Consider the following 57,671-nt stretch of genomic DNA (forward strand, 5'->3'; position numbering starts at 1 on the left):
ATTTAACTGAAAAGCTTTCGCCGAACCGGAGCGAATAAGCCAGTTATAGACAGAACCCGCCGCGAACAATCCACCAGCCAGTGCCAATACAAATACAATCAGCACATAAATTATTCGTCGGCGGAGCTCAACCAGATGTTCCATTAGCGGCATTTCATGCTCTGATGGGGTCAAGTCCATTCCTCCTTTCTGAACGGAACGCAGCAGCGCCTCCTAAAAAATAAAGCCCTTCACTAAAGAAGAGGCTCATGTTCATTATACAAGCAGCAAAAAATAAATAACTAAATCTATGACAAGCGTTTATCCTCAGGCTGAGGTTGAACTTCTGAAGACGTTGTCTGTGATGCTTGGACCACACTATCTTTGCTTTCTTTCCGCCCAGTCCGTTCATCTTCAGATAAAATATCGCGTGCCCCGTTTTTAAATTCACGGAATGTACGCCCTACAGCTCGGCCCAGCTCAGGCAGCTTGTTCGGACCAAATAGCAGCAGCGCCAGAATAATTAACAAAATATAACCCGGTGCTCCAATATTGGGCATGTGTAGTAATCCTCCTTATGTTGACGGACAAAATGAGAACCTCTGTCCGTATACGGCCTTATAAATTCTTACAGGTATCATACCACACACACGGGCTGCCTTCTACCGAAACTGACCTGTCACCATAAGCAACGCTTCCGGGAGTTGATCCATAATCGCTGCCAAATTTTCATGCACGCCTTTGGGCGTTCCTGGTAAATTGACAATCAACGTACGTCCACGTATCCCCACGATTCCACGAAAAAGCATGGCCGCCGGATTTTTCTGCATCACGATCATTCTCATGGCTTCCGCCATACCTGGCACTTCCCGTTCCACGACCCGTCTGGTCGCCTCAGGTGTCACATCACGGATCGCCAGTTCGGTTCCGCCTGTAGTAAGCACCAAGTCTGCATGAAAATAATCGGTCATTTCGATTAAAGCCGCAATAATCTCATCCGGTTCATCGGGAACGATCCGGTATTCCACAATCTCTCCGCCCAGTTCTTCTTCGACGAGTTCCCGGATGACCTGTGCGCTTGTATCCTCACGCTCTCCCCTTGCCCCTTTATCACTGGCTGTTAGGATCGCCGTTTTCCACACCATAAGATCACCCTTCTCCTATCATGAAAGAATACTTTCTCTTCTGAAAATCAGAAACAGCCACGCTGCATCCTCCATCACATCACAGTACCCTCTCGGCGACAATGTTGTCTATGTCAAGGTTTCTGGTGGTCCTCCCTTTGAAAATCACCATGCTTGCCACCCGTTTTGGATTGCAGCATGGTAGGGCCGATGATCATATCTTTTTGCAGCGCCTTGCACATATCATACACGGTTAACGCTGCGGCTGAAGCCGCTGTCAAAGCTTCCATTTCTACACCTGTCTTACCCTCGGTCTTCACTTCAACTTCAATATGAAGCACATCATGTCCATTATCGGAAAAAGTAATGTTCACGCCTGTCAGCGCCAGCGGATGACACATCGGTATCCAGTCTGACGTTTTTTTCGCACCTTGAATCCCTGCGACCTGAGCTACAGCAAGTACATCACCCTTGCCGATTCTTCCTTCTTTTACAGCCGTCAATGTAGCCGGGTTCATCGTAATCTGAGTCACGGCGACTGCTGTACGAACCGTAGACGTTTTGCCCGAAATATCTACCATACGAGCCCGTCCCTGTTCGTTAAAATGAGTAAAGGAATCCATGACTCCCTCACAGCTCCTTTCACATAACCAGCTTTACTTCATTCATCTTTTGTGGATTTTGCATGATTACAATCTAAGCGTCCTTCCGGTGTAAACAGCACGTCCACTCGCAAATCTCCCGGCTCCATGGGTACTTGTGCCAACAATTGTCCCGGCAACAGCAGCGAGACATAAAGCGGACCTACGGAACCATTATTACGCTTCACTGCCTCTACCTGTGCGGTAAAGCGATCATAGTAGCCTCCGCCATAGCCGATCCTGCCTCCACGACGATCAAAGGCCAAGCCGGGCACAACAACCCAGTCGATTCCCGTCCACATTTCAGGCAACCATTCCTTGCATGTCAATGCAGGCTCAGGAATGTTCCATACGCCGGGTACCATATTTCCATACTGATCCATCTCCCTCAGCTCCATGGTTCGGGTTACCGAATCCACTCTCGGGGCCAGGACACGATCTCCCTGTGACCAACAATGCTCAATGAGGGGAGTCGTAGAAATCTCGCTGCCAAAAGAGAGATAACTAAATAAGGTTAGCTTATCCCCGTTTCTGTCTATTCTAAGCTGCTCCCATGCCTCGATTGCATGCCGACAGGCCACAGCCGATGCCTTCTGCCTTGTCAGCGGGTCCATGGAGTCACGCGCTTCCCGTTGCTGTACACGCAGCGCGTTCTTCACATTACAGACATCCACACATCCGCCCTCCCGCACAATCGTCGATAATCATCAAAACGTTACAATTGTCCCATTTGTCAGTAAGTGCTGTACGTTGCAAGTTTTTTTCATTCTTTTTCACTTCTCGTTTAAGTTTATCATTGTTTATACAAATTGACTACACGCGGCTCAAGGGTTTAGGGGGTGAAAGCAGTGCAATAGTGGGTAATTTCATGTAAACTGGAAGGAAGGTACCTGCGAAAAAGGCAGGAAGAACTGTGCAAAATGTAATGGAGGAACGATACGCTATGCTATTGCAAGTAACCGGAATTACTAAATCCTATGGAATTGAGCCCGTTCTGGACGGGATTAACCTTCAAATATTGGAACGTGAACGTATTGGACTGGTAGGTGTGAACGGTGCAGGCAAATCGACCCTGCTCAAAATCATTGCTGGTGAAATATCCTATGACAGTGGACAAATCTTTAAAGCAAAGGAAACCAGCATCGGTTATTTGGCGCAAAACAGCGGTTTGGATTCTGATCGTTCGATTTGGGATGAGATGATGCTGGTGTTCGAACCGCTGATTGCAGCAGAAAGGGAACTTCGGCAGATGGAGCAGGAAATCGCCGATCCGGCCAATGCGCAGAACGAAAAGCGTTATGCCGATCTGCTTGAACGCTATGCACGACGCTCAGACTGGTTCAAGGATCACGGCGGTTATGAAATGGAGACCCGTGTTCGCAGCGTGCTACACGGCATGGGCTTTGGTTCATTTGCACCCGAGACGCCTGTAGTCACCCTGAGCGGGGGTCAAAAAACCAGGCTTGCGCTAGCACGCATCCTACTGCTCGCTCCAGATGTCCTTATGCTCGATGAGCCTACCAACTATCTGGATATTCAGACATTGACCTGGCTGGAAGACTATTTGCGTGGCTACTCCGGCTCCCTGCTGGTCGTATCACATGACCGATATTTTCTGGATCGACTGGTGACGACGATTGTTGAAATCGAACGCCATCGCTCCACTCGCTATACAGGCAATTACAGCCGCTATATGGAACTAAAGGCTGCCGAGTATGAAACAAGCCTCAAGCATTACGAAAAGCAGCAAGAGGAGATCGCACGGATGGAGGCATTTATACAACGCAACATCGTGCGAGCCTCTACAACCAAACGTGCCCAAAGCCGCCGCAAGCAGCTAGATAAAATGGATCGTATGGATCGACCTATGGGCGATTTGAAAAAAGCCCACTTTTCTTTTGAAACCGCCTATATGTCGGGTAAGGAAGTATTAGAGGTGCGCGACCTTTCCGTAGCGTATGAGGGGAAAAAGCCTTTATTTCAGCATGCCTCCTTTGACTTAAAACGAGGAGATACGGTGGCACTGATTGGTCCGAACGGGATCGGAAAATCGACTTTACTCAAATGCTTGACCGGCTCACTTAAACCTGCTGCTGGGTCCATCCACTGGGGTACGAAGATCAAAATCGGTCTGTATGACCAGGAGCAGACAAACCTGAACCCCGCCAATACCGTACTGGAGGAGTTATGGAGCGAGTACCCTCATATGGAAGAAGCACGGATTCGGACAGTGCTGGGTAATTTCCTATTTAGCGGTGACGATGTACTGAAAAAGGTAGCTTCATTAAGCGGAGGAGAAAAAGCCCGCGTATCACTGGCCAAGCTAATGCTGCGTGAAGCCAACGTATTAATTCTCGATGAGCCTACCAACCATCTGGATCTGTTTAGCAAGGAAGTGCTGGAAGCGGCTCTGATGGACTATGACGGTACACTGTTGTTCATCTCCCATGACCGTTATTTCCTTAACAAAATGGCTGAACGTGTCATTGAACTTCATCCTGAAGGGATAGAACATTTCCTGGGGAATTATGATGACTATGTAGCTAAAAAACAAGAGTTGGAGGAAATCGCACAGGAAGCTCTCGAGGCAAGTCAGTCCACTCGTGGCAAAACATCGTCTGCCTCTGCATCTGTAACAGACGAGACCACTCCCAAATCACGCGCGGCCACCTATGCGGCAGACAAACAAGCCAAAAGCGAGGAACGCAGCCGTCAACGCAAGCTGGAGGCATTGGAAAACAAGATCAAAACGCTGGAAGAACAAATTGTAGGGTTGGAAGAACAAATGACCCTGCCTGAGATTTATCAGGATTACACAGCACTTCAGAATATTCAGGCACAACTCGACACCCATAAACAGGAATTGACTGAAACCTATGCATCCTGGGAGGAACTCCTTGAGGCATAAAAGCTGCTGCATAAAATCTTAGCCATAAAAATTTCACATTTCCCTCTTCTATTTTTTGTACACAAGAATATCCACAGATTTTGTGCATGGACGATATTGGAAAATGGCCTTTTAGGCCATTTTTTTATTGATAAACCGCCAATTTCAAATGAAAACCAAATTTATCCACCCTTTTATCCACATTATCCACAGTTTTCACAATCACTATAGCTATGATATATCCCCCATCCAGCTATCTGCTAAAAGTCTTAGCCTGCTTGCTTCGAGCCTATTTATCCACATTTTTAATGGTATATGTGGATAACTTTGTTCACAACTTGACAAATCACATCATTATTCGGGCAGTATAAAATTTTGATAATTTTTTTGGTGGAACATGAAAAATCGTGAACCATTGTGACGAATCATGCGAGGAAATAAGATACCGGCATTCATACGCTCAAACTCCTGTATTTTATCCTCTTGAAATTCTATTTATATATATGTATAGCGCGAAACAGAAAAGACACGACCCCAAAGATGTGTCGTGTCCTTCCTATTCGTTCAATTAAGTTTGAACAGACCACTCTTCCAGAGACAGCCCTGGATCAGCTTTCATGTCCAATGAGGTGAATTCTCCGCGCTTCCACTTGGCGTATGCTGCGGCACCGATCATCGCTGCATTATCTGTACAGTATTTCATGGATGGTACAAGCAGTTTGATGCCTTCACGCTCACAGCGTTCCCGCAATGCTGTACGTAGTCCACGATTGGCAGCAACTCCGCCGCAAAGCAGCAGCTGCTTCGCACCGTATTCACGCATAGCGCGAATCGCTTTTTCTACCAGCACCTCTACGACCGACTCTTGAAAGCCTCTTGCAATCGCTCCCGCATGAACGGTTTCTCCGCGCATTTTCGTCTGGTTAATTACATTCAGCACCGCCGATTTCAAGCCGCTAAAGCTAAAATCATAAGAATCCGGCTCCAGCCATGCACGCGGCAAAGTAACCACTTCCTCCGATTCATGGGCTACACGATCCACATGCGGACCGCCGGGATACGGAAATCCGATGGCTCGCGCTACTTTGTCGTAGGCTTCTCCAACCGCATCATCCCTCGTACGACCAATAAGCTGAAATTGCCCTTCGGATTCTATCAGCACCAGCTCGGTATGCCCCCCTGACACCACAAGAGCAATGCACGGATATACAATATCATGCTCCAACTGATTGGCATAAATATGTCCCGCAATATGATGCGTTCCGATTAGCGGTTTGCCGAACGCCATAGCAGCGCTCTTGGCGGCGACAATACCAACCAGCAATGCGCCAACCAGTCCTGGTCCTTGTGTCACGGCAACCGCTGAAATCTCGCGGGGGCTGATTCCCGATGTTTGCATAGCCTCATCCAGCATATAGGTAATGCTTTCCACATGTTTGCGTGATGCTACCTCTGGCACAACACCGCCAAAGGCTTTGTGTGTTTCAATCTGACTGGAAATCAGATTCGAAAGCACCTCTGTGCCATTTTTCACGACAGAAACTGCCGTTTCATCACAACTCGTTTCCACTGCCAGTATATAGCAAGGCTCGCCAGAGGCAGAGCCTGTACCTGCTTTTTCCGCTTGCGTCATTGCTCCTGCACGCTTCCTTCCTGTTCACCGGATGCCTCGTGTGCGGGAAGATCCGCCCACATGATCACGGCATCCTCGTTATTATCCGAATAATAGCCCTTGCGCACACCCGCGGGCTTAAAGCCCTTTTTCTCATACAAGCCCTGAGCGATCCGGTTCGTTACCCGTACCTCTAGGGTCATACGCTCCATCCCTAAATAAGATGCGGTCTGCATCAGCTCACCCAACAGCTTGTCTCCAAGCTTGCGTCCACGATAAGCCTCACGAACCGCAATATTCGTAATATGAGCCTCATCCATAATCGTCCACATGCCTGCGTAACCAATGGCTCGTCCATTAAGCTCCATAATCATATATTTAGCAAAATGATTCATTGTCAGCTCATTGCGGAAGGCTTCCTCCGTCCACGGCAGCGTGAACGCTTCATGCTCAATCTCCAGCACATCGGGGATGTCATCCAGTTGCATTAAGCGAAACTCAAGTTTCTCTTCCCGCTGTATGTTCTTTGTCATGTTGCTCACCGCCTCTTCAGCGCTGACGAAGCAGATTGGCTTCCGCCTCCGCCAGCTGGGTATAATTCGGAACCAGCGTATGTAGCTCGTCATATTCCTGACGAAGCAGCTTATCCGCCCCAAGGCGGCCAACCCATTTTCCTTCCAGTTCATAAGGCACGATACGAAGCTCGCTCCATGCACGCAAGCGCTCGGCTGTTTCGGCGTGAACCGCCGTTTCACCGACGAGCCAAATCACCGCAGGACGCTCCTCGGCAGGCAAAGCCTCCAAACGTTGCAGCAAATCATCGGTCCACGCAGTCATCAACCGGATGGCATCCGGTTCTAATCGCTGCGGGCTACCGATGTCGTTAACAGTATTTGCGGCGAACAGCCCCGTGTACACCTGACCACGACGCGCATCCAGCACAGGTACAATCCAATCTGCAGGCTGCGCCCCGGGCAAGTCGTTATTCACAGACTCATATTTGCCTTCTTGCCCCTTCAGCTCGATACCACGGTTCCAACCACCCCACGCCAAAGCGTGCAAAGTGGAAATGGATGTGACCGGAACGCCCCAGGCCCAAGCTAGTGTTTTGGCTGCGGTCACCGCGATTCGGATACCGGTGTAAGATCCCGGTCCAACCCCTACTGCAAGACCGTCCACATCATCGCGTGTCAGTCCTGCTTCGCTCAAAAGCCGTTCCAGCTCGGTTATGACATGCACCGAGTGATTGCGTTCGCCATAAACATTACTTTCTCCCAGCAGCTCTTTTCCGTTCATTAGGGCGGCCGCCATTACGGTCGTCGCTGTATCTAACGTCAAAAACCGCTCACGCGGCTTTTCATTTACATCTGTATGCTCTCTTTGCATGGTTCAAACTCCATTCTCCCGCAAAATGCGGCACCATTGTTCATAAGGCTCGCCGTACCCGGTCAGGTGAATCAAACGTTCCCCTACATCCGTTGTTTCTATATACATGTGAAGCCGCTGATCCGGCAACATATCCGGTATAATACTACCCCATTCCACCAGACATACTCCTGTCCCATAAAAATATTCGTCCAGCCCAAGATCCTCCGCCTCGTCTTGGGAAATCCGGTATACATCCATATGATACAAAGGCAATCGGCCCTCGTACTCCTTAATGAGAGTAAAGGTTGGACTATTTACGATACCCGGTACACCTAAATGGCTGGCAAAAGCCTTGGAAAAAGCAGTCTTGCCCGCTCCCAGATCTCCGTCCAGCACAATCACGGTTCCGGGAACCGCTTGGGCTGCCAAAAAGCCTGCTAATGTCCCAGTCTGTGCCTCTGAGACAGAACGGAATACAAACTGTTCCTGCGAAATTGTCATATCTTTTAATCACCTTTCGTCCGAATCGGACCGTTCCAACTTGTTCTTTATTATATAGTTCACCTTATGTCGCCGCAAGGCATGAAGACATGCTATTGTAAGTTAAGTGTTACACACAAGGAGGGAATCAAACTGATGGGACAAACCGTTTTACTCTTGATTGATGTTCAGCAGGCAATGTTCATGTATGATGAGAAGCTGTATCGTGAGCAGGAAGTTGTAGCGCATTTGCAGTTGCTTTTGACCGAAGCCAGAGCTACCGGCACACCAGTAATTTTCGTGCAGCATACCGATGAAGCGGATGAGGATTTCCGGGAAAACAGTGTAGGCTGGGCCATCGCCGACGTGGTGCGTCCTCTTCCTCATGAACGAATTGTCCGAAAATCATCCTGGGACAGCTTCTACCAAACTGAATTGCGTGATGTGCTCCAGGAATTGGGGGCGGAGCAGCTGATTATTGCTGGGATGCAGACTGAATTTTGTCTCGACACGACTTGCCGAAGCGCCTATAGTCTGGGATACCAGAACAACGTGCTCGTATCGGATGCGCATAGTACATTTGATAGCAAGGTACTAAGCGGCGAACAAATCGTAGCTCATCACAATGCCGTGCTAGGTAATCGTTTTGCACGTTTGCTCACAACGGCAGATGTACATTTTTCGTGAGATGTAGAAGTGAATTTTTTACGTTCCAAGCCGATTGCTTTCAAGCAGGTCGGCTTCTTTTTTTGTTCACGCGAGCAAATAAACAACACTGACGTTATAACGTCAATGCTATAGATGGCCCAGGCATATATGGATTGATGTTTATCCGAATTCCGAATGTATTCATTTGGATTGGCAACCTGCCTAGCTTTTTTAGATGCTATAAGTCAGTTACGAATTTACATATAAAGGGATTTCCTCCCCTGCGATGATCTAAATGAAATTTGCTAAGAAATCATTTTCACAGGTTGATTTGAAATTTCATATTTAACATAAAATTCAATTTTTAATCACAATTTTCAGAAAGATCAAGAAATTAACAGAAAACATTAGGATGGCCTATTTATTGTGGAAGATATGGCTCTATATTTGGATATATGTAAAGATTTGAACATTGAGCAAAATCTGTATTAGAACTATGATAATTCTGGTTTTAATTTCCAGAAAGGAAAGAAGGCGATCGGACCGTCATACTCACTGTCTTAGGCACCATGATATGCCCACATGTAAATGTATCTTGCAGTTTCTACGTTTCGCAGGTTAGGACCGAAAATTACGAATTGAAGTGCAGTCATGGATGTATTGTGTCTCGAACACAGCGAAAGGAATGTGAGTTTTTATGAAAAAAGTAGCTATAGTAAGCCCGTTGAGAACAGCGGTCGGTTCTTTTAACAAAACCCTTGCGCCTCTAAGCGCTCCTGAATTGGGAGCAACCGTGATGACAGCATGCCTGCAGCAAAGTAAATTAGAGCCTTCTTTGATTGATCAAATTTTTATGGGAAATGTTCTTCAAGCGGGCAATGGTCAAAATCCTGCCAGACAGGCGGCACTAAAAGCGGGTATCCCCATTGATGTACCCGAATCAACGATAAACACGGTTTGCGGTTCAGGACTTCATGCCGTCGCGTTAGCTTACGATTCAATATTGGCGGAGCAAGGAAACATCGTCTTGGCTGGAGGCATGGAGAGCATGTCGAACGCCCCTTATCTGCTAAAAAATGCAAGAAACGGCTACAAGCTTGGCAACGGTGAATTGGTAGACTCCCTGGTGGCTGACGGCCTAACATGCCCAATCAACCATTACCATATGGGAATTACCGCCGAAAATGTTGCCGAAAAATATGGAATCTCAAGACTGGAGCAAGATTCATTCGCCTATGAAAGCCAGATAAAGGCTTTCGAAGCAAAAAACAACAAGTTTTTTGAAGAGCAAATTGTTCCGGTCATGATCAAAAACAAAAAAGAAACTACTTATTTCACAGAAGACGAACACATAAGAGGAAATACGACGAAAGAAAAACTTTCAAACTTGAAGCCTGCGTTTAAAGAAAACGGAACGGTTACTGCCGGAAATGCTTCGGGAATCAATGATGGTGCGGCAGCTATGTTAGTCGTGTCGGAAGATAAATGTAAGGAACATGCGTTAAAGCCGTTGGCATATATCAAGGGTTATTCGCTTGTTGGTGTTGACCCTGCATATATGGGAATGGGACCGGTAAAAGCCATTTCGTCACTGCTGAAGAAACAGGGAATGTCGATTGATGACATTGATCTCTTTGAAATTAATGAAGCGTTCGCTGCACAAGCACTAGCGGTGCAAAAAGAGCTGGGAGTCAGTCCAGAAAAGGTCAATGTCAATGGCGGCGCGATCGCAATCGGTCATCCTGTTGGTGCAAGCGGTGCTAGGGTATTGGTTACGTTAGTTCATGAAATGGTGCGCAGATCTTCACGTTACGGCGTAGTCTCGTTATGCATCGGAACGGGAATGGGAATAGCAATGCTGGTTGAAAATGCACTCATTTAAAGTTCGTTTTCAATGATTGTTGAAATACCTCTTAAAAAGGAAGGGAGATCGCTATGAATCAAAAAGATGTACTTTCACTTCAATCCATGCCTGCGGCCAGCGGCAGTTATGGACGCCCGCCATGCCGCTTCATCAACCGGGAATTCTTCATTATTACCTATGAATCCGATCCCGCTGCGATAAGACAGGCGGTCCCGGAACCACTTCAGCCAGATGGAAGTAATACGGTCTCCTATGAATGGATCAAAATGCCCGATTCATCCGGTTTGGGAAGCTATGAGGAAAGCGGTATTGTCATTCCGTGTACTTTTCAGGGAGAACCGTGTAATTTTGTTGCCCAAATGTATTTGGATAATGCACCTGCTATTCTGGGGGGACGTGAAATCTGGGGATTTCCGAAAAAATGGGCGAAGCCTCGCCTGGTCGTTGAGGATACAGAGACGCTGACGGGTACATTGCATTACAATAACGTCCTGGTAGCTATGGGAACCACCCCTTTCAAATATAACGTGCTTGATGAAAAGGAAACGGCTAAAGCCATCGCAAAAACGCAAGTTAATTTAAAATTAATTCCTGATGTGGACGGCACTCCTAAAATTGCTCAGCTAGTGGCATATAATCTTGAAAATATTACTGTAAAAGGAGCCTGGTCAGGGCCTGCCAGATTAAGCTTGATCCCCCATGTCAATGCTCCTGTGGCAGATTTGCCGGTTAAAACTTATGTTGGCGGAAAACATTTTATTGCCGATTTAACGCTTCCATATGGAAGAGTCCTATACGATTATCTCCAATAAAGTTTGCTTTCCTAAAAATAGATAAGGAGACGGAACCATGAATAAAAAAGTAAACTCCGCTGAAGAAGCAATTAAGAAAATTAAAGACGGAGACACGGTGATGGTTGGAGGTTTTATGCAAGGAGGCATTCCGGAGGAGCTGGTGCGTGCGCTTGTCGACTCAAATTCCGCTGATAATCTTACGATCATTTCCAATGACACAGGCACACCGGAATTATCTATTTATAGACTAGTGAAAAGTGGCAGAGTCAAGCGGATTTTTGCATCCTATATCGGCTCCAATCCGGAAACGGGAAGACTCCTGATGACGAAAGAAGCGGATGTTCAACTCTTCCCGCAAGGGACGCTCGCTGAAAAAATACGCGCAGGCGGAGCTGGTTTGGGTGGTATTTTAACCCCCGTAGGTGTAGGCACCATTGTAGAGGAAGGAAAAAAGAAAATCAAAATTGACGAAAGAGAATATCTGCTCGAACTACCGCTCAAAGCTGATGTGGCGCTCATCAGAGCCCATAAAGCTGATGAAGCGGGGAACCTTGTCATCAACGGCTCTTCACGCAACTTCAATTTGGTGATGGCTACCGCAGCCGAGTATGTAGTTGCTCAGACAGACGAATACGTGAAAGCGGGAGAAATCGACCCCAATCATATCAACGTTCCCGGAATATTTGTCGACGCGATTGTAAAGGTGGGTGGAGATAATGAATAATAGAGAATTGATTATTAGAAGAATAGCCCAGGAATTCAAAGATGGTGAAGTGGTTAATCTTGGTATTGGATTGCCTACAATGGCGGTGGACTACATCCCCGAAAACGTTAATATTATGCTGCAGGCGGAGAACGGAATCGTCGGCGTTGGCCCCAAAGCAGCTCCGGGAAAAGAAAGACTCGATTGTATCGATTCAGGCGGAAACTACGTTACAACCGTGAAAGGAGCCTGCTTTATTGACAGTGCGCTTTCATTTTCCATCATACGTGGAGGGCATGTGGACGTCACCGTTTTGGGTGCCCTGGAGGTCGATGAAAAAGGCAACCTTGCAAACTGGATGATCCCCGGGAAAAAGGTGCCCGGCATGGGTGGGGCCATGGATTTGGTGGTTGGAGCCAAGAGAGTGATTGTAGCCATGGAGCATGTGAACAAAAATGGGGCGCCGAAAATACTGAAACAATGCAAGCTGCCCCTAACCGCTGTAAATGTGGTAAAGACCATTGTAACCGAAAAAGGTGTCATTGATGTTATTCCGGGTAAAGGGCTAATGCTCAAGGAAATTGCTCCAGGTTTGTCGGTGGAAGATGTTCAAATGGCGACAGAGGCTGAGTTGATGGTTTCTCCACATTTGAAGACCATTGCAGTGTAAAAACCAGTTCCACCTTCAAATTAACTTGTCTGGCGTTTAACTTGTCTTCACAATCGCATTCATTATATAAAATAAGGTTCGCTAATTGCTCATTGAGCAATTGCGAGCCTTTTTAGGTTGGAGCCTCTCTTCTATTGTTCTTCCAGTCGATCTACACGAACGGTTTGTGTATCACCAGGTCTGCTGCCGATCTGTACCGTTGCCATACCATTCGCTTCATCTACATGCTCAATCCAAATCGGTTTGCCATCCAATTGGACGGAAATCGTTTCGGATGAATCATAAATGGCTTTTGCTCGTTCCACGTTCATGCTGTTCTCCTCCTACTCTTTTTTTTGTGCAAAATTCAAAATATAGGCACCTAGTCTTCGTCTATAATCCGTTCCACATCCAATGAAGGAAAGCTATGAGAAGGCGATGTTGAAACTACAGCCTCCATATCCACATGAGCGACAGCTACGGGAAAAGGCGGCGGCGTTCCATGTGAAAGAGCAAACTCGGGCGGCAATGCATCCTGTTCGCCTCCAGCAGGCCCTCGAAAGGCAATGTGACTTTGTCCCACACGATGACTGATCTGCTGAGGATAGGGTTTTCTAGGCATCAGTTGTATACCTCCTTTAGAATCGGATATGGCTTAACATTCACCAAAAAAACCGAAACCATGCGCAAGTGAATGCAATTCGCAGCCTTCATTTGCATCTCATACAATCTTTTGTACGAAGCATACTAAGTGAAAAATGAAATGCTCACAGCCCGGGTGCCCGGAATCGAAATATGAAATATGCGGATTAAAAAAAGGAGGACTGGCGGTATGCATACGGTCTGGAAAGGCGCGATCAGCTTCGGGCTGGTTCATGTGCCAGTTAAAATGTTCTCAGCAACTGAGGACAAGGACATTTCCATGCGTTATATTCACAAGGAGTGTGGGAGTCCACTAAGCTATGTACGGAAGTGCCCTGTTTGTGATAAGGAGGTTGAATGGGAGGAAATTGGAAAAGGGTACGAATATGAAAAAGGAAAATTTGTCATGTTCGACAAGGAAGAACTGGAGCAAGTTAGCGGACAAGCCGATAAAAATATCATAATTTTGGACTTTGTGGATTTACAGGAAATTGATCCGATCTACTTCCAAAAAACGTATTATTTGTCCCCGGATCAGGCTGGCTCGAATGCGTATAAGCTACTCATGAATGCAATGAAGGATACCGGGAAAATCGGGATTGCCCAAATCTCCATCCGCTCGAAAAGTAGTCTGGCAGCCATTCGCGTGCTGGATGAATGCTTGGCGGTGGAGACCATGTTTTATCCGGACGAAATCCGTCCCATTGCTCAAGTTCCCAACTTACCTGGACAGGAGGAGGTTAAAGAGAAAGAGCTGACCATGGCAAAAATGCTGATTGAGCAGCTATCTACCCCTTTTGATGCAGCAAAGTATACGGATCAGTATCGCGAGCGTCTGCTGGATCTTATCCAGCATAAAGTGGCTGGTGAAGAGGTGCGAATTGCCCCAACACAGCCTCAGACCAATGTGGTTGACTTAATGGCTGCCCTTCAAGCCAGTATTGAGGCAGTGAAGCCTGTCGTTACCGATCCTGGTCCTGCTGCAAAAAAACGTCCTACGCGTAAACCAGCAGCCGTGACAGCACAGCAGGCTGTGGCAGGCGACGCCCTCACTCCGACTCCAGTCAAAAAGAGAAGAAGCACCACCAAACGTAAAGAAACTTGAGCTTTACAGAAAAGTCTGATTAAGGGGCGGCGCTGATACTGCTTTGATACGATAGTAGCTGACTAAACGCCCCCCGCTCCTCTTCTTCCAATTGGCGGTAGTTTCCCTGCTGTATGACCTCACCTTGATCCATTACAACAATTTGATCCGCATGTCTGATCGTTGACAGACGGTGAGCGATCACGATCAACGTCATTTGACCTTTCATCCGTTCCAATGCTGCCTGAATTGCAGCCTCATGCTCACCATCCAGCGCACTTGTCGCTTCATCCAAAATAAGTACAGGAGGATGATGCAAAATGGCCCTCGCTAATACCAGCCGTTGACGCTCTCCCCCGGACAGACGGATCCCGCGATCACCAATGACCGTGTCCAGCCCTTCAGGCAGTCTGGATACAAAGTTGTCTGCGGCTGCAAAATGTAGCGCCTCCCATAGCTGCTGTTCACTGGCATCCTCATCAGCCAGCTTCAAATTTTCGCGGACGGTCGCATGGAACAGAAATGGGTCCTGTGACACGTAACCAAACGACTGCCGCCACAGCGGCAGCAATTCGTCATCCAGCACATGACCATCGATTTTAATCTGTCCCTCAGTTGGGCGTAAAAAACCCATCAGGACATCAACCAAGGTGCTTTTGCCTGCTCCTGATTTGCCTACAATGGCGGTCATTCCCCGGGCGGGTATGAACAAATTAATATGACGTAGTGCAGGTTCTACCGCACCCTCGTAGCAAAAATCCAAGTGGCTGCATTCTATTCCATTACGAAGGGATAGGGGTTGCCGTGCAGATATAGATGGTAGATGATATACCGATGAATCGAATGGGACATGAGCCTTAGAAGATGTAAGCCCGATCAACGAGGGGTCTGAGAAAGCCTCGCATTCTCGTTGCACTTTGGTTACACTCTCAAAAGCAGAGATCATAGACATGATGTATTCCAGGCTCGCTTGAATAAGGGCAAACCTGGGCCATAAGCGGGAAAATATAAGGATGAGCACAATCAGTTTTTCAGGTGTAACATACAGCCACTGGAGCGACACAAATAGGACACTAACGACAAAAACAGCTGCCGCTATGCGATGAAAAAACTGTGTGGTCGCATTTTGCCGAACAAACTGAGTCGTATTATCCTCCATACGCTGTGTCAGAGAGCGAAACCAATGGATATTCGCCGCTTCCAGCAGATTGCTTTTAATATCTTTCATCCCGTTCATATGATCCGTAATTCCGGCAAAATAAACCTGTGACAGTTCAGTGGTACGATCACCTAATTGTTTGGCATTTCGGATGGAGCGACGGAACACGACAAACAACACCAGTCCACTCAAAAACACCAGCCCGGTTAAAGAAGGGGACAACCAAAAAGCCAGCGTAATCTGGATTAGAGTAAACATGACGGCTGTGGTCAGTTGAAGGAGCAAATTCGTTCCCTGACTGACACGCGCCAGCTCGGTCGTCATCACGTGGCTAAAATCAGATTTACGCTGACGCAAATAAAAAGCCCACTGCGCCTTCATAAAGGAAGTGTATACGTCTATGCGAAGGCAACGCATAAAACGCTGCTGAATCCGCGAGCTGAGAATGGACTGGTAACGCTGAAGCCAAGCCTGCCCTGTAAGCAGCACTACGAAAAGCATTAACATCCCCGGCAACAGCCAGCTTTTAGGAATGTACGGCAAAAAATAATCAAATCCATCCGACAGAAATGGCATTTCTGAATGACCACCAAATACACCGATGGCCGCCAGCATAGGAATAAGCATATAAATGCCGACACCTTCCAGTAAGCTGACGATGATCATACATCCAATATTAAGAATTAACGCCCCGCCGTTCACAGCATACAGCTTGGTCATATATATTCGCAGGTGAGTCATAATGTACACTCCTTATCGGGTCAGTGCTTTGTAAATCGCCGCTTCAGCCAAAGAAATGGACGTAAAGGAATATACAAAAAATGCAGCTGGCGAGGCAGTGGAAAAACGACTGAATCCCTCGTAGAAGGAAACAAACGGCTGATGAGATACCATAGTCTGTGCCTTGGCTCCTTTAAGGAAAGCAAGTAAGCGCGGCTAACCGGCTGAGGGGTAAACGCTGTTGTTGTAGCTCCAGCAATGGCTGGACTGGGGGCGACTGTAGTAGCACCTACAGGCTTGGAAAGGCTGCTTACAGCAGTGTTCACTGTATTCATCGGGTCACTAAGGATACTGCTGGCATCTTTCGGTATGTCAGCAGCATCCTTGACGGCGTAAAGAACAGCTTCGCCTACGGCTCCACTGGCTGAAATACCGCCACTCAAAGGGGCGGTATTCATCGACTCGGTCAAAGCTACGCTGGGCAACAGCTCTGACCGAACGAGTCTGCCTGTACCCGCCCGATTGGCAACCGGGTACGGCGCGGGGACGCTGGCCTGCATAAAGGCCAGCGCGCTCAGCGCAAGCCTGTGCGCCTGCCGGGTAGCCGATATCGGACGCATCGGCTCCGGGATCGGCGTACCCAACAGCGCAGCGGCCAGCGTCCAAGCCTGCCCGCCCGCAGGCAGGCCCCCGTAACGGCGCATTAGCGGCAGTAGCGCCCCCCAATTGACAGCGCGTACCGCAAGCCTGTCGATGTCCACTAACCAGCGCAGCCTGAACCAGCCGTGACGCGCTCCGTGTGCGCTCAAGTATAGAAATTGATGCTCGCTGCCAAGCGTATACATACAGGATGTCATCACATTCCTGTTGTCGGCAGAAGTCGCCGGTGCCATCTGACTGGCTCGAACTCCTGCGGCCTTCCCCATTTGCCGACAGTCCCAAAGCTCGTCAAAGGAGGGCTCCCGCCCTCCATCCGGGTGAAGCCGCCAGTGCAACTCGATTTCTACCCTCTTTTGCAGATGTAGGAAGGAGGCGTGATGATCCTTCCACTTCCAGCTACCAAGGACGCGTACTTCTCCGCTTTTGGACGCATATCCGGCTTCCTTCATCCAATGCTCCGCTTCATCCATGTCATCCGGGGCAATAAGTAAATCAATGTCTTTAGAGGTACGCAGGGAAACATCCCCGTATAATTGCTGCGCCAGAGCAGGACCCTTCAGCATCAGCACACGGATTCCATGAGCTGTGAGCAGCCTGGTCAGACGCTCGGCTTCTGCTTGGAGCTGGAGCATGCGTAGCGTGTTTCGTTGATATTGTGCCTGAAGGTTTCGCAGCAATTCTGCGGGGATGAACGGGTAATTCAACGTTTTCAGCTGGAGATACACTGTAGGTACCACACGATGGTGTTCTGTCAGACGCAGCAAGCGTGACCAATCCATCTCCTGCAGCTGGAAAGCAGTCGTCGTATCCTGCCATAGATTGACGTCTTTACGAAGTAGAGAGAGTAATAACGTGAATTCTTGATCCTCATTCCAATTCGCAAGTTCCAAAATAGACTTGGTAGTCATGGATTCTTCTCCTTCGATTCTTTGAACACTCTTTTTTTCTCACACTAAAACAAAGAACTGCCTTTATCCGCTGTCTTCGTATTTGTAGCTGTCCCAGCACGTCTCCCGAATATTCCCACTACGGTAAACGCCCCCATCTCCCGTTCTCCCGTAACATAGATCGGCCCACTGCGTACCCATGCATGTGCGGCCAGTTGTCCCGCAGCATTTTTGGCTGTGCCCAGATACAGTGTGCAGTCCAGTTTTCTGCGTACCAGCAACGTCATAGCGGCAGCGGCTTGTACAAGACAGCTACTGCGCCAAGGAGTATAACGGCTGGCCAAATCCACAGCTTGTGAAATGTGACGGATAGACTTCTCCTGCCCGATCTCACACTGCCAGGGAGTTTCTTCCATGCATTTTCCCCAAGCCCCCGAGTAATCTCCAAAAGAACGACGCTGGCGAAATCTCGCGCATCCCAGCTCCAGCCAGGCTTCCGGGAACAATCTCCTGACCTCTGGAGGCAAGAGAAGAAGCCGTTGTATCCGCATGTTAGTCCAACTCCCGCAGGAGTCTCAGCAATCCTTCCCGCTCCAATTCAGCTACAAAGGTATGTACCTGCTGTCTGCACTGTTCCTCGTCCACTTCATATTCATTCATCAGGACAGTTACAATATCTCCAAGTGAAGGACTGGATTCTGCCAGTTCCCAGATCCGTCCTCCGGTGAAGCCCAAATTATAATACTTTCCAGTATGAATACTCATCATCACTTTTTCTCCGTCCATATCACTTACATAGACCTCTTCACCATACGTGACGCGATAATGATCCTTAGCTGGATCAGTGGCTGCCATAACTCTTTTCCTCCTTATGAATGAGTTCAAGTACCCGTTGTACAACCTCGGACGCCGTAAAAAAGGAGCTATCCCTCAGCAGTCGCCAGCCTTCCACTTTCGGAGCCATCCGGGCCGCTGTATCAAAATACCATTCACCCAAACCCAATCGCGGAATGATCACCCTACGATATGTATGCTGTAGTAAAGTATGCAAGCACTCCAGTTTGTTCAAGGGCTGTTCCGTAACGGCCACTGACTCCCCTTCCCGCATCAACTCACGGTTGGGAGAATCGCTCACAAGCTCGAATACGCCGCCCAGGGGAAGCGGATCGTTATAAAATTTGTCCGCAGCAGGCACGGCATATTTATTGAACTCACCTGCGATCCTACGCAAATCTCGGTATTGTGCCCTTACAGGATTGTCGTCAGTTAGGGAAAGAACGTGCTTTCTTTGTCGTACATGCCTGTTCTCCCGTAATCCCTCCAGTTGAAGCAAGCTTTCCAGCCCCAGCTTCTGCTGCGGATATGCCGGATATACGATGGCTGCGGAAGCTGTAACGTTTATAGCAATCACGTCATCACTGATCATCTGATAGCCAGCCTGTCTAAAGGCAGCAGCCAGCGTCGATTTTCCCGTGCCGGATTCACCTACAAATGCGTAGGCCCGACCTCCGATGGCAACCGCACTTCCGTGAATAGGCAAAATCCGTTTTTGCAACAGTAGAACACCCATGCATGTGCCCAGTACAAACAGCCGCACGGTGTCAGGATCAGCCCCAGGTAACATACTTACCTCGATTTCCTGGCCTCCCCTGATGGCATAAATGGCCGTGCCCGGTATTAGGAACATAAAGCGTTCACCCTGCATTACAAAATTGGTCTGCTCCAGTTGGTCCCTCCATGCTGACAAATCAGCCTGTCGAATGACCACATCCTCTCCCACTCCCTGCTTTGCCGGGATTAACTCCGGTAAGGTCAGCTCACTGGCAATCCTGAGTCCAAAGGCTGTGTATTTCACCCGACGGATATGGGTACTCCTGTCATGCACGCTAGAACCACTCCCCTGTTCTTAAAATCCCGTCTTTATTTCTTTGGGTCCAACCTACCCCCAAAGAAATAAAGACGGCTCGTGATCATAAAGCTATTCGGCTCTCAGTCCAGCATCGGCCCATGTATAATGATCGATTAGCTAGGATTATACAAATCGGCATCGTGGTCTGACACCCAGTCAATCTGCTTCCAGCCTTTACCCGCCATAGTCTGGTTAATATCCAGTACCTCAATCGTAGGTTCCTGCCATTCTTTTTTACTCATCTCATCACCTCCCCTCCCACGAATGGCACCCGTCTGACCAGATAAAAAAGAATCAGTTCAATCCACAGAGAAAACGGTACACGATCAAGCTGTGCATGAACAGTCGTATATTCGGATCAGAGGCCTGCTCCGGACGGGAATGTCGGTAGTTCGCCATAGTCGTCTTAATGTAGTCCATATTGAGATATTCGGCAGCTCGCAAATCATGACACATCACTTGCAGTTCTCCCATAAACGTGTCCCAGCAAGGGAGCATACGATGTAGCCAATCAGCAGGCTGTACGCCGCGTACCCGCTGGTTCAACCGAACATCATCAGGGAGATGATCACGCATAGCTTTACGAATGAGGGCCCTGTCCCGACCGTTTTGTACATATTGTTCAAAAGGCACCGATAAGCAAAAGCGAATTACACGACTGTCCCCGGTCGGATCACGTTCCCACAGGCCATAACGAAGTGAAAGTTTGGTCGCCATAACACCATTTTTGTTGGCAATCGCCAAATTCGAAAACTTTTCTTTTCTTGTCTGATCGGCATTTTTCCTCCAACCTGTTCCACTCAATACAGGAATATCTTCTACATTCATCCGTTTGGCAAACTCCGGGTGAATCAGTGAAGGAATCGGACTTCGATTGCCGCGTCGCAACCATGTACGGGCTTCAAGTGAAGTGGCTTTTTTCAACATCACAGGTAGTAGATGAGACATACGATTGCCCGTAAGCTTGCTGTATCGCCACACTCCCTGCAAGGATTGCAGCCAATGTAAACGACGAAACTGACGGGCGTAATAATCCATTGCAGGTCCCCACGATACGGTAAAATTACCACGTGCCCCAGTCAATAGAACACCGACATTATGTTCCTGTGCTTTCTCATAAAAACCTCTGATCCAAAAGGAGTTTTCAAAATATTTGTAGGGAGCCTCCATCAACTCCAGCCAAATATCAATTTCAGAAAACGGACTTTTCCCCTCAAAATCCATATAATTTTCATGAATGTTGCCCACATAGCGAGCTGTGGACTGTATATAGCTGCGTTCGTTCGCCAGTAATGTAGGCGGTGTCCAATCTGTAAAATCTTGAACAGGTACATAGCTGTAGGCATGTAGCGGCTTGTGTTGTAAGTGCAGCGCTGGTGCGGCAAAGCTGGCAACCGCTCCAGAATCCAATCCCCCACTCAGGGCAGCCCCTACGGCGCGATGCGTCCGTAATCGGGCAGTTACCGCCTGTGAGAATACCTCGCGGAAAGCTTCTATGTATTCGCCCCCTGTTTTGAACCGCAGCGGCTCTACCTCATCCAGACATGCATATTTACGGAGCAATTGCTTTCCCTCTTCCATGGTGAACCAATGTGCAGGAGGCAACTGATTGATATGCTTGTAGACGGTCGTTCCAATATCGACGGATTCCTGCATTGCACGGATCGATAAGAATTCGGCCAGCCATGGTTCATGCAGTTCTTTTCGCAGAGAGGACAGAACCCATAGCGGAGCAACTACCGTGCTAAACGCAAATCCTCCGTCATATTGGTAGGTGTACAGCGTACGATTGCCTGTCATATCTCTAGCACCATATAACCGATGTTTCTTAGCATCCCAAATGACAAAGGCAAAATCACCTATCAGATAGCTTGCTGCATCTACACCCCATTTGTCATATGCCAGCAAAATCAGCTCGCTGTCCGTGATACCTTGTCGCCGCCCCTGCTCAACTGCTAGCCGTTCAAACAGCTCAGAACGATTGTCAATGATCGCATCGGCCGTAATGGCCAAATCTCTCAGCTCATCATAGAAGGGAAGACGCTCATGGACAGATTCGGGGGTCACATGCTGGGCATGACATCCCAAAAAAATGGAACCTTCACACCAAGTGCACACGCGGTCAGCGGGATATTTTTGCAGAGTTTGCATCATTCTCTCGCCTTCTTCAGCATATACAGACTCATGCCCAAATCTATAGATTCCGGCAATTGCACTCACGTTCTCCCCCCTTTTTCTTTTCCGATACTTGATAATACTACAGACGCCCAGCGCCCGAGCTTACGGGCAAATAGGCGGGATCCGATACCTTGGCTAGGGCGCTGATAGCTTTGGAGCTGCTCGATAAGCCGGTTCCGCTCTTCAAAGCTATGTGCCAGTCTGTTTTCCAGCGATTGAATTCGTCTATCACTCACGACCTGTGATATATCCATCCTTGCCAGGTTGTGAGGTGCTGCATGACGGGTTGCATTTGTCATGAATCCTCTGTTATCTGCATCGTGTTCTTCCAGCATCCGATAAGCTGCCTTCCATTCAAAGCCACTTTGTTGGAGAAATTGGTGTGTACGTCGACTCAACAGCTCTACATCCGGATCATCTTCAAAACGGACTCCAGTCATCTGCTCAGCCTGTTCCAGCGCCTCCCCGTAACCAAGCTGCCTAAACAAGCGAGCTCCAATACTTCTGCAATACAGTTCAATTTCCATTGTACTCAACAGATGTTGCCAGCTATGTACCGAATTCTGATGCGCCTGTTCATGCTCCATGACAAACGGATCACCCGCTCCCATGCTATAAAAAAGACTGGATTGAGGCGTATTCGCAAAGTTCCCGTACCTTTCCATTCCCGACTCATAATGGATCCCCAGAAAATGACACAGCTTCTCGATCTCCATCCTTGGATTGGCTACGAGCTGTTCATACATCAGCGGGTATGCAAGTGGATGAGGTGTGGCAAAATAATGAGCGTAACGGAACAAACCAACCGTAATATCTGTCATTTTCATATTAAAATGCGGACTCCCCAGTTCCTTCAGCAGGTGAAAGTGTCCGCCCCGGAGCTGATTAACCTTTTTAAACGAGGCCACGATGGCTAAAGGATTGCGGATAAGCCATACTCGGCGGGCAGCCGGGAACAAACGGTCTAAAAATTCAAGCACTGTATAGTAACGCGGTGATTTGTCGATAAGCATATCAGCGGTCGTCCCTTCAAGCAGGCCATTATATATTTCAAGTGCATACGAACGAGAGGCCTGCTCCAATACCTGTGGAGGGACCATGCCTTTAAAAAATTGCCGGAGTATTCCTGTTCCTCCATATGGCCGGGCATGTGACTGAGGAAGATCATATAAACTGAGCAGAAACCACATTTCCTGCGTGGCAAACAGACGGGAATGGTTTTGCAAAATGGCGGTTAGCAGCGAGCTTCCACTTCGAGGGACACTCAACAAAAATACTAGCTTTCCGCCTTGCTTTTCAATCAAGCACATTCCTCCTCTACCTCTGCTCAAGACGTTTTAATAGATACACATCGTATTTTTATTATAATTTATGATACATAGTGTATCTTGTCAATCCCTTTAATGGATAAATTCTGTGCTGCACGTTCATGTTAAACCTTATGTAGATTTAGAAGTGCAGCCAGCTGTCTGTAAATAATGATCTTGCTGCATGTTAGCCAAAGGAGCATAGCACTATGGGACGAGCTGTTAAAGGTACGATTACGATTGAAGGTCACGAAATTGCGATCACAAACCCGGATAAACCGCTGTGGCCCGAAGCAGGTGTAACTAAGGCGCTATATCTTCGCAAGCTTGCGGTATTGGCCCCCTTCCTGCTCAAATATTGCCATCAGCGTCTACTGACTGTCATCCGTTGGCCACATGGGATTCATGGGGACTTTTTTTATCAGAAAAATGCCCCACATCCTCGGCCAGACTACATTGAAACCGCTCTGCATGATGGCATTGAGTATATCGTGCTTGGCAAGCTGCCCCAACTACTCTGGCTTGGTAATCAAGCTGCGTTGGAATTTCATCCCTCTCTGCACCTAGCAGGAAGCCAACTGCCCTGTGAATGGATGATTGATCTTGATCCATCCAGAGAGGTCGAGCCACGCATTATGGAGGCTGCCTCCATTGTAGGCGAAGTATTAGCTTCGCTTGGGTTGGACTCTGTCCCCAAAACCTCCGGGGCCACGGGTGTACAAATTATCGTCCCGATCCGTCCAGGCATAACCTTTGACGAGCTTCGCAGCATCGGACTGTTGGTTGGACAATTTGTAACGGAAAAGCACCCGCATCTATTCACACTGGAACGATTAAAGAAGGATCGCGGAACAGCCATTTATTTTGATTATTTGCAGCATTATCAGGGAAAAACCTTAGCCGCTCCTTATACTCCACGGGCACGTCCCGGCGCTACGGTCTCCACTCCACTAACCTGGGAAGAGGTACGGCAGGATGTGTCACCACTGGATTACCATTTGCTGAATATTGAAGAACGGTTAAACCAGATAGGCGACTTGATCGACAAGGTTCCTCCCCAGCCTGTAGAGGACCTCCTCAAGCATATGCGTTCCAAAACACACCCAACCTAATCCATGCTTTGAAGCACAAAAAAGGGGACGAACCCCGCAGCCATAGGCTGAGAAATTGTCCCCTTGCGCTAGTGTATTCCTTTTTTCTTAAAACGTCCGCCCTTCACATCGTGAATATTACCAATCGCAATGAAGGCGTGCGGGTCCCAATCCTCAACGATGCTCTTGAGCTTCGCTTCCTCCAGTCGGGTAATGACGACGAAAATCACTTTCTTGCTCTCGCCTGTAAAGCCGCCTTCACCTTCCAGATAAGTTACACCCCGTCCAAGACGGTCCGTCAGGGCATCTCCGATATCACGGTATTTATCACTAATAATCCAGACCGATTTGGACTGATCCAGACCCTCAATCGTAATATCAATCATTTTCATAGCAATATAATAAGCAATCATGGAATACAGGGCATTCGGCCAACCGAACACAAAACCCGCACTTCCCAGAATGAAAATATTAACAAACAGTACGATCTCACCGACCGAAAAAGGAGTTTTTTCACTGACGAGAATAGCTACGATCTCTGTCCCATCCAGCGAGCCGCCGGACCGAATCACAAGACCTACCCCAACGCCGAGAATGACACCCCCAAAGATAGCGCCAAGCAGCGGTTCCCCAGGAGTCAATGCACTTACATTGTGAAGTAACGCAGTTCCGATGGACATAACGACGATGCCGAATAATGTGGATAAAGCGAAGGTTTTACCGATTTGTTTGTAACCGATAAGTAAAAATGGAAGGTTCAACAGGGTCAGGAAAATACCGAGCGGATAACCAGTAATCTTGGAGGCCATAATGGAGATACCTGTAACGCCTCCGTCAATAACGCCATTAGGAACCAGGAATATTTCCAATCCCACTGCCATCAGCGCTGCACCAACCACGATCATGGCTGCACGCTGTAATAAGCGTTTTACTTTGTTCTTTGGATTAGCTGGAATTTTGCTGATCTTGGTCAACTCTCCGGTTACATCTGTGATCTCAGACAGATTTTGGACTTCCTTGCTCACTACACTCATATATAAATCCCCCCGTTACAGTATGGTATATTAGACCGAAAAAGGGGCTGCTCTCCGCAGTCCCCTCTCCTTTACGGCGCTTAGTTATATGATTAGTATATCATAAAACTGTGATTTTGCGCAAAAAAGTTAGCAAAGAGCACATAAATCACAATAAAGCGGGATTATATTGATAAAAACGGCGAAAACCGCCTCTAAAGGAGGGGAGAGAGCATGCGAGTTAGAATTTCAGCTATTTTTTGAGATCGAGGACGTCTGCGGAACACGTTCAAATCTATTTTTGAAGAGTTGGAAATGTCCTCTACAAAATCTGCCGAAAGCCGTTTTAACGCCGAAGTCGCAAAAAGTACAGCGGTCAACTCAAAATTATAGAAAAAGCTTCGCATGTCCATATTGGCGGTACCAACCGAGCCGAGCAAATCGTCCACAATTACCACTTTGGCGTGGATAAATCCTTTTCGATATTGGTAGAACTCCACTCCCGCCTCAAGCAAATCTTGTACATAGGACAGTGACGCCAGGTGAACCAGTTTTGAATCTGATTGGTAGGGAATAATAATTTTCACATCTATGCCACTGACGGCCGCCAGCTTCAGCGCCTCATAAATCCCCGGATCGGGAATAAAATACGGCGTCGTTATCCAAATCCGCTTTTTGGCAACCGTGAGCGCTCCAAAGCACAATTCCTGAATCGTGTCCCATACCTGATCGGGACCACTGCTCAAAATCTGTACTTCCTCATCCCCTGTGCAGGTATGTGGAGGAAATAAATTCACGTCCATCAGCCTCTCTCCCGAAGCCAGCTTCCAATCGCTAAGAAACACATTTTGCAGAAAATAGACGCCATCTCCTTCAATCTGCAAATGCGTATCCCTCCAAAACCCCACTTTGGGGTACTTTCCGAGATAATCGTCGCCTACATTGATTCCCCCCACAAATCCGATTGTGCCGTCCACCACTACGATTTTCCGGTGATTGCGATAGTTAATTCGGCGGTCCAGCGTGGCGAAAAACGGCGGTAGAAAATAATGAAATTCGACCCCAGCCTCATTACAGGTGCGAATAAATGAATAGGGTAAATTGTAGCTCCCTACGCCGTCCACAATGAATCGTACCTTAACTCCCTCGCGTGCCTTACGGATCATGACCTCCTGAAATTTTTTTCCGATTTCGTCTGCCCGAAATATGTAAAACTCCACATGGATATGATGTTGTGCCTGTTCCATCGCTGTCAGCATAGCCTCAAAGGTTTCTTCCCCGTTCGTCAGCACACGTGTACGGTTGCAGCCTGTCAACGGGTTTTCCGACATACGAATTAACTGGTTAAACAGACGCTCCTGATGCTTAAAATGGGGATTGTGCATTTGCTCTACATTTTCAATCACCTTGGTTTGCGCCCACAGACGTTCACGGAATTCACGAAATAGCTGCGATCCTGCTTTACGAACCACTTTGCGCTTCTGGTAATCCTGTGCAACAAAATAGTACACCACAAAACCAATAAGCGGGAAGCAAAACAAAATAAAGAGCCAGGCTACCGCTTTGGACGGCTTGCGAAATTCAAAGAGCAGAATCGTCCCGGTCTGAAAAATAAAAATAATTAAAACCAACAGCAACCACAGCATGTCTAAGCCTCCTTATATATCTACGTTTTATACAAAGCTCCAATTTTTTTGACATGTTTGCCTCTTAAGCTGAATAGATAGTAACCAAGCACTATAGGAGCGATGTCCGGAAAGGAGCGATTATGAAAAAAGGAAGCCTAAATCGCCGGATGACCCTGCTTGTCATTCGGGATGCACAGCAACCGCCCAAGCAGCTACAATGCTCCGCAGCCGCTGTCATTCTCGTCCCGACCCTTGTGATCGCATCAATCTCTACGCTCGTGATCGGGCTGCAAATCCGTTCTTCCCATATTATTTCCCAAATGGAAACCAATCTTGCTGTCCAGAGTTTGCAGATGGAGGTCACAGTAGCAGACAAAGACGCAGCCATTGGGCGACTGCGGCAGGAAGTCATGGAGCTGACGAATCAAGCCACCAGTATTCGCGAACGTCTCCAGCGTGTAACAGAGCTGGAACAACAAATGCAGCAATTCATTCGTAAACACGGAAATTCCTCCAGCGCAAGCAGCAATAAATCAACCATAACCCCGCTCTCCTGGGATGCTTCCGGCCATACTGGGGGCGAATTGATCGCAGTGCATGAAAATACAGCTCTTCTAGCCCGCCAGGTCATGGATGATTTTCAGGAAATCGAAGCTCTGCTAGACACTGTGGAGCGTACGGTTCCGCGCTCTATTCAACAGGCAAATGCCGTCCAGCAGAACCTGGAGCGCCAACAAGCCGCACAGCTGCTCCAGACCCGCAGACTGGCACTTGCTGAACAAGGGAGGCCCTCCATTTGGCCTGTTGGTTCGCGGCGCATGACCTCCAGTTTCGGCTATCGCAGCGACCCATTTACAGGTAGATCCGCTTTTCACTCCGGCGTGGACATTGCCGGTCAATCCGGTGATCCTGTCTATGCGGCAGGGGCAGGCACTGTGCTAGAGGCCGCTTCCAGCGGAGCCCGTGGCAAGTGCATCATCATTCAGCATCCTGACGGACTCCAAAGCTGGTATATGCACCTAAGCGGGATGCAGGTAGCTCCCGGGGACCGTGTTCACAAAGGACAGACCATTGGCCTGCTGGGAAGTACAGGGAGAAGCACGGGACCTCATCTTCATTTTCAGATCGTCAAGCATAACCAACCTGTCGATCCATTGCTGTATGTACAATAAGGATTTTGCAAAATACTTACCATAAAGGATTGGAGGAAAACGTTCATGTTCAAGGAATCCAAAAAAAAGCTCTCCACCCCGGCGACGGATACACTGCTCGCTAACGGCACTAGCTTTGAAGGTACGATTGAGGCAGAGGCCAACATTCGCATTGACGGTCATTTCCAGGGCGATATCTACAGCACTCGTACTGTCGTCATTGGAGAATCAGCAGTTGTACGTTCGGACATCATTGCACGGGACGTCATTCTTGCCGGCAAGGTATTCGGCAGCATCACCGCGGAAGGACGGCTGACCATTACACCGACAGGCGAACTATATGGAAATACGGCGACCCCTACATTGGTCATTTCTGAAGGCGGCATACTGAACGGCACGAGTCAAATGAACCAAACTATGGAGGCAGAGTCGCCAACTGCTATAGAGAAATCAGATGATGAAAATCAATCCAGTTTCAGCCAAGACAATGAGGACAGCCAAGCCTCCCTACAACCCGAAGCGGGATAGGGCGGCTTACACTCCTTATATTTCTAGCAAAGCCTCCATTTACTCCATAATATCCTCCACTCTGCGTTCCAAAAATAAATGGTATACCTTGCGTATGACGATTTTGCCACACATATACAATGGAATAACCAAAATGATACCCAAGATCCCAAGTAGATCGCCACCAACTAGCAATAAAATGACGACAGTCAACGGATGAATGTCCAGTTGCTTGCCAAAGACAATCGGTGACAGCCAATTATCCTGAATTTGCTGTGCAACGATCACCACCACCAGCGACCAGAGCGCCATGGAAGGCGATTCGAGAAATCCAATGATAACCACAGGTATAGAAGCAGCTACTGCCCCCACATAGGGAATAAAATTAAGGAAAATCGAAATAACGGCAAGTAGCAAAGCATAAGGCAACCCAATAATCAAAAACCCAAGGAACATCATCAAGCCCAACGCGACATTGATCAGCACTCGACTGACGATAAAGCTGCTGAGTGCACTATCAATATCCTCCATCACTTCCAGCGCGTCCTTATGATATTTTTTAGGAAAGAAGTTGAGCATTTTAGGACCAAACTTGCTTCCTTCCTTCAGCATGTAGTAGAGCAATATGGGAAAGGTAGCCAATACGATAAAAAAGTAGGATACGAACGATACCAGCTTTACCGAATAATCTGACAGCGTTGAAAAAGCTTCGTTTAACGTATCTGACAGTTGTGACAGCGGGTCTTCACCCGGAGGCAGCACTTGTCTCAAGGATTGATTATGCCGCCATTGGCTTAATTGATCAACCAGACTTTTAATGAGCTTCGGCGCATTCTCAAATAAATTGGTCACCTGATCACGGAGCGTAGGCCATACTCCCCATGAGAAGAGGAACAGTAACACGCCAATGACCAAATAAATCAGTAATATGGAAATCGATCGTTTGATTTTTCTCCGTTCCATGACATCTACGATCGGTCTCAATAAATAATAGAGGAAAAAAGATAGCATCAGCGGTACTATCAGCAGGCTGACCAAGGATACGAGAGGACTGAATATAAAGCTTACTTTGGTGCCCAAGTAAATGATGAGCAATAGCATGACGATTCCTGAAGTCAGACGAAAAAAACGATTATTTTGCAGCATATCATGCGCCCCCTGTTCTGTTTCTCTCTACTTCTTTAAACGCAAACCGACCCTATTGATTGATTCTTGCTGAAAATAGATTACAATATACCCACACTTACAGAATATGTAGCAAAAAAGGAAGTCCAAATGGCTAGGCATTGGACTTCCTTTTTGTGATCTTAGCATTTTGCCAAAATCCTCGTATGATTAAATCACACATTCTAAGAGATACGTGTTTAGGTTGAAACATCGCGTTTTACGAAAACCACCCAGGCAATTGCTATAAAAACCACATAATAAGCAGCCAGCACGGTGAGCGAAAAGGTTAGATCGGAAGTTACTGTACCCGGCGGCATATCTAGATATTTTTTCAGATCCATATGCGTAAAGAGTACGTATTGGGTCCATTCAAAACGATCTGTGCTGAACAAACCAATCGAGTTATACACTGTTTTGGTGAACATCATAAACAAAGACAAACCAATCGCCAAGGCGCTCGAACGAAACACCGCAGATAACATAAATGCAAAAGCCATGGTCACGAATAGGGCGATATAGCTATACAAAAAGTTCAGCGTTACGTAAGATACCGGATCACTGAACAGCGGAACAGAGCCCGCTGGTGCATCCTTCGATAACATCAGCCAGGAGGACAGCGTAACCATCAAAACCAAAACGATCGTTCCGAGCAAGCTGAACAAAATCACCGATATATACTTGGACAACAGAATTTTGCTGCGAGTCCAAGGGCGAATGAGCAGTAGCTTAATCGTTCCCCATGTAAATTCACCAGCCACCGAATCAGCAGCTACAATGACCGTAAACGTCGTATTGAGGAAAAATGTAAATAACGTTGTCAATGCGATGCCATCCCACACACTGACCTGATCGGAAACCAGAGAAATCAGCATCGGAATCACAGCGGTGATGACTGCCAGCAGCCCCAGCATGATCCATGTGCGCACACGCAAGTAGATTTTGAGATTTTCATTATGTACCAGCTTGAAGAAATCAGCCAATGGACCCGCCTCCCGTCACTTCCAAAAATTGATCTTCCAACGTACGGGCAACCGGGCGAATGGCATACACCTTGACTCCATTTGCAGCCAGCAGACTGTTCATCTCTGCAATCTGTTCCCGCTCCAGGTGAAGCAGTAGTTGATTGCCTTCGATGCGCCCTGCTCCAGCAAGCGTATAAGCTTGCTCGGCATCATTGACTTCAAAAGCAATTTCCGCCGTCTGCACTTCTCCCTCTGTATTCTTCAACTGCTTGATATCTACCAACCGCCCGCTTTGAATAATGGCCACGCGGTCGCACATCAGCTCCATTTCGGACAATAAATGACTCGATACAAACACCGTAATTCCTTCCGTACGGGTTAATTGACGCAAATAATCCCGCAGTTCACGAATACCCTGCGGGTCCAAGCCATTGGTCGGCTCATCCAGCACGAGCAGCTTCGGACGATGCAAAATCGCCTGAGCTACTCCGAGTCGCTGTCGCATCCCGAGCGAGTAGGTTTTGACTTTATCGTGAATTCGGTTTCCGAGTCCCACCAGACGAATCGCTTCATCTATACGCTCTTGGGTCACCCCTGGAGACATGCGCGCAAAATGCTGCAAATTTTGATAGCCTGTCAAAAACTTGTACATCTCCGGGTTCTCAACAATCGCACCTACATGGGAAACAGCCTTTTCAAAATCGGTATTGATGCTGTCTCCGCAAATATGAATATCACCCTTGCTGATCGAAATCAGGCCAACCATCATACGAATGGTGGTCGTTTTTCCCGCACCGTTGGGTCCGAGAAAACCAAATACCTGTCCGGCCGGAACCTCCAGTGTCAGATTGTCCACGATCGCTTTTGAGGAAATGATTTTACTCACACCCTCCATACGTATGACGGGAACCTGCCCTGTCGCTTGCTGCATGCTATGAAACTCCTTCCATCCGGAGTGAAGCTGTCATCCATTTTACTGTACATTTCCGGTTTTGGAAGTATTGTACCATATTTATCCTTTCAGAAACACCTTTGGGAACACCATATCACGTCTGTTCCTTTTCCTTGTATATCCAAAGCACCCTCCACTCCTCATCTTCCTGCGTCACATAACAAGGTTGTACGATATCAAAATTACCGAATCGGGTCTTGTAATGCTGAGTGACCGTAATACGGTAGACCTTCCCTAAATCTTCCCCATTTGGATCGGTACGAATGTCATATTCTACCTGCGGCTCCCCCAGTTCAAACGTAAACGTATCCGTCCCCATATCCTGCATAAAAACGTGCGCACGCTGCTGTACATACGTGGACTTCTCGAATTTCTTCTTCATTTGTGAATGAAAAAGCTCCCAGGAGCCGCCAAAATTCCCCGATTGCTCCATCGTGTAGAACTCGTTCAGCGCTTCTACGGCTTGATCCCCTTCCCCCGTAGACATCACCCCACGCAGACCCATCCACAGCAGCCATAGCAATCCACATAGGATTGCAAAATACAGTAGCTTACGGACGTACGCCGAAGCCGCTCTCCTTCTAAGCAGCACATATGTCCCTCCCTCTGTTGGACTATACCGAATACTCTACAGATGTATGTAGGACAAGGTGAGTTTAGAAGAGAATAGCAGGTCCTCCCTATAGGACATTCGCCTGCATAAGGGATGGCTAAGGCGATGCAGAAGTGGTGACCAAATGTTTCTCCAGCACTCCATGGATACGTTGGCGTTCTTGCTCATCTACGATGTAATAATACACGCCGTTGATTTTGCTCCCATGTCCCTTCACCTCAACGGTATCCATCTGCTTAAGAGACGGGCCGATCCGGGTCAGAAAGGTCGTCATATCATCAAAGGTAATGTCTGTGCGAATCTGCTCCCCCGCTGCCTCCAGTAGCGGTTTTACTCGGAACAGCTCTTCCTTGCTGATGGACTGGGCAAGAATTTGCTTGAGCAGCTCTCGCTGGCGAGCATTTCTCCCGAGATCCCCACGCGGATCATCAAATCGCATACGGGCATAGGCCAATGCTTCTACTCCGTTCAAGTTCAAATTCCCCTGCGCAAAATGATGCCCCTCATACTGAAAATCAAGTGGATTGTAGACCTCCACTCCCCCCACAAGATCCACCATTTTCGCAAACCCTTCCATATTCATTTGTACATAGTAATCTATCGGATGGTTCAAAAAATGCTCTACCGTACGGATCGACATATCCACGCCCCCAAAAGCAAACGCGTGATTGATTTTGTCCTCACGCCCTCTACCGATCAACTCTGTTCGCGTATCACGCGGAATGTTGAACATTAACATCGAACCCTTGGCGGGATTCACAGATAGAACGATCATCGTATCGGATCGTCCTGGATCGTGCGGTCGCCGATCTACACCCAGCACCAGCACGGTGAACGGCTTAAACTGAGAGATGGCTGCCGGATTGGGTGTACTTGTTCCAGTGTTTGTTCCTGCGGAGTGCCCTGCTCCGCCTGTCGCAAGGGTAGAGACCGCTCCGGGCTGCACGATGCTGCGCGGATGATACATCGCATCAGCCGCTGTTTTAAAGGAATGATACACATAGACGGTATAGGCAGCACCTCCTACAACCAATAACGCCACAGCCCCCAATGTCATCTTCAGCCATCGTTTCATAGTCAGCCTCCCTTTACGGATTCACTACAGACTGATGACGATCTATATCCAGATTGTTCATCTGTGGTCTGCCAACAGAATAGTATGCAAAGGCAGATTGTCTAATTTGTTCTTCCCTATACACATTGCGCCCGTCAATCATAATGGGATACTTCATCAGCTCATTCAGTTCACCCAGTCCGACCTCACCAAACTCCTCCCATTCCGTCAAAAGACACAATGCATCGCATCCTTCTGCTGCTTCCCGCGCGCTATCGGCCCACTTTATTTCCGGGCTGTCCAGCAATCGGCGGAAGTTAGCAGTAGCAATCGGGTCATATGCACGAATATGCGCCCCTGCCTCCAACAGCGACTGCATAATATCCAGTGCCGGGGCATCTCTTACATCATCTGTGTTCGGTTTAAATGCCAGCCCCCATATGCCAATCGTAGCTCCTTCCAGCTCACCCAGTGCCTCTTTCAGCTTGCGAATCACGTTAAAACGTTGTCCTTGATTCACCTCCACCACGGATTTCAGCAGCTTAAATTCATAGTCCACGTTGCCTGCAATTTGAATTAAAGCCTGCGTATCCTTGGGAAAACACGAACCCCCATAGCCAATACCAGCGGACAAAAAGGAGGAACCGATCCGCTGATCCAGCCCCATACCGTGTGCCACGCGTGTAACGTCTGCACCCACCTTTTCACAAATATTTGCAATCTCATTAATAAACGAAATTTTGGTCGCCAAAAAGGCATTCGACGCGTACTTGATCATCTCGGCCGAACGGATATCCGTGGTTAAGATATTCGTGGTCAGCGGCTCATGCAGAGTAGTTAGTACTGCGGATACATGCGGATCGGAAGCTCCAATGACGATTCGATCTGGCTGTAGGGTGTCTATAACCGCCGATCCTTCTCGTAAAAATTCAGGAACTGAAGCGATACCAAAAGGATAGTTCGTGCGACTAGCAATCCAATTTTGAATACGCTCGTTCGTTCCGACAGGCACCGTGCTTTTGGTAACAATGATCTTGTAGCCATTCATGGCATCTGCCACCTCGCACGCTGCTTCTTCAATATAGGACAAGTTGGCTTCCCCGCTCGGCAATGAAGGTGTACCTACCGCCAAAATAACAATATCAGCTACCTGCACCGAAGCTGCGGTATCTGTTGTAAAGCTCAACCGTCCCTGCTCCACATTATCTTTAATTAAAGCCTTTAAGCCTGGTTCATAAATCGGTACCCCGCCTGCACGCAACTGCCGAATTTTATCTTCATTCTGATCGATACAGACGACGGTATTGCCAAGCGCGGCAAAACAGACCCCTGACACCAGTCCGACATACCCGGCACCTATTACACATAGCTTCAAAGCAATTCCCCCTTTTTACATGCTGTCTTATTTCACTGTACTTTTGCCCCGCTTTACTTCTCTATGCCTCTCCCTGTATGCCGATTATGATAGAGCGTGAGCCTTTTATTATGTCGATAGGATTTGAGAAAACGATAGATATACATTGGATTGTTATAGGCATACCTCTTCCACAAACGCTTTGGCTCACAGATCAGACGGTACAGCCATTCCAGTCCCAATCTTTGTATCATTAGCGGTGGCCTGCGAACCTTGCCTGTAATATAGTCAAAGGCAGCCCCTACTCCAATCATCACGCCTCGGATACGATCTTTGTTGCGATGCATCCAGACTTCTTGCTTGGGGCAGCCCAGACTGACGAATATGATATGCGCACCTGAAGCATTGATTTCCTCAATGATCCGTTTCTCCTCATCTGGCTGAAGTTCACGAAATGGCGGTGAAAAGCTGCCCGCGATACGAATTCCAGGGTAATCCTGTCCTATCCTGTCTTTTAAGCTATCCAGCGTATCCGGCGTACTGCCGTAAAAATATACGCTCACCTCCGTCTGTGGCGCACGTTCGCACAACTTGAGCATCAAACTGGGACCATCCACCCGATCCTGACGCTCGAATCCGTACAGCTTGAGTGCCCAAACCAGTGGCATACCATCTGGAGTACACAAATCAGCCTGAGTGAGCGCTTCGTGGAATTCGGGAAGATCCCCGGCCGTGACAATGGAATGAGTGTTGCATATACATACATAGCTGTCCTTTCGTCCGACTGCCCATTGTTCCAGCGTATGTACCGTCTCCTGAAACGTCAGCGCTGCAACATCTGTGCTCGCAATCCTTCCGACTCTATACTGGGGCAGCTGCTTCATCATCGCATTCCTCCATGGCCTCGCTATATATCGCTAGCAGTTGCTTCACATTCACTTCTTCCGTATAGTGTGCAGCATAGTTTTGCGCCACCTTCTGTCTCATAGCTGCATAGTTCTCATAGGCTACTGCACGGCGAATCACGGTCTTTATATTTTCCAGATCATCATGTTGAAAATGGAAACCCGTCACCCCGTCCTCCACAACTTCCTCCAATGCGCCGATTCGGCTGCACAATACCGGCGTTCCCACGGAATAGGACTCTACAATCGTCATCGGAAAACCTTCATACCAAATAGAAGGCACCATCACATACATGGCCCGGCTCATGCAGTCCAGCACCGTGTCTCCATCTTGCTTGCCGAGAAACCGAATATCTTCCTGCGGATGAGCAGCCGCCAGTTCAGCCTTTTCCGGACCATCTCCAATGATGACCAGTCTCAATCCGCCCCGATCTTCCAGCTGTGACCAGGCTTGCAGTAGATTGCGAACCCCTTTTTCAGCTGAAATCCGCCCCACGAACAACAAATAACGATCATTGGGATCATACTTGGCTTTCACCGTTTGATGATGGACAAAATTCGGTTTTACTGCGATGCGGTCCAGCGGAATGCCGCTTTCGGCAAATTTGTCCCGTGCAAACTCCGTCAGCGCAATATAGCGACTTACCTTGTGCTGCCATGTGCCGATCAGCTCGTTGAACTTAATCATCGCCGCCACCGGAATCGTCTGCAGCTGCGAGCCTCGGTAACATCCATGACGGATGGAGTGCAACAGCGTGCCGTGCAGGCATTTTTCACAAACTTCATTCCCTCGCATAAAGGTTGCCGCCGGACAGATCAGCCTGTAATTATGCAGGGTCTGGACAACCGGAATCCCCAGCCGTTCACAGGCATGATAGACCGAAGGGGATATGACCGGAAAAAAATTGTGCACATGTACCACATCCGGTTTCACTCGCAAAAGCAGCTCTTTGATCCTTTTGAATTCTGGGAAGGACCAGGTTGCCTCTACCGCCAGCTTTGCCATGTTGGCCAATCCTTTGCTTTGAATGCTGTCGTTATGCACATAGTAATGCTCCGTCTCTATTCCTCTGGAACGCAGCATAGCCGATTCCTGCTCGACAACCTTGTCTTCTCCCCCACTTTGCTGATAAAAGTTATGGATGATCAGTACTTTGCTTACAGGCGGGATCATTCGTCTGCTAACCTGTTGACTCACGTGGCCGCCCCACTTTCCTGTGTTGATTGCATAGCGTGATTGGAGCTCATGGGTTTGATCCGTTGCTGGCTTACGATTTCATCTGCAATCCGATCCCACGACATACGCTCGATCGTAAGAAATGCTTTCTCGGCTAGGCTTTGTCTAAGCTCAGCATCCTCCAGCAACGTGCCTATACGGCCAGCCCATTCCTCTTCCGAAAAGCTTCTCAGCATCACTCCGCTTACTCCGTCCTCAATCAAGGTAACCGAGCCACCGTTCACCGAAGAAATAATCGGGACGCGGAACAACATGCTTTCCAGCAGTACCATGCCAAAAATATCGTATTGGGTCGGAAACAGCATCACATCCGCTGCTCCGTAAATCTGCCACAGATGACGTTGCTCCACTCTTGGAAAATGTATAATTCTATCCGTCAACCCCAGTTGCTGAGCATAAGCCCAATAACGATCCGTATCTATCTTCCGTCCATTCCCAACCATTAACAAAAGGCAGCCAGGATGCTTTTGGAGTACTCTTTTGAACGTACTCAGCATAAAACGTATATTTCTCCGTTCCTCCAGCACACCGACATACAGCAGCACCGGGCGATCTCCGATCCGACGCAGCTCATTCGCAACCTCACGGTTTTCCTCGCGCGCTCCACTGTTGTCGTCACTGTTGAATCCTCTCTCTACATTGCTGCGATCCAGTCCGACTCCGATCGTTATTACGTTGTTGAAGCCTTTATTCTCCAGATAGCGCTTGGCCAGATCGGATTTGACATAGGTTCGGCGTAGAGACTTTGTCACCTTAGGCAGCAACATAACATCGTACAGTTTGCGGATCAGCGCATGCGTATTATCTCGGTATGGACCGTGATACAGCGCCAGCTTATCGGGACATTTGCGGGAAAGCAGGTAGGTCATGATCTGGTTGTATTCTGTAGTAATGACCAGATCATAAGCTGCCAGAAAAGAATCTTTGAGAACATCTCTGTAGATGCTGTTGCTTAAGAACTTGAACCCGTGCAGCCAGATAATGCGCAAGGTGCAGCCTGCGTGGCGGTAGACCTGTTCCAGATGGGTCTCCTTACGATCATTGTAGTAAACAATATCGCAATCGTAGCCTTTACGGACGAGCGCTTTACCCAAGCCGACTTCCTGCAAATTGTATGAGGCTCCATTCACCTTGCTGGCAAAGTTGCGAAGATACAATATTTTTGGAATCATCATCAGTACTCCTGCCATTTCATATTGGGTGAGTTAAAGCACGCGAGGTTTAGAGCCCGCTGCGCACTCCATTTGATCTTCCGATCGCTGTTGCAGTGGGATTCCTGGATATATAAAACATTACGAGGTAGGAATCCCACTGCAAAGGCGAACGTTAGCGCTTCTTCAGATTCAAATGGACCACTCCGCTGCTGACCGCCGTTTCCATAAAGTCACCCCATCTTAAAAAAGGGAATGCTGGGCATGAAGTGCCATCGCTGCGCGATGTACGCGTGCGAATACATACAGGGCGTTGTTTCGTCAAACAACTTGTAAGCTTGGCACGTTATGGCACGCTCACAAGCAAGCATAGCTATACTACCGCTAGGCTGAGCAAGATGCTTTAACTAGGCTTGACTGTCGCTTGCCGTGAGTACTATTCATTAAGCTCTTTCACCTTGAGAGAGCTATACAGAGCATTAATTACACCGGTTGCATGCTCGGTGTGAAGTTCGCGGCGATAGGGCGCAGCTATCGCCAGGCGGCTCTTACCTCCCCCACCTTATAGGCAGGGAGAAATTCTTTTTGGCGGCGGTGAAACGTAGCGGAGGGTAAGGATTTGAATCTGAAGAAGCGTCAGCGTTCGCCTTTGACGTGGGATTCCGCCCTCTATAGGGCTTATTCAAACCAAGGAATCCCACGTCAACAGCGATCGGAAGATCAAACCCGTCCCGTAGCGGCCTTTCCCCTCCAACTTGAATGTTCCCCCTGCCGCTGTCTTTCCTCCATCATCTGCATATTAAAATGGTCTGCCCCTTTAAGCTGGGCCGCTGCCATATCCGCTACCAAAGTCACGCTCGATTCCATCGGTACAAAGCGATATTTGTAGGCTGTAAGCCGATGATCCGTTTCGTGAAATAAAATGTCCTGGGCATAATTGCCCCATCGGTCCTTAGGCATCAAATCAATCGTCATACCTGCATGTGCAGAAGGCAGCAGCATATTGGAGCCGTGAATGCCAATGACTAATCGGCTGGCTGCGTACACCTCACATACCCGCATTTCACTATCCCGATCGAAGCGTGAGACGCGCTCGTCAGAAATCCATGCCGGGAAGCTTCCCGTACGTCCAAGTCCCGCAACTGTAAAACGATGATCAGGGAAGCTTTCTCTCAGTCTGCGGAACAGTCCAATGATTTTGCTGCGTTGGTGATAAATTAACGGTTTCAGGCCACGTTTGAGCTGTGGGAATTTTTGCACCGCTCTGGCAATATGATGGCTGCCGCTCCACAAGCGGTCTTCCCTCCATACAAAGGTAATGCGTGGCTTCAACTCACGCTCCTCGTCATAACGGGAGACCCCTGTAAATTGCTCAATTTCAAACTGGCTGGGATGTGAATATGCCGGGCTGATATACACCTCATCAAAACGTATCAATTCCTCAATCATCCGATGATGTAGCAGAGGATAAAAGTTTCGCGCCTTGCTGAACGGCACATCGACCGTCCAAATTTCAGACACATATGCCGGCACCATCCACTCCAGCGACTTTTGCACAATAACGATGATCCCCATTTCCGGTGATTGCTCGTATTCGCGCTGAACATTCAGCAGCTTAAGCAACGCATGACCATACAAATAATCTATGGTGTTGACAATGATCACACGCGAAGAAGCTTTCTTTTTATGCACGGTCATACCGACTGCTAAATCATAGGAAGGATTCATCAAGGATTGCCGCAAAGGCTCTCCAAGCCATTTTCTTGACTTCGCATCACCGGTCAGGATATAGTCAGGCATTTCTACACGATAAGGTGAATACGTCGCATGACCGACCCTCATATCCTCAAGATATTCACGTCCGCAACCCTCACACTTAGTACTGACACATACGTGGATTCCCTGCCACAGTACCTCTCCCCCACGTAACGTGTCTCCACAATGCGGGCACTGTTCCTCATGCCGAACAAATGGTTTAATCGGTATCATGATTGTTCTCTCCAACTTTCGGTACTGTAATATGAACATGCCAGAAGGTCAGGATTGACTTCATCATCCAACCCAAATTGGCTTTGACTTCCTTAAACAACAAATCCATCAGAAATACAGATATCGTAAAGGACAATATCGTCGCCACTAAGGACCCTCGAACCTCAAGCCATGGGATCAGCGCGTAATTGAAGGCGATATTCGTAACCGCACCTATTACCGAGGTCAGCAACGTGTATTTGAACAAATTTTCATTGGTGATAAACAAGCTTTTGGCGACACTAAAGTTGGTGAAAAATAGACGAATCGCAAACAATGACAACAGCGAGCCTGCTTCAGCAAACTCTCTCCCATACAGCACAACTACTACCCATTGGGATAGAAAAAATAAGGGGACTGAAGTCACAAGAAAGCATATAAACATCAGCCGATACACGTTAGACAACGTCCGTCTGTATTCGTCGCTTCCTTTCTGCTTGGAACGCGTCACCACCGGAGCATAGGCTGTCGTTAGCACGACCGGGATAAAGCCCAGCACCTCGATGAGTCGGAGTGCAACGGAGTATTGCCCGACTGCTTCGTTTCCCAACAATTCACCGATAATGACCTGATCAATCCGTGCCTGTACATATACAGCGGAGGAGGACAAAATAAGCGGCCAGCTGTGATTCATGATTCGCCGAGCAGTTGTGAAGCGGAACGTCCACTTGTTCACACGCCGTCCTTCCTTATGGAAGAAATACAGCAGCAGCAGGCTTCCGAGCAGAAACTCTCCATGAGCACACAACGCCACTGCCCAGATTGGAATACCGGACAACAATAAAATGATTTTGACGGTGGAACCGAGGACAAAGGCGGTATTCTTGGCAACAACCGTATATTTGGACAACATCTGCGCACGAAACCAGTAGTCGATAATATCAAACAACTGAAAGACCGAGGCCGTAGCCAGAATCAGATTAATTAACCGTACTGAGCTGTCTTCTGGTCTGAGCAGTGAAATAAAGGAATAGGACAGTACAATGGCTACCAAAGTACCTAACAACTTCAGCAGAACCGCCGTACCCAATAGCTCGTGCTCATCCTTAGGGTGTTTGACAAGATCGCGTACTAATATGGAATCAAAGCCAAGGGTCGTGAAAATCAGGAACATCCCGAAAAAGGATTCCGCATAATTCCATTTTCCCAGTTCCTCTGGTCCCAACACTCTCGCCATGATGATGCTAACCGCCAGCCCGAACACCATGCGAATCATTTTGTCACCGAACAGCCAGGATGTATTCACCAGCAAGCTTCTGCGCGGTTTGGCACGTTTCTTGACTAATGTCATATGTTCTACTCCATCTTGAAAAATGACCTTAAGCATTGCTTTATGATCTGTTGAGCTGTCATACAGCTGAAATCATGTACAACGAAGAGACCCCCCGGCCAGGCGGGTGGCCTCTCCACCTCTTACACGACGACAGAAGCTTCGACTGCAGCCTGCCTTTTTACACGCTCCAAGTCTGCATCCACCATCATACGAACAAGCTGCTCGAAGCCGACTTCCAATCGCCAGCCCAGCTTTTCCTTCGCCTTGGCACAATCGCCAAGCAATAGATCTACCTCTGCCGGTCGAACAAATTGCGGATCAATCACGACGTAATCCTCGTAATTTAAACCTACATGAGAAAAAGCAATTTGCAGCAGTTCACGCACAGAATGCATTTCTCCCGTGGAAATCACGTAATCATCTGGTCGATCCTGCTGAAGCATCAGCCACATCGCCTTTACATAATCCCCTGCAAAACCCCAGTCTCGCAGGGAATCCAAATTCCCCATACGCAGCTCCTGCTGCAATCCCAGCTTGATACGAGCTACTGCATCCGACACTTTGCGTGTTACAAACTCCAACCCTCGGCGGGGCGATTCGTGATTGAACAAAATACCGGAGCAAGCAAACATATCAAAGCTTTCGCGGTAGTTGACTGTAATCCAATGGCCGTACACCTTGGCGACACCATAAGGACTACGTGGGTAAAACGGGGTCATTTCTGTCTGCGGCGTCTCCAGTACCTTACCGAACATCTCGCTACTTGAAGCCTGATAAAAGCGCGCCTCCGGCTTGGCAATTCGAACCGCCTCCAGCATATTGGTGACAGATAATGCTGTAATTTGCCCTGTAGCCAAGGGCTGCGGCCATGAGGCCGCTACAAAGGATTGAGCAGCCAAGTTGTAGACTTCATCCGGGTTGGACTGACGGACGGCTTCGATCAGCGAAGCCAGATCGGTCATATCACCAGAAAGCCAGTGAATGTCATTCTGGATATGCGCTACATTTTCAAAGTTCGGTGTGCTGGTTCGTCTGCGCACCCCGTACACCTCATAATCCTTGGACAGCAGCAACTCAGCCAGATAAGACCCATCTTGTCCGGTAATCCCAGTGATCAGCGCTTTTTTCATTCCAATTCCCCCACCGTTATTTATTGTTCAACCAGATCCAGACTTTGAAATGCCTGGTATACAGACCTTAATCCTTCTTCTAGTGAAATACGCGCCGACCAGCCCAGCCCGGAAATCCGAGATACATCTACCAACTTGCGCGGCGTTCCGTCAGGAACGGAAGTATTAAAAGTAATTTCGCCCTCATAGCCGACTACATTTTTGACTCGTTCAGCTAGCTCACGGATGGAAATATCCTCACCCACACCAATATTTACAATCTCATTTCCCTCATAGTTATTCATCAGGAATAGACAGGCATCAGCCAAATCATCCGAATGAAGAAATTCTCGCCGAGGCGTACCGGAGCCCCATACTTCTACAGTCGGAGATTGATTCAGCTTAGCCTCATGAAACTTGCGGATCAGCGCAGGTAGCACATGAGAGGTTTGGAGATCAAAATTGTCGCCCGGACCATATAAATTCGTAGGCATCACCGAAATAAAACGGGTTCCATACTGACGGTTGTAGGACTGACACATTGTGATCCCGGCAATTTTAGCAACCGCATAGGCCTCGTTGGTAGGCTCAAGCTCACCTGTAAGCAGATATTCTTCTCGCAACGGCTGCGGAGCAAATTTGGGATAGATACATGTAGAGCCTAGGAATAACAGCTTGCTTACATTCTTCCGGTATGTCGCATCAATCACATTTGTTTGTATAAGCAGATTGTCACGGATAAAATCAGCCGGATATTCGTTATTGGCCAAAATCCCGCCCACCTTGGCTGCTGCCAGAAATACATAATCCACGGGCTCTGTATCAAAAAAATGATCTACGGCCTCTTTATTGCGCAGATCCAGTTCACGGCTTGTGCGAGTAATAATATGACGATATCCCGCTTTCTGAAGCGCTCGGACAATAGCGGAACCTACCAGTCCATTGTGCCCTGCTACATAAATGTTGGAATGAAGCTCCATCCTTCTCTCCTACCCCTCTTTGTTAAAATGACTTTAATATGCATCCTTGGAGCCCAGCAGCACACGGAATGTTTTCAGCATGATGATCATATCCGTGCGAAAACTGCGTCTAGATATGTACTCCAAATCCAGTTCTACCATCTGGTCAAAGCTTAGATGATTACGACCGCTGATCTGCCATAGTCCGGTGCAGCCCGGTGTGACCGTCAGACGCAGCTTATCCCTCATGGTGTAATCATGAACTTCTCTTGGCAATGGGGGTCTGGGTCCTACAAGGCTCATATGCCCACGCAGTACATTGAAGAGTTGCGGTAGTTCGTCGATGCTCGTTCTGCGAAGAAAGCGGCCCACACGGGTAATTCGGGGATCGTCCCGCATTTTGAACATCGCACCCTCAATTTCATTTTCCACCAGCAATGCAGACAATCTGGCCTCGGCATCAGACACCATGGAACGAAATTTGATCATGCGAAACGGTCGCTCATGTTTACCAATACGGATTTGATAAAATAATGCACTTCCTTTGGGGTCCTCCAGCTTGATCAACAAAATGACGAGCAGAAATACCGGGCACAGTACGATGATTCCAATAAAAGACAGTATAATGTCCATACTTCGCTTCACGAACGGATATACGCTCCATCCTTGTCGTCGTTCAAGCCCATGAGCGACCGAATATACATCCACTGACGCGCTCAGCACTTTGGCCTTGTTCGAGCGGGAAGAAGACACGTCTCATCACCTCACTCCTTATTGATAAATATTATTTATGCATTGTTAAAAGAATATTATATACTCTTATTTCCTCCGATTTATTCATGTCAGATTGCGTTCCTCCATACCACGCTCGGCGCGGCGCTTCACGTTATTGAGCACTACACCCAAAATGCGCGCCTTTACTCTTTCCAAATTTGCCTTCGCCTTCTTAACGACATCCTTTTTGACCTTCCCTGCCTGCACTACCAAGATGACACCATCACACATGGCACTTACAATGAGTCCATCCGGAAAAGACAGCAGGGGTGGCGTATCCATCAGAATCACATCATAATGTTCTTTGAGCTCAACTAGTAGAGCCTTCATTCTACGGGAACTGAGCATCTCGGACGGATTGGGTGGATTCGGTCCAGCCGTGATCGCATGCAGATGATCAATCCCGGTTTCCTGAACCACATCCTGCCATGTCTGTTGATTGGCAAGTACCCGTGTCAGCCCTGTATGATTGCGCAAACCAAACATATGATGCAAGGAGGACCGGCGCAAATCCATGTCCATAACCAGCACCTTTTTTCCTTCTTGTGCATAGGTTACAGCCAAATTGCTAATCGTGACTGTTCTGCCTTCACCCGCCTGAGCGGACGCCACCATCATCACCTCAATCGGCTCGTCTATAGAAGAAAACTGGATGTTAGTGCGGAGCATGCGGTACTCCTCCGACACGGAAGACTGAGCATGCAAGGATGTAACGAGCTGATTATTGATTAATTGCGGCATATTGTCCCTCACCTACCTGTTTAGGAGTTGTAGTAGAGCTGTCAGAGCGTCTATCTTCTTTTTTCATTTTTGTAATCAGGGATAGGGTAGGCAGACCGAGTTCTTTTTCAATATCTTCCTCATTTTTAAATGTATCATCCAATACCTCCAGCAAAAACGCCAAGCCTATTCCCAGCAATAAAGAAATGGCAAAAGCAATAAAAATCTGTATAGCGGGATTATTGTTCACGGGAACTGCTGGATCATTCAGGCTGGCTTCGCTTAGGATGGTGACATTGTCCATTTTCATGATAGAGGGGATTTGCCGTTTGAATACTTTGGCTACCGCATTGACGGTTTTCACAGCCTTCGTATACGATAAGTCGCGGACTGTAACATCCATGACCTGTGAATCACCTGCGGTGTTTACTCTTAATTTTTGCGCCAAAGCTGACGGAGTAACCTTAAGATCGGGGAAGCTGGCGACCACCTGATCCATAATCGCCGAGGAGATCATAATTTGCTTATAGGAGTTCGTTAAGGCTATGTTGGTTTGCACCACACTGTAATCGACGACACCTGCACGGTCCGGTCGTGGCGTCTGATTAATAATGAGCTTGGCGGTAGCTTCATAAACCTGCGGGGTAAAATATACATTTTTTATGCCTACTACAGTACACACCAGCAGTACAATGCTACCAATCAACCACATTCTTTTGCGGATCAAACGGATGTACTCTTTCAACTGCACAAGACCAGTCCTCCCTGCTTGACTTGTTTTCGATGAATAACGCTTGTACTGATCCTCTGCATGACGGGGAAAAGAACGATGCATGACCCTCTAATCTATAGTAAAATGTTGTATAATAGCGCATAGAAGGTCTAGCCAGCGAATAAGCACAAAATGCTCAATCATCGTTGGCCTCTTAAGGGTATATAAATGAAGATATCAGTGAAAACTATGAAATACAGATACGTTATGTAACTTACATAATTAATTTATGATACAAATTGTATCTTGTCAAGCGCAAAATTGCTTTTCTTACCTCTCTTAACCTTGCCTTCAGGAGGAAAAACAGATGAATTATGGAACCCGCATCGCTGAATTACGAGAACATAAGGGACTAAAACAAGAGGAATTAGCGCAATCCCTCGGAATTACGCGGGCGGCTCTTTCTCACTATGAAAAAAATAGACGCAAGCCAGACTTTGAGACCCTGACCAAGCTCGCTGATATTTTCGAGGTAACCATCGATTATTTGGTGGGACGTACGAGCCACCCGACAGCAATATTGGATTCAGATGTGAGGGAATTTGTGGATCAGCTTGAACTGTCCGACGAGGATATCCTGCAACGTTTTAACCTGACGATTGACGGACGCACCTTATCTGAGGAAGAAGCCAAACGTTTTATCGCGTTTGTTCGAATGGAACGAATGATGGAATAAGGAACGCGCCGCTGCTTGATGTTTTGCTCAAGTAGGACCAGTAGCTGAAAATTACACGCGCTTGTCTTTCCGGTACTTCGTTCTATCAGCATCGCCCTCCAGCCATTCTGGTGTCGTGATCCCACATTGGAGCAAAATGTTCCGGATGTCCAAGTGGATGGCTGCTTTGCCTGCTTTCCGTGCGTTGTCTCGAAGAAGAGGGCCATTCCCCCCTAATTCTGTTTCCTTGTTCATTCAGCACTAACCTCACTTTATTAGTCTTGGTCACCGGAAAGAAATTCCCTACAAACCACGTATGTATAGTCATGAACAAAACTATTATATATGAATACATACCTACAATGTTGTCGTCTTATGACGAGAATATAAAAGGATTTTCTTATTTTTTTCTCCATTATACGTAAAGTATTAGCAATTCAGAACGATTTACAAATAAAAAAGAACCTGTCAGGTCCTATTTTCTCCTGATAGGTTCTTTTTTGTTTTCTTTCGGAATGATGTTAGATATTCATGAGGTAAGGTCCTATATGCATTCCGGTGTAACTAAGCAACCTCGGCTGCCTGAGAAACCTGAGTACCTCCGGTCGCTCGAACTTTGTAGACGTAATGACTTCCAGCTTTTACGGTGCGGTCCGTATACGTGCTTCCTTCTACTTGCGAGGCAATCACCTGATAGGCACCGTCTGTACGGTCAGCACGCAGCACATCATAGGATGATATGCCTTTTGCTTGAAGCCAATTAATCTTTACCGCCCCATCCTGAATTGAGGCTGCTTTTACCTCTGTTGGGGCAGAGGCCGTGGTTTGATCTGTACTTTTTGGTTCCAAAATATATTGTACCGATTCGCCAGGACCCAGCTTTTCTTCAAAATCAAGGGCAGGAGAAGCCTTGAGCCCTGATATGGATCGCTGCGCCTGAGAGTAGGTGGAACCCGCTCCGAAACGTTCCCCCGTGTACAAGCCAGCTTTCGGCATCGTTACCCGCACACGAACGGTCTGCGTTGTGGATTCAAAATTCACTAGGTTCACCAGCAATTTGTTCGAGGTAGCGCCGCTACCTGCCAGTGGTTTAAGCTTGGATGTATCCACCGCGCGAACATAGACCATCTTATCCTTCGTCTCCTCTGGATTCAGTATGGTATAAGTCAGCGGTTTGCCATGTGTGGCATAGGCTAGACTTAAGCGTCTCATGATCTTAACTCGGGTGTCCTGCCCTTGTCCAAACGGATAAATTTCCGTGTTAGCCGGATTGTGGCTTTGCAGATCAAAGCCCGTTTTAAATAGCGTGTAATCCTTATAAAAAGCTGCATGCTGGATAAACATATCGGCAAACCCGATTTGCGAACGCATAATCCGATCGAATGCGGCTGCTTGTGGCTGACTAGCCCCGTAATCCGGATTATCTCGATGCGTATCGTTAGTGCCGAACTCCGTATTTAGCATTTTTTTCGCCAGTCCGTCGCTCGAACCACCAAAGGTTTTCAAATTCTGAACGAAGCTGCCCCCGCCCTCTTCATTATACGATTCACCGTAGGCATGTCCGTTGGTCAGGTCGGTGACTTCTTCCAGCTGTTTACGCTGCGCCGGGTCCCGTTCCCATCCATCCGGATCACCGCATTTTTGCGTACCTCCGGTTTGATTTTTGCACGCCTTGGTAGAGTATGTCGGCCAGTAGGCCCAACCCGGCGCTACGGTTTTGAGATGCGGTGCCAATTGCTTGCCTTCCGTATTCAACCACTTAGCCACAGCCAGGTCTACCGCCTTGGAACGGTTAAACAATCCAGGTTCGTTATCTACTTCATAATATTGAAGGTATGAACCGTATTTTTTTACATAATCACGCAACTTTTGCTTGGCCGTCTCTGGCAGAGTACCATCTTTTTGCAGCTTGATATCACCTGTGTATAGATACAAAGCAGACGATTGCATATTATACTGCTTTAACGTTTGATAGTAATCATCCACATCTGTGCATGCCTTGCCTACATTACTGGCACAAGTTACCCTCATGACGTTGCCACTATAAGCAATTCCCAGCCATTTGAGAACGTAAGGTAGATGCTTAACTGCACCCTGATCATAATAAAATTCTTTATTATTCACATTCGTACCAGTCAGTATATATTTCCCATGTACTGGTTCGGCCGCAGGGGAAGCTAACGTCTCCAAGCTCAAGTCATCCCAAGTCCACCACACATTTTTATCTTCTGCAGAGGAGCAGTATAGGCAGCGCGCTGTCTTTAGCTTGAGTACGTTAACACCGCTTTGCAATTGTTCTTTGGGGATATACAGCTCGTAGTTATTTTTGAAGTTATAGGTACTCCCAGTACCGGATACCCCGGCAATCTGAATAATTCCAGACAGCTGGTGATTTGAAAAGACAGCCATCTGCGGCACCGCTTTGCCCGCATCCAAAATCCGAACACGGAATATCATACCATTGGGAGGAACCTGATTCAGTTTATACTGAAGTGACAGTTCTGGATTCGTGGATGCATTCAAACCTGGAGGAATATCACCACTGCTGAGCAATACCGGAACTGTTGTACTCTCTGCTTCCGACAACGCCGAGAATGTTCCTTTAGCAGAGGATTCAGTAGAAGCTGCTGCTCCAGAAATTTCGATATTATCCCTACCGACCACTCCTTTAAATTCCGCTGAAGAGTCATCCCTCTGGCCCAGCTTCCATACTGGACTGGCCGCCGCTACCTTATCCGTCTGCAATTCTGCACTTTTTGAAGGCGTGTATATAAACCAAGCGATCATGGCTAGAGCTGCGACACCTAGTAATCCGGATAATACGACCGTATACCTATGGGTCAACCATTTTTTCATCATATGATACACCCTCTCTCCTCAAAATTTATGACCGGGAAAGAGTATCTATCAAGGAAGAAACAAAGCGTTTCCGGGAACCACCGCTTTCGCTTCATGCTGACTTTCCCACATCAGACGAGCCATCGCATCGCCTTTTTCATCATAGTATTCCACTTTTAGATCTACCATTTTACCTGCTTCCAAAGCAATACTGCCTTTACGCTCTGTCCAGCTTTGTTTGAACCAACTGTCAATCACCAGCTTGCCGTCTACCCATACGCGAATACCATCATCGGATATAGTTGTAAATGTATAGGTCTCGCTGTATTGTGGTTTGATTTTACCTGTCCAGCGAACCGAGAACTGGTCGGCATTTACCTTAGGATCAGCAGCAACGGCGCGCCAGTTATAATCCAGCTTGCTGTCTGTACGGATCAAAACAGGACTGCCGTTCACATTCATATTGTTAAAATATTCGCCCCGCAGCCCGTTCACATATACTACATCAGGAACAGAAGGAGGAGTCGGAGCTGGGGGTACGATTACTACTGGCGGAACCGGGATAGGCTCACTTTGTCCCTCATCCGGTAAAGTCGGCACATCTGCCCCAGGTTGTTGGATTTCTGCCAGCCCATTTTTCACATCATCCCGTGTCAAACTCCTCGAATCGTTCATATAATCCTGTATTTGATTGGTTGTGTTATTCTCAGTCAGCATCTTGCCCCAAGTCATGGAATACACCCATTTGGGCTGTGCCTGCAACACCTCAGAGCTAGGCATCTCACCATGCTCGCCAATGGCAATCGGCTTATTCCGTGCCAACCCGAGCAGTCCTTCATAATGACTTTGCTTAAAATCATTATTGTAGATGTCTACTGCCAAGATATCCACTTTGTCATCCCCCGGATATTTCGGGGTATACGGGACAGTATAGGAATTGGGAGCATTGGGACTCCACACCCACAGCAGATTGTTCAACTGATGCGTGTTTACAAAACGGTCGTACATGATATTCCATAGCTGATTGAAATTGTTTTTGTTTCCCCACCAGAACCAGTCACCATTCATTTCATGATAAGGTCTCCACAATACTGGAACCCCTGCATCACGAAGCTGCTTTAACGATACAGCGACCTTATCCAGATCGGCAATGAGGAGGTTATACTGCGTAGTGCCTGGTGTCACGTATTTATTGAACTCCGCCTGACTTACTTTCGCCTGCACATTGGCCCAAGTCAGTGGTCTACCCGGCAACGCTTCATGAAAAGTCATCGTCACAATGCCACCGGCTCTGCTCCAACGAATAGCGCTATCGACGACATTTTTACGTTGTGCTGCTTCTGTAGCGTCGGATTGACCAGAGATGGCTCCCATCTCATAGCCGTGCAGACCCACATACGCCTGGCTGATTTTTTGGACCTTGTTGCTTAATTCATCTGGACTTTCCAAATAATCATGCTGACCAGTGACTGTTTTCTTTCCAGAGATGCTGAGTAAATAATTGTATAGTTCACGGGCCTGAGTAGAAGCGTCCGAATTAACAGGTTGTAATGAAGCGGCATTCACCACAGACAGAGAATCACCAAAACCGACGGGAAACAAAGAAAAAAGCATAACAACGGGGAGTACATGACGTATCAGTCGATACAGAGGAATAAAATTGAATCTCACTTTAGCTCTTCCTTTCGGTAGCCAGGCTGCCATCCTTACGGGAAGGCCCTTTAGCTTTGCGTACCAGTCTTTCGACAGGGCTGCGTTTATCGTTGGAAGGAGTTTGGATTCCTTCTTACCCTAAGTATCGACTTTTTTTTACCAAAATTTAATAGGTCATGTTCATGAATTTACAGGTTTTCGCCCAATTTCGACAGTTTGGGCCATTATTTTTCATCAAATCTTCTTTTTTACGTTTTTACGCAAATAATTACGAGATAAATTGATGACGAGAAATTTCATTCCAATCCATACAAAAGCGTACAATATCCTCTTCAACCAACTCAGAGCCAGTCTGAACTTCAATCAAATCCACATCGGTTACAGCCAAAATGCTATGCTTCGTCCCTTCAGGGATGCGAACTACGTCACCGGCCTTCACTTTGTGCAGCTTCTCATTCAAAATAATTTCCGCTTCGCCGCTAATAATGGTCCAGATTTCACTTCGTTTGAAGTGAAGCTGGTAGCTGATATTTTTACCTTTGTGTACGCGGATTCGTTTGGTCAGTACCTCATTACCCTCGTCATACTTTACATAGTCTACAACCCGATACTGTCCCCAACGACGTTCTTCATACATTGGACGCTGATCATGAGCCTTGAGCACTTCCTTGATGCGTGGACTTTCTGCCTTATTGGTCACAAGAATGCCATCTGGGCTAGCGGCTACAATCAGATCATTCGTTCCAATGATCGCCACAGGAATGTCCAACTCATTAATAAGACTCGTATTGACGCAATCTTCCGTTACTACCCCTCTACCCACTTGCTGATGAGACATCTCTTCTGTGAGTGTATTCCAAGTTCCTAGATCCTTCCAAAAACCATCGTACGGAAGCACTACGATTTCTTTTTCCTTCTCGACTACTTCGTAGTCAAAGCTGATTTTTTCCAGAGACGCATATTGTTTTTGCATTTCTTCATAATTCAGCGGCAGGCCCTTGGATGCCAAAATATCCAGCAAATAGCTTAATTTGAATGCAAAAACCCCGCAGTTCCATAGAGCATTGCGTTCCATTAGACGCTCCGCCTGCTCCCGGTCGGGTTTCTCTTGAAAATGGCTCACTTCGCGGTAGCCTGTGCTACCTTGAGTGGCATCGTTTTTCGGAATAATATAACCGTATTTCTCTGAAGGATAGGAAGGGACAACCCCGATTAGTGCAAGCCTTCCTTCACTCTCCTGAAGTGTATGTTCGAGTTGGGCTACGGAAGCAAAGAAAGCATCCTCTACATAAGGATCTACAGGCAATATAGCTATAATTTCATCAGGCGAAACACCCGCAATGGAATATAGATAAGTCGCTGTCAGCGCAATCGCAGGAAAAGTATCTCTGCGTTCCGGCTCAACAATGATGCGCGTATTCGATCCGATTTGACTCTGGATCATTTCGACCTGCGCTCTCCCTGTCGCAATAAACGAGGATTCGGATAATCCGTTGTCTCCCAATTGTCTCCATACCCGCTGTACCATGGATTCCGAAATCCCTTCCGGGCTTTCCAGTACCTTCAAAAATTGTTTGGAACGGGAATCATTGGATAACGGCCATAATCTTTTACCGGAACCACCAGACAAAAGTACGAGCTTCATAAATCTCCACTTCCTCTCTATATTGGTTGGTGATCGAATGGGGCAAGGTTGAGTAGGCCGCTACGGGCTGGATTTGATCTTACGATCGCTGTTGGACCGGGATTCATTTGATTGTATAAAATCGTATCAAGGTTTGAATCCCGGTCCAAAGGCGAACGCTATCGCTTCTCCAGATTCAAATCCAACCCTTCGCTACTCAAATATGCATCATATCGATCATACCTTGTGGTGCAAAAGGCACGACCGGACATTATTAAGTCCGGTCAGCCTGTAAAAATCTCACGCTTTCGGCGCTTGCCCGCTGTGCTTGCAAGCTTCTAGTAATCGAGGTTTCGTAACGCCTTGCCAAGATTGCCTTCGTCGACTACCGCAATGGCGTCTTAATCGGAAGGAGCGGCTCAACTATGCCGCTCCTTCTGATACGCCCTTCTACTCCCATCCCATAAGGTGGGAGATTAAACATTGTGACTTGGTGCGGCAAAAGCAGCGGAGCGGGCAGAATTGTTCTGAAGAAGCGTCAGCGTTTGCCTTTATCCCCGGATTTTAACATTTGAATGTTTAATACAATCCAGAAAATCCGGGGGTAACAGCAATCGGAAGAACAATCTGCACGCGCAGCGCCTTCAGCGCCTCCCACATCACCACAGTCACTTTTTAATCTGTCACTTTTAAACTTCCACTTTATCTCTGTTCCACCCACTCATCCGCGGACGACCCACGGAGTAGTATTCCAGCCCAGAGCCTTGGATCTGTTCCTCGGTGAATACGTTGCGACCGTCAATCAGAACTGGCTTGTGTAGAATGGAGCCCAATTGCACGAGATCAACTTCTTTGAACTCTTCCCAATCCGTCAGCAGGCACACAGCATCGCTTCTTTCGGCGGCTTGCTGCGGGGAGGAGCACCATATAATATTCGGGTGATCTACGCGCTCCTTGAATTTATCCATCGCAATGGGATCATACAGCTTGACAATAGCACCTGCCTGAATGAGCGTTTCTACGATTTCCAGTGCTGGAGCTTCGCGGATATCATCTGTATTGGGCTTGAAGGCGAGGCCCCAAATGCCAATCGATACGCCGTTTAGCTGACCCAGCGATTCACGCAGCTTGGATACAATCATAAAGCGCTGGTCGGTATTTACCTCGACCACCGATTTTAACAACTTAAATTCATAGTCTACATTACCCGCAATTTGGATGAGCGCATTCGTATCTTTCGGGAAGCAAGAGCCCCCGTATCCGATCCCTGCTTGCAGGAAAGAGGAACCAATCCGTTTGTCCATGCCCATACCTTCAGCCACACAGGTAACGTCCGCGCCAACCTTTTCACAAATATTAGCAATCTCGTTAATAAACGAAATTTTAGTTGCCAGGAACGCATTGGAGGCATATTTGATCATTTCAGCACTGCGGATATCCGTCACATAGATTTTATCCGTGAATACCTGATGCAGAGTGACCATTGTTTCACGCAAACCTGTATTGTCCAAACCAATAATGACGCGATCTGGATGAAGCGTATCATTGATAGCTGAGCCTTCTCTCAGGAACTCCGGCGCGGATACAATATCAAAAGACAAACTCGTATGACGAGCCACTACGTCCTTAATCTTTTCGTTCGTTCCGACAGGTACGGTACTCTTAGTCATAATAATCTTGTACCCGTTCATGGCTTTCCCGACATCGGCGGCCGCCTGTTCAATGTAGGACAAATTCGCCTCGCCGTTAGCCAGTGAAGGCGTACCTACTGCTAAAATGACGATATCCGAGCGACGTACCGCATCGGCCAAATCCGAGGTGAACTCTAAACGGCCAGCTTCCAGATTCAACGCGATCAATTCCTCAATACCTGGTTCATAAATCGGAGATTCCGCACGGTTCAACATATCGATTTTGTACTGCTCCAGATCGACACAAATTACCTCATTACCTTTTTGCGCAAAACATACACCTGAGACGAGTCCAACGTATCCAGTACCGATTACAGCCAGTTTCATTCCGTTCATCCTCCTTTTAGAAAGTTCACATAGGCTTGTTCTACATACTTTTTCAATTGATCCTTGAAGTTATCTTCATCAAATTTGCGGGCATGGGTAATGATATCGTCCACATTCCATGCATGTTGCTCAACCTTTGCGACGGCCTCCAACACATCGTCTACTTGATGCTTGCGGAAAAATACGCCGTTCACATGAGGAACAATCGTATCCAGCGCTCCCCCACCCTGAAAAGCGATAACGGGCCGTCCGGCCGCATTCGCCTCCAAAGGCGTAATACCGAAGTCCTCTTCCCCCGGAAAGACAAGTGCCCGGCATTCGGCCATCAGCTTGTTAACCTCTTCGTCTTCAAGCCTGCCGAGGAACTCAATGTTCGGGGCAGCCATGGCTTCGAGTCGTTTACGATCCGGTCCTTCGCCAACGATGCGTAGCTTAAGACCGTTACGTTTGAATGCCTCAATCGCGAGATCAATGCGCTTGTAGGACACCAAACGAGATACGATCAGATAATAGTCACCGATGCTTGTAGCACGTTTAAAACGGGATGTATTGATAGGAGGGAAAATAACATCTGCCTCCCGTTGGTAATAGTGCAGAATTCTCCGCTTAACGACGGAAGAATTGGCGACAAACTGGTCTACGTTGCGAGAAGTTTTGGCATCCCATGTTTTCAGCCTGTTCATGTACAGCTTTAGCATATTTTTGAGCAGGTTGGATTTGGACTGCCGGGCCATATATGTATCGTAATCCCAGGCAAACCGCATCGGTGTGTGACAGTAACAAATGTGAAACGTATGTTTGGGTACCTGGATGCTTTTCATAAATGCGCTGCTAGAGCTTAAAACAATGTCGAAATCCCTAAAATCAAAATCACGGATAGCGATGGGATACAGCGGCAGCACTCCTTTGAAGTTGGCCTTCACTCCTGGGATGTTTTGTAGCCAAGTGGCTCTAATATCCGCATCCTTCAAGTTGCGCGACAGACGCTCGTCGCTGAACACCGTTGTGAAGATGGGAGCCTCCGGATACATATCATGGAATACCTCTACTACCCTTTCCGCTCCGCCCATTTGGATTAAGTAATCATGTGCTATCGCTATTTTCATCTGAATCATCCTTTAACGCGAATGTCGGTCAGACTCCTGCCAACAAACCCTTATAGTAATGAACTATATCCTTAACAGTGTTCTCGATGACAAAATGCTTCTTGACCCGTTCCATTCCTCTCTCACCCATCTGCTGACGTTCCTGTGGATGCTCCAGCATCCAGCGGATGGCTTCTTCCAGCTTGGCAGGGTCTCCCGGTTCAATGAGCAGCCCGGTTTCATTGGGTACCACCGTTTCCTTGGGACCACCTTCGTTTGAAGCGATTACTGGCAAACCTGCAGCCATGCCCTCAATAATGACCTGACCGAATGGCTCCGGTGTAATGGAGGTATGAATTAGCAGATCACAGCGCTGCATCAGACCCTGAATGTCATCGACGTGTCCCATCAGATTGACGTTGGTCAACCCATATTCGCGCATCGTGGATTCCAATCGTTGTTTATATTCCTCTTCTCCGAACAACGCATCTCCAGCCAGCCAGAATTTCACACGCTGATCTGGTAAAAAAGAACGTGCCGCTTCCAGTAAAATATGTTGTCCTTTCCATTCCGCCAATCTGCCGACCAACACGACGTTAAACGAGTCATCGCCACGCAATTGCGCAGCCGAATCACGAGCCGTAATCGCTTTGGCAAAAGCGGAGTAGACGACGAGCGTCTTTTTGTCCGGGGGTAATTCCAATGCACTCAGCGTGGATTTGGAATTGGCAATCACACCGTTAGGCAAAAAGCGGGACATGAGCCGAATCCCTTTGGCTACAATCGGCTTCAGATACGGCGGACCGATGTGGTCACGGATATGCCATATCAACGGTAGCTTCGCCGATTTGGCGGCTACTGCACCATACAGTGCAGATTTGAGTGAGTTCGTGTGCACACACACGACTTTTTCCTCGCGCAACAATGGCGCGAGTTTCCTGCCGTAAGCTAGCAAACGAAAGGCTGCTGCAGGCGCACCCAGATTGACGGCATTTCGTCCCCGATTACGAATCGAATCATCTAGTGGAACAATGCGCACATCAATATCACGCTGCCGAAGCCGATCCGCCAAATCGCCCTCCTCCGCCAAAATAACGAGCGGGTCGATATGTTCCCCGATATTCGTCAGTATGTTATACAAAGCAACTTCGCCGCCGCTCCATCTTGCCGTATGGTCAATATAAGCTACTCTCATCATTTCGCCGCCGCCTTTCTGTCAAGGACCTGTCGGAACACCTCTTCTACCTGTTCCGCTACATGTCCCCATGTATATCTGCTCAGGACATGGTCCCGGCATTCCCGTGCATTCGGTAGAAGTTCACGATGATCCAGCACACGCAGCAACCCTGCAGCAATAGCTTCACTGTCCGTCCCCTGGAACAATAGCTCAGGACGGAATCCTCTTAAGATTTCCTTGTTGCCGCCTACAGGAGTGGCCAGCACCGGTAGGCCCGAGGCCATCGCCTCAACTGTGATCAGACCGAAACCCTCTAGTGCCTGTGTTGGCACAACAAACAAGTTCGAGGCTTGATGGTACAGGGGCAGCTCCTCATCCGACACATAACCAAGCAACCTTACATGGTTATGAAGATTGTATTCCGCCACCTTGGAAGCCAATTCCTCCATCAAGGGACCCTTTCCACCAATCAGCAGCAGATGATCAGGGTGTCGCTCGGTTACTCGTCGCCATGCTTCGAGTAGCTGTAGCAGTCCCATGCGATTAACAAGACGACGAACGGTTAGCACAATCGTCGCATTTTGCGGCAAATTCAGCCGCTTACGTACGGCCTCCTGATCCTCTGCCGGATGAAACCTTTCTACATTCGCCGCACCAGGAATAATATGAATTTTGCTAAGTGGTACTTTATAGTGCTCGTGCAAAATATCCCGAAAAGTCTCGCTTAGCACTATAAATTTATCCGCCAGACCATAAGCTTTCATTTCAATGGATTTGGCCAACGTCGTTTTAAGAAAATGCTTAATTCCCTGTCCTTCAATCTTCATTTCCTCCGTCCACGGTCCGTGGAAGGTGGTAACGACAGGGATTCCTCTTTTTTTCGCCTCCAGTGCCGGTCCGACACTA

General features: G+C 47.8%; 56 protein-coding genes and 1 riboswitch (2 of these 57 running past the window's edge). Of the genes, 11 read left to right on the top strand and 45 right to left on the bottom strand.

Translation table 11 applies throughout. The features are described from left to right. The 5 genes from tatC to C0638_RS01720 all read right to left on the bottom strand — a co-directional run. Nucleotides 1-174, bottom strand: partial view of a twin-arginine translocase subunit TatC gene (gene tatC, locus C0638_RS01700; protein ID WP_058710861.1) — the start only. The gene continues 594 nt to the left of window position 1, outside the view; 174 of the gene's 768 nt are visible here — the first part of the coding sequence; the start codon lies at nt 172-174; its stop codon lies beyond the left edge, outside the window. A gap of 113 nt (nt 175-287) precedes the next feature. After that, nucleotides 288-539: a twin-arginine translocase TatA/TatE family subunit gene (locus tag C0638_RS01705; protein ID WP_013369878.1), complete on the bottom strand. Its 252-nt coding sequence runs from the start codon at nt 537-539 to the stop codon at nt 288-290. Nucleotides 540-641: 102 nt separating this feature from the next. Then, nucleotides 642-1,124: a MogA/MoaB family molybdenum cofactor biosynthesis protein gene (locus C0638_RS01710; protein WP_013369877.1), complete on the bottom strand. Its 483-nt coding sequence runs from the start codon at nt 1,122-1,124 to the stop codon at nt 642-644. 113 nt (nt 1,125-1,237) lie between these two features. After that, nucleotides 1,238-1,726: a cyclic pyranopterin monophosphate synthase MoaC gene (gene moaC / locus C0638_RS01715; RefSeq protein WP_013369876.1), complete on the bottom strand. Its 489-nt coding sequence runs from the start codon at nt 1,724-1,726 to the stop codon at nt 1,238-1,240. 38 nt (nt 1,727-1,764) lie between these two features. Further along, a complete protein-coding gene (locus C0638_RS01720) occupies nt 1,765-2,418 on the bottom strand; it encodes a 5-formyltetrahydrofolate cyclo-ligase (RefSeq protein WP_013369875.1) in 654 nt (217 codons plus the stop codon). Between the two features lie 269 nt (nt 2,419-2,687). Between C0638_RS01720 and C0638_RS01725 the strand changes: the two genes are divergently transcribed. Next, complete coding sequence (locus C0638_RS01725) at nt 2,688-4,652, top strand: ABC-F family ATP-binding cassette domain-containing protein (protein WP_058710860.1); 1,965 nt, start codon at nt 2,688-2,690, stop codon at nt 4,650-4,652. 547 nt (nt 4,653-5,199) lie between these two features. Here the strand turns inward: C0638_RS01725 and tsaD are convergent. From tsaD to tsaE, 4 genes are read right to left on the bottom strand one after another with little or no spacing between them, the layout of a single operon-like run. Continuing rightward, complete coding sequence (gene tsaD, locus C0638_RS01730; RefSeq protein ID WP_058710859.1) at nt 5,200-6,264, bottom strand: tRNA (adenosine(37)-N6)-threonylcarbamoyltransferase complex transferase subunit TsaD; 1,065 nt, start codon at nt 6,262-6,264, stop codon at nt 5,200-5,202. Then, on the bottom strand, nt 6,261-6,776 hold the full coding sequence (gene rimI, locus C0638_RS01735) for a ribosomal protein S18-alanine N-acetyltransferase (RefSeq protein WP_058710858.1): 516 nt from the start codon (nt 6,774-6,776) through the stop codon (nt 6,261-6,263). The genes tsaD and rimI overlap by 4 nt, the downstream gene beginning before the upstream one ends. A gap of 16 nt (nt 6,777-6,792) precedes the next feature. Then, nucleotides 6,793-7,629 carry a tRNA (adenosine(37)-N6)-threonylcarbamoyltransferase complex dimerization subunit type 1 TsaB gene (gene tsaB, locus C0638_RS01740; RefSeq protein WP_058710857.1) on the bottom strand — a complete coding sequence of 279 codons (837 nt, stop codon included), beginning with the start codon at nt 7,627-7,629 and terminating at the stop codon, nt 6,793-6,795. A gap of 3 nt (nt 7,630-7,632) precedes the next feature. Then, on the bottom strand, nt 7,633-8,112 hold the full coding sequence (gene tsaE, locus C0638_RS01745; RefSeq protein WP_013369870.1) for a tRNA (adenosine(37)-N6)-threonylcarbamoyltransferase complex ATPase subunit type 1 TsaE: 480 nt from the start codon (nt 8,110-8,112) through the stop codon (nt 7,633-7,635). 135 nt (nt 8,113-8,247) lie between these two features. Here tsaE and C0638_RS01750 point away from each other — a divergent pair, with 135 nt between their 5' ends. From C0638_RS01750 to C0638_RS01770, 5 genes are all read left to right on the top strand, one after another. Next, on the top strand, nt 8,248-8,778 hold the full coding sequence (locus tag C0638_RS01750) for a cysteine hydrolase family protein (protein WP_025674940.1): 531 nt from the start codon (nt 8,248-8,250) through the stop codon (nt 8,776-8,778). A gap of 658 nt (nt 8,779-9,436) precedes the next feature. Continuing rightward, complete coding sequence (locus tag C0638_RS01755; protein WP_025674939.1) at nt 9,437-10,621, top strand: acetyl-CoA C-acetyltransferase; 1,185 nt, start codon at nt 9,437-9,439, stop codon at nt 10,619-10,621. 53 nt (nt 10,622-10,674) lie between these two features. Then, on the top strand, nt 10,675-11,415 hold the full coding sequence (locus C0638_RS01760) for an acetoacetate decarboxylase (protein ID WP_013369867.1): 741 nt from the start codon (nt 10,675-10,677) through the stop codon (nt 11,413-11,415). Nucleotides 11,416-11,452: 37 nt separating this feature from the next. Continuing rightward, complete coding sequence (locus tag C0638_RS01765; protein ID WP_013369866.1) at nt 11,453-12,121, top strand: CoA transferase subunit A; 669 nt, start codon at nt 11,453-11,455, stop codon at nt 12,119-12,121. Continuing rightward, on the top strand, nt 12,114-12,770 hold the full coding sequence (locus tag C0638_RS01770; RefSeq protein WP_013369865.1) for a 3-oxoacid CoA-transferase subunit B: 657 nt from the start codon (nt 12,114-12,116) through the stop codon (nt 12,768-12,770). The genes C0638_RS01765 and C0638_RS01770 overlap by 8 nt, the downstream gene beginning before the upstream one ends. A gap of 131 nt (nt 12,771-12,901) precedes the next feature. On the opposite strand, the gene C0638_RS01775 is transcribed toward C0638_RS01770, so the two are convergent. Then, the gene (locus C0638_RS01775) at nt 12,902-13,081 is read right to left on the bottom strand and encodes an H-type small acid-soluble spore protein (RefSeq protein ID WP_058710856.1); all 180 of its coding nucleotides are present in this window, start codon (nt 13,079-13,081) and stop codon (nt 12,902-12,904) included. Between the two features lie 50 nt (nt 13,082-13,131). After that, the gene (locus C0638_RS01780) at nt 13,132-13,371 is read right to left on the bottom strand and encodes a hypothetical protein (protein WP_013369863.1); all 240 of its coding nucleotides are present in this window, start codon (nt 13,369-13,371) and stop codon (nt 13,132-13,134) included. A gap of 210 nt (nt 13,372-13,581) precedes the next feature. Here C0638_RS01780 and ku point away from each other — a divergent pair, with 210 nt between their 5' ends. Next, on the top strand, nt 13,582-14,496 hold the full coding sequence (gene ku / locus C0638_RS01785) for a non-homologous end joining protein Ku (protein ID WP_058710855.1): 915 nt from the start codon (nt 13,582-13,584) through the stop codon (nt 14,494-14,496). Between the two features lie 19 nt (nt 14,497-14,515). Here ku and C0638_RS01790 read toward each other — a convergent pair whose 3' ends face one another. From C0638_RS01790 to C0638_RS01820, 8 genes are all read right to left on the bottom strand, one after another. Further along, nucleotides 14,516-16,375 (bottom strand): ABC transporter ATP-binding protein, encoded by a 1,860-nt coding sequence (locus C0638_RS01790; protein WP_058710854.1) that lies wholly within the window; start codon nt 16,373-16,375, stop codon nt 14,516-14,518. 20 nt (nt 16,376-16,395) lie between these two features. After that, nucleotides 16,396-17,922, bottom strand: coding sequence for a nucleotidyltransferase domain-containing protein (locus tag C0638_RS01795; protein ID WP_102163317.1), 1,527 nt, complete (start codon nt 17,920-17,922; stop codon nt 16,396-16,398). Nucleotides 17,923-17,966: 44 nt separating this feature from the next. Then, the gene (locus C0638_RS01800; RefSeq protein ID WP_013369859.1) at nt 17,967-18,452 is read right to left on the bottom strand and encodes a lasso peptide biosynthesis B2 protein; all 486 of its coding nucleotides are present in this window, start codon (nt 18,450-18,452) and stop codon (nt 17,967-17,969) included. Nucleotide 18,453: 1 nt separating this feature from the next. Continuing rightward, the gene (locus C0638_RS01805; RefSeq protein WP_040101899.1) at nt 18,454-18,756 is read right to left on the bottom strand and encodes a lasso peptide biosynthesis PqqD family chaperone; all 303 of its coding nucleotides are present in this window, start codon (nt 18,754-18,756) and stop codon (nt 18,454-18,456) included. Then, nucleotides 18,743-19,786: a dephospho-CoA kinase gene (locus C0638_RS01810; RefSeq protein WP_058710852.1), complete on the bottom strand. Its 1,044-nt coding sequence runs from the start codon at nt 19,784-19,786 to the stop codon at nt 18,743-18,745. The genes C0638_RS01805 and C0638_RS01810 overlap by 14 nt, the downstream gene beginning before the upstream one ends. A 137-nt stretch (nt 19,787-19,923) precedes the next feature. After that, entirely contained in the window at nt 19,924-20,052 is a 129-nt protein-coding gene (locus tag C0638_RS25110) for a paeninodin family lasso peptide (protein ID WP_013369856.1), read from the bottom strand. A 52-nt stretch (nt 20,053-20,104) separates the two neighbouring features. Beyond that, the gene (locus tag C0638_RS01815; RefSeq protein WP_058710851.1) at nt 20,105-22,030 is read right to left on the bottom strand and encodes an asparagine synthase-related protein; all 1,926 of its coding nucleotides are present in this window, start codon (nt 22,028-22,030) and stop codon (nt 20,105-20,107) included. Then, the gene (locus C0638_RS01820) at nt 22,027-23,298 is read right to left on the bottom strand and encodes a sulfotransferase family protein (RefSeq protein ID WP_233902271.1); all 1,272 of its coding nucleotides are present in this window, start codon (nt 23,296-23,298) and stop codon (nt 22,027-22,029) included. Before C0638_RS01820 ends, C0638_RS01815 begins: the two co-directional genes overlap by 4 nt. Before the next feature lie 206 nt (nt 23,299-23,504). Between C0638_RS01820 and ligD the strand changes: the two genes are divergently transcribed. After that, the gene (gene ligD / locus C0638_RS01825; protein WP_013369853.1) at nt 23,505-24,407 is read left to right on the top strand and encodes a non-homologous end-joining DNA ligase; all 903 of its coding nucleotides are present in this window, start codon (nt 23,505-23,507) and stop codon (nt 24,405-24,407) included. Nucleotides 24,408-24,475: 68 nt separating this feature from the next. Here ligD and C0638_RS01830 read toward each other — a convergent pair whose 3' ends face one another. Continuing rightward, nucleotides 24,476-25,420 carry a YitT family protein gene (locus tag C0638_RS01830; protein WP_013369852.1) on the bottom strand — a complete coding sequence of 315 codons (945 nt, stop codon included), beginning with the start codon at nt 25,418-25,420 and terminating at the stop codon, nt 24,476-24,478. Nucleotides 25,421-25,614: 194 nt separating this feature from the next. Next, complete coding sequence (gene cls, locus C0638_RS01835) at nt 25,615-27,045, bottom strand: cardiolipin synthase (protein ID WP_013369851.1); 1,431 nt, start codon at nt 27,043-27,045, stop codon at nt 25,615-25,617. Between the two features lie 122 nt (nt 27,046-27,167). Between cls and C0638_RS01840 the strand changes: the two genes are divergently transcribed. Then, complete coding sequence (locus C0638_RS01840; protein ID WP_058710849.1) at nt 27,168-28,199, top strand: M23 family metallopeptidase; 1,032 nt, start codon at nt 27,168-27,170, stop codon at nt 28,197-28,199. Between the two features lie 45 nt (nt 28,200-28,244). Beyond that, nucleotides 28,245-28,706 (top strand): bactofilin family protein, encoded by a 462-nt coding sequence (locus C0638_RS01845; protein WP_025678079.1) that lies wholly within the window; start codon nt 28,245-28,247, stop codon nt 28,704-28,706. A 39-nt stretch (nt 28,707-28,745) separates the two neighbouring features. On the opposite strand, the gene C0638_RS01850 is transcribed toward C0638_RS01845, so the two are convergent. The 16 genes from C0638_RS01850 to C0638_RS01925 all read right to left on the bottom strand — a co-directional run bounded on the left by C0638_RS01850 (nt 28,746) and on the right by C0638_RS01925 (nt 45,694). Beyond that, on the bottom strand, nt 28,746-29,831 hold the full coding sequence (locus C0638_RS01850) for an AI-2E family transporter (RefSeq protein ID WP_013369847.1): 1,086 nt from the start codon (nt 29,829-29,831) through the stop codon (nt 28,746-28,748). A gap of 218 nt (nt 29,832-30,049) precedes the next feature. Beyond that, entirely contained in the window at nt 30,050-30,832 is a 783-nt protein-coding gene (locus tag C0638_RS01855; protein WP_013369846.1) for an ABC transporter permease, read from the bottom strand. Further along, nucleotides 30,825-31,745, bottom strand: a complete 921-nt coding sequence (locus C0638_RS01860; RefSeq protein WP_058710848.1) for an ABC transporter ATP-binding protein — start codon at nt 31,743-31,745, stop codon at nt 30,825-30,827. The genes C0638_RS01855 and C0638_RS01860 overlap by 8 nt, the downstream gene beginning before the upstream one ends. A 115-nt stretch (nt 31,746-31,860) precedes the next feature. Next, on the bottom strand, nt 31,861-32,358 hold the full coding sequence (locus tag C0638_RS01865; protein ID WP_058710847.1) for a hypothetical protein: 498 nt from the start codon (nt 32,356-32,358) through the stop codon (nt 31,861-31,863). Between the two features lie 118 nt (nt 32,359-32,476). Next, nucleotides 32,477-33,454, bottom strand: coding sequence for an LCP family glycopolymer transferase (locus C0638_RS01870; protein WP_058710846.1), 978 nt, complete (start codon nt 33,452-33,454; stop codon nt 32,477-32,479). Nucleotides 33,455-33,467: 13 nt separating this feature from the next. After that, complete coding sequence (locus C0638_RS01875; RefSeq protein ID WP_058710845.1) at nt 33,468-34,808, bottom strand: UDP-glucose dehydrogenase family protein; 1,341 nt, start codon at nt 34,806-34,808, stop codon at nt 33,468-33,470. A gap of 53 nt (nt 34,809-34,861) precedes the next feature. After that, on the bottom strand, nt 34,862-35,674 hold the full coding sequence (locus C0638_RS01880; RefSeq protein ID WP_040103768.1) for a WecB/TagA/CpsF family glycosyltransferase: 813 nt from the start codon (nt 35,672-35,674) through the stop codon (nt 34,862-34,864). Then, entirely contained in the window at nt 35,649-36,890 is a 1,242-nt protein-coding gene (locus tag C0638_RS01885; protein ID WP_058710844.1) for a glycosyltransferase family 4 protein, read from the bottom strand. Before C0638_RS01885 ends, C0638_RS01880 begins: the two co-directional genes overlap by 26 nt. Continuing rightward, entirely contained in the window at nt 36,887-38,101 is a 1,215-nt protein-coding gene (locus tag C0638_RS01890; protein WP_102163318.1) for a glycosyltransferase family 4 protein, read from the bottom strand. Before C0638_RS01890 ends, C0638_RS01885 begins: the two co-directional genes overlap by 4 nt. 699 nt (nt 38,102-38,800) lie before the next feature. After that, the gene (locus C0638_RS01895) at nt 38,801-40,069 is read right to left on the bottom strand and encodes a hypothetical protein (protein WP_058710842.1); all 1,269 of its coding nucleotides are present in this window, start codon (nt 40,067-40,069) and stop codon (nt 38,801-38,803) included. After that, nucleotides 40,056-41,399: a flippase gene (locus C0638_RS01900; RefSeq protein WP_058710841.1), complete on the bottom strand. Its 1,344-nt coding sequence runs from the start codon at nt 41,397-41,399 to the stop codon at nt 40,056-40,058. The genes C0638_RS01895 and C0638_RS01900 overlap by 14 nt, the downstream gene beginning before the upstream one ends. Nucleotides 41,400-41,521: 122 nt before the next feature. Beyond that, nucleotides 41,522-42,511 (bottom strand): GDP-mannose 4,6-dehydratase, encoded by a 990-nt coding sequence (gmd, locus tag C0638_RS01905; RefSeq protein ID WP_013369836.1) that lies wholly within the window; start codon nt 42,509-42,511, stop codon nt 41,522-41,524. A gap of 20 nt (nt 42,512-42,531) precedes the next feature. Further along, nucleotides 42,532-43,470: a GDP-L-fucose synthase family protein gene (locus C0638_RS01910; RefSeq protein WP_058710840.1), complete on the bottom strand. Its 939-nt coding sequence runs from the start codon at nt 43,468-43,470 to the stop codon at nt 42,532-42,534. 33 nt (nt 43,471-43,503) lie between these two features. Beyond that, nucleotides 43,504-44,202 carry a sugar transferase gene (locus tag C0638_RS01915; RefSeq protein ID WP_013369834.1) on the bottom strand — a complete coding sequence of 233 codons (699 nt, stop codon included), beginning with the start codon at nt 44,200-44,202 and terminating at the stop codon, nt 43,504-43,506. Nucleotides 44,203-44,286: 84 nt separating this feature from the next. Next, nucleotides 44,287-44,964 carry a CpsD/CapB family tyrosine-protein kinase gene (locus C0638_RS01920; protein ID WP_058710839.1) on the bottom strand — a complete coding sequence of 226 codons (678 nt, stop codon included), beginning with the start codon at nt 44,962-44,964 and terminating at the stop codon, nt 44,287-44,289. Next, nucleotides 44,945-45,694 carry a YveK family protein gene (locus tag C0638_RS01925; RefSeq protein ID WP_013369832.1) on the bottom strand — a complete coding sequence of 250 codons (750 nt, stop codon included), beginning with the start codon at nt 45,692-45,694 and terminating at the stop codon, nt 44,945-44,947. The genes C0638_RS01920 and C0638_RS01925 overlap by 20 nt, the downstream gene beginning before the upstream one ends. Nucleotides 45,695-46,022: 328 nt before the next feature. On the opposite strand from C0638_RS01925, the gene C0638_RS01930 reads away from it, so the two are divergent. Beyond that, a complete protein-coding gene (locus tag C0638_RS01930; RefSeq protein WP_016821244.1) occupies nt 46,023-46,391 on the top strand; it encodes a helix-turn-helix domain-containing protein in 369 nt (122 codons plus the stop codon). 51 nt (nt 46,392-46,442) lie between these two features. On the opposite strand, the gene C0638_RS01935 is transcribed toward C0638_RS01930, so the two are convergent. The 8 genes from C0638_RS01935 to C0638_RS01970 form a co-directional block, all read right to left on the bottom strand. Then, nucleotides 46,443-46,625, bottom strand: a complete 183-nt coding sequence (locus C0638_RS01935; RefSeq protein WP_013369830.1) for a hypothetical protein — start codon at nt 46,623-46,625, stop codon at nt 46,443-46,445. 309 nt (nt 46,626-46,934) lie between these two features. Further along, the gene (locus C0638_RS01940; protein WP_058710838.1) at nt 46,935-49,229 is read right to left on the bottom strand and encodes a hypothetical protein; all 2,295 of its coding nucleotides are present in this window, start codon (nt 49,227-49,229) and stop codon (nt 46,935-46,937) included. Between the two features lie 48 nt (nt 49,230-49,277). Then, complete coding sequence (locus C0638_RS01945) at nt 49,278-50,879, bottom strand: glycosyl hydrolase (RefSeq protein WP_058710837.1); 1,602 nt, start codon at nt 50,877-50,879, stop codon at nt 49,278-49,280. Nucleotides 50,880-50,892: 13 nt separating this feature from the next. Then, nucleotides 50,893-50,974: riboswitch (cyclic di-GMP riboswitch) on the bottom strand. A gap of 155 nt (nt 50,975-51,129) precedes the next feature. Next, nucleotides 51,130-52,506, bottom strand: a complete 1,377-nt coding sequence (locus C0638_RS01950; protein ID WP_058710836.1) for a sugar phosphate nucleotidyltransferase — start codon at nt 52,504-52,506, stop codon at nt 51,130-51,132. 668 nt (nt 52,507-53,174) lie between these two features. Then, a complete protein-coding gene (locus C0638_RS01955) occupies nt 53,175-54,503 on the bottom strand; it encodes a UDP-glucose dehydrogenase family protein (protein WP_013369825.1) in 1,329 nt (442 codons plus the stop codon). 5 nt (nt 54,504-54,508) lie between these two features. After that, entirely contained in the window at nt 54,509-55,609 is a 1,101-nt protein-coding gene (locus C0638_RS01960; RefSeq protein WP_013369824.1) for a glycosyltransferase, read from the bottom strand. A 28-nt stretch (nt 55,610-55,637) separates the two neighbouring features. Continuing rightward, nucleotides 55,638-56,786, bottom strand: coding sequence for a glycosyltransferase family 4 protein (locus C0638_RS01965; RefSeq protein ID WP_013369823.1), 1,149 nt, complete (start codon nt 56,784-56,786; stop codon nt 55,638-55,640). After that, nucleotides 56,783-57,671, bottom strand: the 3' portion of a protein-coding gene (locus C0638_RS01970; protein ID WP_013369822.1) for a glycosyltransferase family 4 protein. Its footprint extends 299 nt past the window's final position; 889 of the gene's 1,188 nt are visible here — the last part of the coding sequence; the start codon falls outside the window, past its right edge; its stop codon occupies nt 56,783-56,785. The genes C0638_RS01965 and C0638_RS01970 overlap by 4 nt, the downstream gene beginning before the upstream one ends.

This window comes from Paenibacillus sp. lzh-N1 (assembly GCF_002872435.1).
GTDB lineage: Bacteria > Bacillota > Bacilli > Paenibacillales > Paenibacillaceae > Paenibacillus > Paenibacillus polymyxa_C.

Coding starts and splice junctions, on each gene's coding strand:
- C0638_RS01705 (WP_013369878.1), bottom strand. CDS start 539: ATGCCCAATATTGGAGCACCGGGTTATATTTTGTTAATTATTCTGGCG.
- C0638_RS01710 (WP_013369877.1), bottom strand. CDS start 1,124: ATGGTGTGGAAAACGGCGATCCTAACAGCCAGTGATAAAGGGGCAAGG.
- moaC (WP_013369876.1), bottom strand. CDS start 1,726: ATGGATTCCTTTACTCATTTTAACGAACAGGGACGGGCTCGTATGGTA.
- C0638_RS01725 (WP_058710860.1), top strand. CDS start 2,688: ATGCTATTGCAAGTAACCGGAATTACTAAATCCTATGGAATTGAGCCC.
- tsaD (WP_058710859.1), bottom strand. CDS start 6,264: ATGACGCAAGCGGAAAAAGCAGGTACAGGCTCTGCCTCTGGCGAGCCT.
- rimI (WP_058710858.1), bottom strand. CDS start 6,776: ATGACAAAGAACATACAGCGGGAAGAGAAACTTGAGTTTCGCTTAATG.
- tsaB (WP_058710857.1), bottom strand. CDS start 7,629: ATGCAAAGAGAGCATACAGATGTAAATGAAAAGCCGCGTGAGCGGTTT.
- tsaE (WP_013369870.1), bottom strand. CDS start 8,112: ATGACAATTTCGCAGGAACAGTTTGTATTCCGTTCTGTCTCAGAGGCA.
- C0638_RS01750 (WP_025674940.1), top strand. CDS start 8,248: ATGGGACAAACCGTTTTACTCTTGATTGATGTTCAGCAGGCAATGTTC.
- C0638_RS01755 (WP_025674939.1), top strand. CDS start 9,437: ATGAAAAAAGTAGCTATAGTAAGCCCGTTGAGAACAGCGGTCGGTTCT.
- C0638_RS01760 (WP_013369867.1), top strand. CDS start 10,675: ATGAATCAAAAAGATGTACTTTCACTTCAATCCATGCCTGCGGCCAGC.
- C0638_RS01765 (WP_013369866.1), top strand. CDS start 11,453: ATGAATAAAAAAGTAAACTCCGCTGAAGAAGCAATTAAGAAAATTAAA.
- C0638_RS01770 (WP_013369865.1), top strand. CDS start 12,114: ATGAATAATAGAGAATTGATTATTAGAAGAATAGCCCAGGAATTCAAA.
- C0638_RS01775 (WP_058710856.1), bottom strand. CDS start 13,081: ATGAACGTGGAACGAGCAAAAGCCATTTATGATTCATCCGAAACGATT.
- C0638_RS01780 (WP_013369863.1), bottom strand. CDS start 13,371: ATGCCTAGAAAACCCTATCCTCAGCAGATCAGTCATCGTGTGGGACAA.
- ku (WP_058710855.1), top strand. CDS start 13,582: ATGCATACGGTCTGGAAAGGCGCGATCAGCTTCGGGCTGGTTCATGTG.
- C0638_RS01790 (WP_058710854.1), bottom strand. CDS start 16,375: ATGACTCACCTGCGAATATATATGACCAAGCTGTATGCTGTGAACGGC.
- C0638_RS01795 (WP_102163317.1), bottom strand. CDS start 17,922: ATGACTACCAAGTCTATTTTGGAACTTGCGAATTGGAATGAGGATCAA.
- C0638_RS01800 (WP_013369859.1), bottom strand. CDS start 18,452: ATGCGGATACAACGGCTTCTTCTCTTGCCTCCAGAGGTCAGGAGATTG.
- C0638_RS01805 (WP_040101899.1), bottom strand. CDS start 18,756: ATGGCAGCCACTGATCCAGCTAAGGATCATTATCGCGTCACGTATGGT.
- C0638_RS25110 (WP_013369856.1), bottom strand. CDS start 20,052: ATGAGTAAAAAAGAATGGCAGGAACCTACGATTGAGGTACTGGATATT.
- C0638_RS01820 (WP_233902271.1), bottom strand. CDS start 23,298: ATGTGCTTGATTGAAAAGCAAGGCGGAAAGCTAGTATTTTTGTTGAGT.
- ligD (WP_013369853.1), top strand. CDS start 23,505: ATGGGACGAGCTGTTAAAGGTACGATTACGATTGAAGGTCACGAAATT.
- C0638_RS01830 (WP_013369852.1), bottom strand. CDS start 25,420: ATGAGTGTAGTGAGCAAGGAAGTCCAAAATCTGTCTGAGATCACAGAT.
- cls (WP_013369851.1), bottom strand. CDS start 27,045: ATGCTGTGGTTGCTGTTGGTTTTAATTATTTTTATTTTTCAGACCGGG.
- C0638_RS01840 (WP_058710849.1), top strand. CDS start 27,168: ATGAAAAAAGGAAGCCTAAATCGCCGGATGACCCTGCTTGTCATTCGG.
- C0638_RS01845 (WP_025678079.1), top strand. CDS start 28,245: ATGTTCAAGGAATCCAAAAAAAAGCTCTCCACCCCGGCGACGGATACA.
- C0638_RS01850 (WP_013369847.1), bottom strand. CDS start 29,831: ATGCTGCAAAATAATCGTTTTTTTCGTCTGACTTCAGGAATCGTCATG.
- C0638_RS01860 (WP_058710848.1), bottom strand. CDS start 31,745: ATGCAGCAAGCGACAGGGCAGGTTCCCGTCATACGTATGGAGGGTGTG.
- C0638_RS01870 (WP_058710846.1), bottom strand. CDS start 33,454: ATGAAACGATGGCTGAAGATGACATTGGGGGCTGTGGCGTTATTGGTT.
- C0638_RS01880 (WP_040103768.1), bottom strand. CDS start 35,674: ATGATGAAGCAGCTGCCCCAGTATAGAGTCGGAAGGATTGCGAGCACA.
- C0638_RS01890 (WP_102163318.1), bottom strand. CDS start 38,101: ATGATTCCAAAAATATTGTATCTTCGCAACTTTGCCAGCAAGGTGAAT.
- C0638_RS01895 (WP_058710842.1), bottom strand. CDS start 40,069: ATGATACCGATTAAACCATTTGTTCGGCATGAGGAACAGTGCCCGCAT.
- C0638_RS01900 (WP_058710841.1), bottom strand. CDS start 41,399: ATGACATTAGTCAAGAAACGTGCCAAACCGCGCAGAAGCTTGCTGGTG.
- gmd (WP_013369836.1), bottom strand. CDS start 42,511: ATGAAAAAAGCGCTGATCACTGGGATTACCGGACAAGATGGGTCTTAT.
- C0638_RS01910 (WP_058710840.1), bottom strand. CDS start 43,470: ATGGAGCTTCATTCCAACATTTATGTAGCAGGGCACAATGGACTGGTA.
- C0638_RS01920 (WP_058710839.1), bottom strand. CDS start 44,964: ATGCCGCAATTAATCAATAATCAGCTCGTTACATCCTTGCATGCTCAG.
- C0638_RS01930 (WP_016821244.1), top strand. CDS start 46,023: ATGAATTATGGAACCCGCATCGCTGAATTACGAGAACATAAGGGACTA.
- C0638_RS01935 (WP_013369830.1), bottom strand. CDS start 46,625: ATGAACAAGGAAACAGAATTAGGGGGGAATGGCCCTCTTCTTCGAGAC.
- C0638_RS01940 (WP_058710838.1), bottom strand. CDS start 49,229: ATGATGAAAAAATGGTTGACCCATAGGTATACGGTCGTATTATCCGGA.
- C0638_RS01950 (WP_058710836.1), bottom strand. CDS start 52,506: ATGAAGCTCGTACTTTTGTCTGGTGGTTCCGGTAAAAGATTATGGCCG.
- C0638_RS01955 (WP_013369825.1), bottom strand. CDS start 54,503: ATGAAACTGGCTGTAATCGGTACTGGATACGTTGGACTCGTCTCAGGT.
- C0638_RS01960 (WP_013369824.1), bottom strand. CDS start 55,609: ATGAAAATAGCGATAGCACATGATTACTTAATCCAAATGGGCGGAGCG.
- C0638_RS01965 (WP_013369823.1), bottom strand. CDS start 56,786: ATGATGAGAGTAGCTTATATTGACCATACGGCAAGATGGAGCGGCGGC.